Consider the following 57671-nt stretch of genomic DNA (forward strand, 5'->3'; position numbering starts at 1 on the left):
TAATAAAACGTTCTGCATATGGCTTTAGGAATTTTGAAAACTACAAAAATAGATGTTTACTTACTTGGCATTTTAATTGTTAGTTTGGCATACCAAGTAAGGAAGAACCTTATATCCTTTCCGTGTGCATCGAAATTATTCATCTCTCTCTTCTCTTCCTCTGTGAACTCTGCGTACTCTGCGGTTAAATCATTCCGATGCAACCGGAATTAATATTAAATTCCTTAAATCCGAAGAAAGCGAATCCGTTGCAGAACTTCCTTCTTTCGCCACAACAACAAAACAAAAAAAACCCGATTTCTTGGAGAAACCGGGTTTCTGAATACCCTCAAAGTTTTAGGTTTAATAAAGCTTTGATTTTTAACTCAAAACTCTCACGACTCACAACTTAAAACTCTTGAGATTTGGCTGTTGTTTTTGCCCGATCGAGCTTTAAAATCAACACCCCCAAAGGTGGCAAACACAAGTCGATCGAATAAGCACTGTTGTGGAACCACCACTCCTCAGTCCACTTGCCCCCCAAATTCCCCATATTGCTACCGCCGTATTCCCGCGCGTCGCTGTTAAACAACTCCGTATAGAAACCAGGTTCCGGCACTCCTACGCGATAGTGAGAGTGCGGCTGCGGCGTAAAATTGCACACGGTCACCACAAACTCGTCGCCATCCTTCTCTCGGCGCACAAATGCCACGACGCTGTGTCGATTGTCGCTGCAATCAATCCACTCAAACCCATCCTCAGCAAAATCTTGACTGTAAAGTGCCGTTTCGCTGCGGTACAAATGGTTCAAATCTTTAAAAAACAGCTTCAACTTTTGGTGCGGCTCGAATTGCAGCAACTGCCACTGCAAATCTCCCCAAACGTTCCACTCGTGCCACTGGCCGAACTCCATCCCCATAAAGATCGTTTTCTTGCCGGGATGAGCAAACATAAAAGTAAACAAACACCGCACGTTTGCAAACTTTTGCCATTCGTCTCCTGGCATTTTCCCGATGATGTGGGCTTTGCCGTGCACTACTTCATCATGGGACAAAGCCAGCATGAAATTCTCGCTGTGGTTGTACCACATACTGAAAGTTATGTTGTTCTGGTGGAACTGGCGGAACCACGGGTCCATGTGGTAATAGTCGAGCATATCGTGCATCCAACCCATGTTCCACTTCAGGTTGAAACCCAAACCGCCTACATAGGTCGGCCAAGATACCATCGGCCAAGAGGTAGATTCTTCGGCGATCGACAGCGCACCTGGGAAATAGCTAAAAATGACGTGATTCGCCTGACGCAGAAAATCTGCCGCCTCGATATTTTCCCGGCCCCCGTACTGGTTGGTCAGCCATTCTCCCGGTTCGCGGCAGTAATCCAAATAAAGCATCGAGGCTACGGCATCTACGCGAATCCCGTCGATGTGGTACTTGTCAAACCAGAACAGAGCGTTTGATACTAGGAAATTCCGCACTTCGTTGCGGCCGTAGTTAAATACTAGGGTTCCCCACTCTTTGTGCTCGCCCTTGCGGGAGTCGGCGTGTTCGTACAAGTGAGTTCCGTCAAAGAAAGCCAAACCGTGGCCGTCTTTGGGGAAATGTCCCGGTACCCAGTCCACCAGTACGCCAATGCCGTTGGCGTGGCACTGGTCCACAAAATACATGAAATCTTCAGGTGTGCCGTAGCGGGAGGTTGGGGCGAAATAACCGGTGACTTGATAGCCCCAAGAACCGTCGAAAGGATGTTCGGCGATGGGCAGCATTTCGATGTGGGTGAATCCCAAATCTTTGACGTAGGGTATCAGCCGATCGGCTAATTCCCGGTAAGTCAGAAAGCGCGCCCCAGGATTGAGTTCCGAAACCTGCACGGCGGGTTGTATTTCCCCATTTGGTAGCACGGCGGGTTCGTCAGTAGCGGCGTGCAGCCAAGAACCGATGTGGCATTCGTAAACCGAAACCGGCTGCGTCAGTGGGTCTGTGTGCCGCCGCTTTTCGATCCAAGCGCTGTCGTTCCAAGTGTAGGTGCTTAAGTCGGTGACAATTGATGCTGTTTTCGGCCGCACTTCTTGCTGGAAACCGTAAGGATCGGACTTTTCGTAGGGATGTCCGTCTTGGTTTTTCACTTCGTATTTGTAGGAAGTTCCCACGGATAGTCCCGGAATAAATAATTCCCAGATGCCGTTTTGCGATTTCCGCATTTGATGTTTGCGGCCGTCCCAATAGTTGAAATCTCCTAAAACAGAGACATTGCGGGCATTCGGGGCCCAAACGGCAAAATATACTCCTGTGATGCCACCTACTTCGGTGAGGTGCGCCCCGAGTTTTTCATAAATGCGGTGGTGATTGCCTTCTGAGAATAGGTGCTGGTCGAATTCTGTGAGTTTGGGCGATCGAAAGGCGTAGGGATCGTAGATGAAGCGCTCGTGTTCCCCTTCTTTGACCCGCAATTGATAGTTTGCTAGTTCTGGGGTGTCGATCGTACATTCAAAAAAGTGAGGGTGATGCTCTGATTTCATCGAGTATTCGGCCCTGGCTTCCGGCAAAACTACCGATACCGCATCCGCATTCGGCAGATAAGCTCGGACGACCCAGACTTTTTTGCCATTTTCTTCGATCGCATGAGGGCCTAGCACTTCAAAGGGATCGTGGTGCTGATTCCAAACAATGCGGTCAATCTGTTCAAAGGGGACGGTCGCGGGCATAAAACTACTTACCTCAATCTTTTAACTAAATGGCTTTCAAAACCTAGAGCGGCGCTGCACTTTACATTTCGATACATTTTTGATTGCTGATCCTACCACTGATTAGCACGATCTTGACTGCTGCAGATCCAGCGCGCGTCCTTGCACACACAGCAGGCTGTTGCCTTGCCGACGGCCGAGCTGGGGTTTTACTGCTAACATCTAAGTATAGAAATAGTGAACGAACCTGACGGTCAACTGAGTACAGTTAGACCGCAGGCTTCTTTTTCCTTTTTTTCAAAGGCTTTTTTGAGTGACGGAGTTCCCCCGCCACTTTCGTAACTTAGACCAATTCTCTTTATAAGCTTAGCTGAGTTTTTATCTCGAGCCAAAGATTCTCCGCATTGACAAGAATGCCAGCGCTCCGACAATTCTTTCGGTACTTTGTTGAGGCAATTCCAGCAATGTTGAGAAGTTCCTCTTGGAGAGACAAACAAAATGCTTTTACCCAATTTCCAGGCGACATATTTTAGGACGCTGGCGAATTGCCCATGAGCAGCATCAAGCATGGATTTATTCAAGCCACTTTTAGCTGACTGACCGGTCGGCAAATAAACCAAATTACCATTTTCAACATCAGTCTTGGGCTTGGCACGTCTAGTTAAATTTTTGACACTCAAGTCTTCAACAACTAAAACCTCACATTTACCGAATAGCTCATGTGCAGTTTTAAACTGAAAATCTAATCTAGCTCTAGCTACAAACTGATGGAGTTTGGAAATCTTGTCCTTGATAATCTTCCCAGGCTTAGAACCCTTGACTCTATTAGCTAAGTTCGCTTGAAGTTTTGCCAATTTCTGGGCCGACTTCCTCAAAAACCTAGGATTCTCAACTCTCTCGCCATTGGAAAGATAGACGTAATTAGTGATTCCCAGATCGATGCCAACAGTATTTTCGACCGTCGGTTGAATTTCTGCAACCGTTACGGGAACTGTTTTATCTTCTAGCGTCAGGGAGATATACCACCCATCAGCTTCTCTGATAACTGTTCCCGTCTTAACTGTGAACCTTGTTGGTATTGGACGGTGGAAAACCATAGGTACTTGACCTATTTTTGCGAGGTCAATACAAATCCTATTTTGCTCGTCCTTGACAATATCAAGATTGTCTAGTTGAGGATAAGTGAAAGATTTGTAGTAATGAAGCCCTTTGAATCTGGGCTTGCCTCTACGATTGCCATTTTTATCGGGCGTGGTGAAATTTGAAAAGGAAGTTTCCACTCTGTTGACGACATCTTGCAAAACCTGAGAGTCCAACACTTTATAATCAGGAAATAGCTTTTTTGTGTTTTTCAGGTCAGCCAGTTGTATGGTTTGCCACTGTACATATCCGCCTTCAATGTTCGATAAAACGTCACCTTTCCTGGTCAAAGGATTGCCTGACTCATCCTTTTTTCTACCATCCCTAGTTTGCACTCTCGTCAAAGGAATATTTTGATAAATTTCCTCAATCGGGACTATCGAAACAATCAAGGGGCAGGCGTTGATAGGTGTTCTCGTGGCTGACCACCACCTAAATCTATCGCCAAGTCGGTAGTTGTACTGCCGACGACAGAGCTCTAGGTGAGCCACCATCGTTGTTAGTTGGGCTTTTGTGGGTTTGAGGCGGTATTTGTAAGTGAGTTGCATTTTTTAACTTTCTTTTTTCGACCTTTGCATAGTATAGTTTGTGTATGTCCAAAATGCCACACCAAAGATTACCCTTTCAACACTTAGGAAGTACATCGAAAATCAAGATACTTCCCAAGATTAATTCATAGTGGCTAAGTCTAATTGTCGGTTTCCGTCCCTCCACCCGACGCTTCTTTCCATCACGCGGGCGTAATTTATTCGGGGTACTTCGCGCAGCGCTCAGATGTGTCCCCTCTAAATATACCGAGGGACTTCCCGGCTGGTAGTTAAAACAAATTGAAAAATTTATATTTTTTCCCAAATATCCTTGACTTATTTTTTTATATGTGATAACGGATATTTTTAAACTCTTGTCGATTGGCGACTGCAGGAGGGTCAACCCTGTAAGTGTTGGGGAGCAGTTAATAGTTTACCTGGAATTTTCAGGCAGGGACAATCGCCCGATCGGTAGACTTTCACATCTCGGAGGCGGGGTTTGCCCACAAAGTCCGTGAATTTGGGCAATACGCTCAAACAGCGAAGGATGCTTAACTCGGTATTGAGGAATCAAAGCTAAAGGACTCAGCATGGCGACAGCAGCAAGCAATATATGCCATGCTCAAGGCATCGCCTACGAAACTAGCACCATCCTACCAGCGACGGTGCAATAGGTTTAAAGCAGCACTCAGGCGCAACTGGAGCGAGTTTTGCCGAGGCCGGGTTAATACCGCAGTGGCGGGGCGCCAATTGAATCACTAAACTGGCTCAAAACAGACGGGTCGATTTGCTTGCCCGCAGCGGCGCGAAACTCGCAGTAAACACATCGAGTAGCAATGTCGATGCTTTCATCGAGCCTGTATTCGATCGTCGAAGCCTCAGCTTACTTTCCTCTCGTCTGCGGGCAACAGCGGCGGGGAAGGAAAACGAGACTCGATCGTGCAAAATTTTCGTCGCGTCTGCGCTCGCCTCCGGTTGACCAAGAATTTCAAAGGTGGTACCCGCCACGTGATTTATCCGTGGAATCAATCCCAAATCGAAAATCGAAAATCCTCAAGCCCCCGCATTTATCCGTGGGGTCGCCTCTAAAATCTAAAATCTAAAATCTAAAATCGATTGACCTTCGAGTTGAGGCAGCACCACGGGCACTGTCTTCAAACCTCCCGTCAGAGACTTGAGTTTCAAAACGTGCAGCCCGGGAGTCAAGTTTTCCACTTCAAAGGGGATGCCCTTGTAACCCAGCGTTAAGCGGACTTTGCTGCAGTAAGGGGATGTACGGAACAGTAGTAAAAGCATCAGACTACAACTAACACCCAACTTGAGACCTAGACCTCTGAGATGAAAAAATGCGAGGAGCGAACGATTTTTCACCTGGAGGCTAGGCTCGTTGGGCAAACACTCTCGGATCGCCCTAGTTAGGGAGACTTTTTAGGAGAAGGGGCAGGGGTAGTAGTTGCACCAGTCCCAGGAGTGGACTTTGGAGATGCAGAAGAAGCAGGGGGAGTAGTAGTAGTGCCAGTGCCACCAGTGCCGCCCGGAGAGGGGCTAGGGCTGGAGCCGCCGCCGGTATCTCCTCCGCAGGCGCCGAGGGCTACTGCCAAGCCCACGACCAAAGTCAAACGAATTAATCCCTTGTTCATAAAAACTCCTTAACATTGAAAACCCATCGCAAGGAAGGGAATAGTGTACTTGAGAAACAATGCTGGCACGAATAGCTCAACGATTCGCTCGTTGATTACAATACTGCATTTATTAATAAATTTCACATAGATTATCGCTAACCAGCAAAGATTTCTTTTTTTTGGCAAATCCTGAAGTCAAAGAGACCAGTGGTAGGATGGGTTGGTTGGCTTGTGAGGTATCCTTGGTAAGGATAACCGATCGAACCCAGATTGCCACAACTGGCGCTCGCCCTTGAAAAAAAACTCTTAAGCTCAATCAAGCTGAAGCTACCCCACTTTACGTATTGGTGAACTCTATGACCGCTGCTATCAGATCCCCCGATTCTCCCCGCTCCCGATCGACCCGCAAGCCCGCTGCTGGCCCAGCCAAAAGCAAAGTTACTTCTATTGCCCGAGCTAGGCGGGCGAAGACAGGGCCAGTATTGCCCAACTACTCGCCAGCAGACGAACAGGCTCAGGTTCGGCAGTCCGCATCGGTGCTGAAAGTCATGCCAGCTCGCCAGCAGCAGCCAGTGTGGTTGCGATCGCTCCTGCAGGCACAGCGCGCCTCCTCAGTGGTAGCAGTTATGCTTTTGGGCGGTGCTCTGAGTCTCTACGGCTTGACTGTTTACGGCGAGCAGCGCTGGAGTCAGGATTATCAAAAACTGGAAACTCTGCGCCTCCAAGAACAGCAGTTGAGTGCTGCTAGCGAAGTCTTGAAACACCAACTTGCTAAAGAAGCCCAAAATCCAGAAACCGGTTTGGCTCCACAGAATCCAGGGAACACGATTTTCTTGCAGCCGGCCCCTGAAACCAGATCGCCCCTTGCGGCACCAAGTTCTGAACCCGCTCTCAAGAAGGGAGGCGGTGTGGAAACACCGCTGGGCTATTAAGCCTGTGTCAAAGCGGAGAGTGCCCTCCGGGCATGAGTGTCCGAGGGCCTGAGAATTGGAGGATCTAATTTCCTTTTTGACTTTTTTGCAAGTCGCGATCGATTTTCTGCTTGCAACCGGAAGTTACAAGTTAAAAATAATTAACACCACTTCAAAAAACAGAATGCAACTCTAGATCCGATCGAAAGGCTGATAGCGATCGCTCATTCCCAAGTATTTAATTTTCTCTCCTAAACCATAAATTCTAAATTCTAAATTCTAAAATGATTTATAGCGGTTCTCAAGCGTGGTGAGGTATGCCCAATGCCCAATGCCCAATGCCCAATGCCCAATGCCCAATGCCCAATGCCCAATGCCCAATGCCCAATGCCAGATAGTACATCATGTTACTGAGAAACGCTATAACTTGCTATTGAATTTTTAATGCCATGAGCTACGACCCCCGTTTTGACCGCTACAGATCGCCGAATTTCAAACGCCCAAAACAGGGGGGCGATCGCACTGGGTGGGAAAAACCAGCCAAACCTAGATATTCGGGCAGCTTCGGCCGCTCGCCACAACAGACGGCTGCATCTTGGGGGCGACCGGTAGAGCGTTTAAAGCGCAGCAAGTTCCGTTTGTGGGCGGTGTGGGCGGTATTAATGCTGGGGGGGCTGGGGCTGGCTGTGAATTTGTTTTATTTGCAGGTGACGCGAGCTCCGGCACTGCGTAAACAGGCCGAGCAGCAGCAAACTCTCAAAACGAAGCCGTTTGTACCGAGACGCCCGATAATTGACCGCGCAGGGAATGTTTTGGCGATCGACAGACAGGTGTACACGCTCTACGCTCACCCGAAGTTGTTTAACCACTCGAAGGCGGAAATTGCTGCTAAATTGGCTCCGATGCTGGCGATCGAACTGACTCCGGGCACTACGTCGGAAACTGAGTTGATACGCAGGTTTAATCTTGCTGAAAGCGGTATTACAATTGCGGAGTCTCTGCCTCAAGAGGTTGCCGATCGCGTCGCTGGGATGCAAATTAAAGAGAATTTGGTCGATGGCTTGGAGTTGCTGCGGCAGCAGCAGCGTTTTTACCCGCAGCAGGAGTTGGCGGCTGATATCCTCGGTTATGTGGACGGGGAACGGAAGGGACAAGCCGGGGTGGAATACAGCCAGCAGAATTTGTTGGAACGATCGATGCCGTCGATTCAGTTTAGCAGGTCGAGCAATGGGAATTGGGTTCCCGATCGGCTGACGGCGGGATTTGTGCAGCTTGATGACTTGAAATTGCAATTGACGATCGACAGTCGCTTGCAGCGGGCTGCGCGAGTTGCTCTCAAGGAAAAAATGAAGCAACACAATGCGAAGCGGGGCACAGTGATTGTGATGGATGCCCGTAACGGGGAATTGCTGTCAGTGGTAGCGGAACCTTCTTATGACCCGAATCAATATTTTAATTTCGATTTGTCGCGCTATAAAAATTGGGCTGTCACTGATGTTTATGAGCCTGGTTCGACTTTTAAAGCGATTAATGTGGCGATCGCTCTGGAAGCGGGTGCGGTGAAACCTAATACTGTGTTTAACGATGAAGGTCGGATTTACATGAATCCCTGGACTATCCAAAATTCCGATTACAAAATCGTAGGCGCGCGCGGCCCTTCCACTGTTACTGAGATTTTGAAACATTCTAGCAATGTGGGGATGGTACACATCATGAGAACCATGAAACCTTCTCTTTACTATCAAGCTTTAGAAAAACTCGGACTCGGACAAACTGCGGGAACAGATTTGCCTTTTGAAGTAACCAGTCAGCTTAAAAATCGAGAGCAATTTATTAACTCTCCGGTGGAAGTTGCTACTACGGCTTTTGGGCAAGGTTTTTCGATTACTCCGATGCAGTTGGTGCAGCTTAACGGCGCTTTGGCTAACGGTGGCAAGTTGGTGACTCCTCACGTTGTGCGGGGACTTTTTGATAGGGATGGTGAAGCTTATTGGAAGCTTCCGAGGCCGGTTCCGAAGCAGGTTTTTTCGCCGGAAACTACTAAGCAGGTGTTAGAAATGATGGAAACTGTGGTTGATGGTGGTACGGGGAAAGCTGCACAAATTCCAGGGTATCGGATTGCTGGAAAAACGGGTACGGCTCAAAAAGCTAATGCTGGTGGGGGTTATTCTGACAAGGCGATTATTACTAGCTTTGTGGGGATAATGCCTGTGGAGGCTCCTCGGTATGTGGTTTTGGCGGTGATTGATGAGCCGAAGGAGGGTTCTTCGGGGGGTACGGTGGCGGCGCCGATTGTGGAGTCGGTGATGGAGGCGCTGATTTCTATTGAGAAGATTGCGCCGAGTAAGAAGTAGTTGATTATATCTGAGATGTTGCGTCAGGAATTGACGCTCGAATTTGACGATCGAAAACACGGCTATTGAGGACACGGCAATGCCGTTTCCCTACCCCCAACATAATTCATCGCCCTGTCAGTAACAATATCTTTTGTTTTCGTTGGGTGTTGATTGTCTTTGGGAGGTGCGTTTATGTCCGAGGAGAGTCGAAATGATGATGCAGCGTTGGCTGTTTCTTAAGTTGGGATGATATAGTGTTAGGGTTCCTTTGGCTCTTATACTCGTTAGCGTGCAGTCGTGGTCGCTTCGAGATACGGGGCAACCTCGATGGTTGAACATGACGCGCCGGATTGTGCCCTTTGCTTTTTGCTCGTTGCTTTCATTTACTTGGAGCACTGTTGTTTCATCTGTATCGATTTGAATTTGCGGTTCTAGGTTTTTCCATTGACTGGCTGCTACTTGGCCGGGGGGAATGTCGGCTGGGTGAACGGCTATTTGTACATTTTCTCCTACTTGTTTGAAGCTGGCTTGCCATGAAATTTTGGATCGTTTGGCGTTGCTGTGGGCAAGTTCCATTGCCCAATAAGCTCGATCGAGCGATACCTTTAAACGGTGGTTGTTGATAAACATTAGCCAAGAGGGGGCGACGATCGCACTAAATATTCCTATGATTAAAATAATTATCAATAGCTCAATCAGGGTAAAACCTGCGGCAGGTGTAGTGGCTCTGCCTTTGAGCGTTTTATTTATTGACACGTAGATGCACTCCCTGATATTTAGCTGGACAAAAAAACAGCTAGGAGGAGCTATTTTTTATTGGGTATATTTTAACTTTGGGTTTGGCGAGTGTGTAGATCGGTAATTACTGAAAATTTATGCGACTTTAAAAAAACTGCGGGTAAGGAAACGGCAGTCAGGAAACGGTAGTGCGGTTTCCCTACAGCAATTTTGTCGATCGCCCCTTCGCACCAGAGCGCGAAGGTATCAGCAGGTGGGGTTAAGGTCGCGGATCTGACGGGGTGACAACGCTTCTGTCTTTTTGAGAGCGATCGATTTAAACTCTTATCAGTGCAAGGCTGTCCGGTTTTTTGTCACTCCGTCAGGATAATTACTCTCATAACCCTACCCAATCAGGAGACTCAAATATATGCAATACAAAAACGGTATGCCAATTGCCATTATTGGCGCGGGAATATCAGGCATTACGACAGCCAATATTCTCAAGAAAAATGGCTTCCAAGCAGTTGTTTTTGAGAAATCCGAAAAGATGGGCGGAGTATGGGCACTTGCATACCCAAACGTACACCTGCAAAATATCAGGGAACAGTATCATTTATCAGATTTTCCGTGGCCATTCACGCCTGATTTACATCCCACGGGAGAACAAATCATGAATTATTGGGGGCAAGCGGTCAACCATCTAAAGCTTGATGTGCGGTTAAATCACGAAGTTATCGAACTAAAAGAAACAGAAGAGGGCTGGCTATTAAGATATAAAAACCAGGAGGGCGTTCACGAAGAATTATTTGGATACGTCGTTATCTCAGTTGGGCAATATACAGAAGGAAAGTATCAACCTGAATTTCCAGGTATCGAAGATTTCGGCGGGAAAATCATCACTGAACGGGATGTCCACACGCTTGATATATTCGACAATCAACGAGTTGTAATCGTTGGCTTCGGAAAAAGCGCTTTGGACATGGCGACTTTCGCAGCAAAACAAGGCGCGCAAGTAAATCATGTATTTCGTACACCGCGCTGGCTTATCCCCGAATGGATTTTGGGCGTACATTTTACCTACGCATTATTCAGCCGCTTTGGAACAGTGATGATGACAAGTTGGGCACATCCAACCGCCATTGAACGTTTCCTGCACAATCGCCTTGGCTTCATTGTTTCAGCTTTTTGGGATTTGATTGCATCCATCTTCCGCTTTCAAGTTCAGCGAAATGTTTCTGGAAAAGGTCAAGAAGCCCAGCGCCGCATCAAAGCTGTACAACCTGACCACAAACTATTGCCTGATTTACGTTCAGCCACAGCGGTTGCGCCTGAAAATTACTATCCGTTTATTGCAGAAGGAAAAATCTCGCCCCACCGTGCAGAGTTATCGGGTTTTTCGCCAGAAGCAGTAAAGTTGAAAAATGGTTGCGAGATTCCATGCGATTTAGTTGTTCTATCTTTGGGTTCGCAAACGCCGATTTTTCCATTTTTGCCTGATAAATATCGAAAAATGTTGGAAACCGAACCCGATGGCGTGCAGTTATATCGCCACTTGCTTCATCCTCGCATTCCGGGCATTGCCTTTGCTGGGTTCAATCATGGATATATGCACGTGCCAGCAGTCGAGATTGCCACACAATGGCTGTGTGCTTACTTGCGTGGTGAACTTGAGTTACCTTCCAGCGAAAATATGGAAAAAAGTATTGAATGTATCCGCCAGTGGAAACGCGCAAATATTCAATTTGAACCTTCGCGCTCCTGTGCGATTAACACTCGCTTCCAACAATATATTGACATCATGCTTAAAGATATGGGTATTTCTCCTTATCGAAAATTGCCTAACATTTTCGCTGAGATATTCGGCCGATATCAACCATCAGATTATCTTGGCGTATCGGAAGAATATAATCACAAAAAGACAAGTCGCTCTACTCCACTACACCCTCTTTCGTTGGATACATGATTGCTTGCAAAGCTTACCAGGGGTCAATTGATATCAATTCCGGTTGCACCGGAATTATTGTTGACTGTTGACTGTTGACTGTTAACTGTCAGTCCAAAAACTGAATGATAGTTGAGTATTGACTGTTGATTCGATTTTACAATTCGATGCTAGCGGAGTTGATATGACGCGCTATTCGGCTGCCCATTTCGTACTGATTGGAAAGGATATCCAAGCTTGGGTAAATTTATTGGGTGAAGATTCGGTCTGATTGTTCGAGTGCCAAAATCTAAGTTTTCTACCAAAAACTTGAGTGAATTCTGAGCATAATTGCTGATTGACAAATGCTTCCCTAGCTTAAGTTGTTACCTTACAAATGGGCACTGCCGGGGAAGAAAAATCGCTCGGCTACGCCTCCAATTCCACTCACCAATGCCCAATTTCCCATTCTCAATCCCAAATTATTTGGATTTTTTCGGACTATTCAAAGAGTTAAGATGATTGTTCATATCCTGCAAATATTTTGATAAAACAGGATACTGTGAAGTTGCTAGTAGTGCATCTTTTTTCTGGCTGACAGTTGTTTCTAAGGGCAAAACTCGATAGTTCGTTTTATTGTTCAAAGTATAGCGGTGTACCCAAGTCGGAAAGGTTTTGATGCTGGTAATTTCTGTGGTTTTTTCTGGCAATGTTTTGCGAAGATTTACTTGGAAAATCACGCCTAAGTCTGTATATTTTTTATTCTGGCCGGAAATGAAGTTTCCCATTGAATAAATTGCTACAGCTTTGCGGGTTTTCCCATTTTTGCCGGGGAAGTTAAAAATTTTGTAAGGTTGGACGACGTGGGGATGGCTGCCGAGAATGATGTCTGCACCAGCTTTTAATAGGTTTTCCACTAATTGTTTTTGTTGGGTGTTTGGCTGTCGCTGATATTCGTCGCCAAAATGCAGGGAAATTGCGATAATATCTGCTCCTTGTTTGCGGGCTTTGGCAATGTCTTTGACTATCTTTTTTTCGTCGATTAGGGAAACTAAGTAATCTTTGCCTTTGGGTATGGGAATGCCGTTTGTGCCGTAGGTGTAGGCTAGCTTGGCTAATGAAATGTTGTTTTTGGTGCTGATAAAAGTGCGTGAAGCCTCGGCGGCTGATGTGGCTGTTCCTATGGCAGCAATTTGGCGATCGCTCAGATTGGCGATCGTCCTAATTACCCCTTTTTCTCCCCGGTCTAAAGCATGATTGTTCGCGGTTGTCAATATATTAAATCCGGCTTTTTTAGCAGCATCCGCTAATTGAGCCGGTGCGTTAAATAGCGGATATCCCGTATATCCGCCCGCATCTTCGCCCGCTAAAGGTGTTTCGAGATTTCCGATCACCCAATCGCCTGTTGACAGGATACTTTTAACTGGTGCGAAGAAAGTGTCAAAGTTGTAAGTTTTCTTTTTGGCGTCGTAGCCCGATCGCGTTTGGGTACTGTGCATCATGATGTCGCCGACAGCAATTAGTTTCGCTTCTTTGATCTCCGACTTTGGTTTGGGGGGAACAGAGGCTGCAATTGGCGATGGCGTCCCGCCCCGCAAGCTACGACTTTCTGTAGGCTGTGTGTTAGTTTGTGGCGTTTGGATATTGCAGCCTGCGATCGAAAGCATGGCAATTATCGAGAGCAACCGACGAAAATTCATGATTTTTGAGAGTAATTTGTCGGCTTGTATGATATCATAAATAATTTAGTTACAGCTCAAAAAATGAAAAAAAACTATCTAATTCTTGCCTTAATTGTTTTTGTAGCAATTACGGGTTTTGGGGTTTTAACTTACGCTCAAACTTCGGGCGATAAACCTTTTGAATTTGCCTTGATTGGCGATTTGCCCTACAGTGCCGAACAAGAAGCAAAATTTCCGAGTTTGATTGCAGATATCAATCGATCGCCCGCAGCGTTTGTCGTCCACGACGGCGACATTAAAAACGGTTCTAGTGTCTGCGATGATGCAACTTTTGTCAGTCGCAAGCAGTTATTTGATAATTTTGAAATTCCATTTATTCTAGTTTATGGTGACAATGAATGGACGGATTGCCACCGTTCAAAAAACGGCAGTTACGATCCAGTAGAAAGACTCGCTAAACTGCGGGAAATTTTCAACCAAGGTAATCAAAGTTTGGGAAAGCGCACCTTAACTCTCACCCGTCAAAGCGAAAACCCGCAGTTTGCTAAATTCCGCGAAAATGTTCGCTGGATTTATCATGGAGTTGTGTTTTTCGCGATTAATATGCCGGGAAGCAACAACAATTTTGGCCGCACTCCCGAAGCAGATGCTGAATATGCCGATCGCAATTGGGCTAACTTAGCCTGGATCAAAGAATGTTTTGCTTTAGCCAAACGCAGCAACAGCAAAGGAATTGTGTTAGTTGCACAAGCAAATCCGGGATTTGAATTCGATCCGACGGACAAAAGAAGAAGTGGTTACAACGATTTTATCGCAACTCTGGAAACAGAAACAGGCAATTTCCCAGGGCAGGTTGTATTCGTCCACGGCGATACTCACTATTTCCGCATCGATAAACCTTTACCCCATTTTACCGATGAGACTCAATTACCGAGAATGAAAAATTTTACTAGAGTTGAAACTTTTGGTTCTCCAAACGTGCATTGGTTGCGGGCTTTTTATGACCCAGAAAATCCTAATTTATTTGAATTTAAACAGCAGATTGTCCCGCAAAATTAGGCAACACAGCACATTTTTAATGCAAGATAAATATTTTTTTCGCTTACACGGAAGATAGGTAGAATTGAGGAATTTATTTATGACAATCGCAACTGGGCGTCTCACCCTGGAAGAATTTCTGAAACTGCCAGAAACTAAACCTGCCAGCGAATAAATTGAGGGGGAGATTATCCAAAAACCTATGCCGAAAACAAAGCACAGCCGATTGCGATTAAAAGCGTGCAATGAAATTAATCAGGTGACGGAAACTTCAAAGATAGCTTATGCGTTTCCAGAGTTGCGGTGTACGTTTGGCGATCGATTGTTCCAGATATTGCGGTACTATTGTGGGAACAGATTCAATTTGATGACAGTGGCGAACCAGTAGATGATGTGCTAATTGCACCGTATTGGGCGATCGAAATCCTGTCGCCACAACAAAGCTCAAATCGCGTAACTAGAAAAATTATTCACTGTCTTCAACATAATTGTCAGTTGGGGTGGCTAATCGATCCAGACGATAGATCGATTTTAGCGTTTTTGCCCAACCAACAACCGCAATTCTGCGAAGGTAGCGATGTCCTTCCTGTGCCCGAAATGATTCCCCTGAATATCACCGCTGAACAGGTGTTTAGCTGGTTGAAAATGCAACAATGAATCAGGGCGATCGTCTTTTTTGTACTACTTTTAAAACTTTCCCTGTTTGGTTTGTAGTGAAAACTTTAACTTTCATCTCAACTAAGGACTGAAATCCTTACTACAAACCAAATCCCCTATTGCCGCCACCTGTCAAATTGGTCTTCGGAACAGCCATTAATAAATTGATTGTTCACCCAACCGTCAAGGATTGTAAAAGTTTCATTAGGAGGATTACCCGAAAATCTTGCCGCAATTTTCACCCAATTACCTTGTCTGCTGACAGCCCTAACTCCGTCTCCTCTTTTCAATTTAGCAACAACCGCGTACTTAGTGCCTGGGCCTTTGCGAATGTTAACAGCGCCACCTTCACCTGTAATAAACGAGCAATGAGTTTGCTTTTTTAAAGCTTCTGCTTTTGCGGGAGCAAGGCTTTGCTGCTTGCCGAAAACAGGAAAGCTGTAAAGTGAGAAGCTAAAACTTGCAACGACGGCTGCAATAAAAAAGGCTTTTGATTGAGTAAAAATTAGCATTATTTCATTTCCTTGGATTGACAGAACTGAAGTCCTGACTATGATTTTTGGGAGAAGGACTTCAGTCCTTACTACTCACTATTATTTGACCGAGGCAAACCATTCGGTAACACCTTGGGCGATCGCCTCAGCTAATTTCTTTTGTTCTGTCGGATTCACAATCCATTCAAATTCTTCGGGATTGATCATAAATCCCAATTCCATTAAAACAGATGGAGTAACTGCAGGACGAGTCATGGCTAAGTTGTTCCAGAATACACCATAGCTCGGACGGTTTAACTTGGCAACTAAATAATTGTGCAAAAATATTGCCAAACTGTGCGCTTGCGGGTGAAACCAGAAAGCGCCGACGCCTTTAGTCTTAATGGCATCTCCGTTATCCGGCAAAGCATTGTAGTGAATTGAAATTGCGATCGCAGGTTCTTCTTTTTGAATCATTTCCACCCTCGGTGGCAAATCCAAATCGACATCTTCTACCCGCGTCATTACCACATTCGCGCCCCGATTTACCAATTCCTGTTGCACCAATTTCGACACAGTTAAAGCTACTGTTTTTTCTCTAATTCCCACTGGACTCACCGCACCTCCATCCTCCGGCCCGCCGTGTCCCGGATCGATGAGAATTTTAATTCCCGATAATGGTTTTGCTTGCGAATTGGGCATCATGCTTGTATTCGCAGGCGGGTGTTTTAAAGACAACACTAAAGTTGTGCCATCGTATCTCAACTTGTAACCCCACTGCTGGGTAGATTTGAGATTAAAAGTGTATTGTACTTGCAGCGGCGAGATTTGTTGCCATTCCAAACGTGAAATTACCGGGTCATCAGAGATGCGAATAATGTCAGTTTGAGCTGTGGTATTGTACAGCGTTAAAGTAAAAGTGCCTTGTCCTTCCTGCACTGTGACGGGGACGGGTATTTCTAAGGGGAATAACACCTCTGTCCAGCCGGAAACTTGACGCGAGCTGGCGCTGCGAATAATCGATCGCGGAGGCACTGTATCCTTGACAATTCGCACTTCCGATGCTTTAATCCAAGCACCGTAATCGAGTCTGAGCCATTCTCCTTCGCGCCCGATAATTGTTGCTCGCGTTCCCTTCGGCAGCGGTGTCATCCGAGAAAAATCTGTACTCGCCCCGGTTCGGGCAACACCCGGATCGGCCGTTACTTCTGCTATTTCTAAATCCGCCGGAGACAGAATAGAAATCTTGCCAGTACCTTGTTGGCTGATAGTTTGACCGTTCATTGTTAGCTCAAACGATGGCACGCCTAAATTAACTGTTTCTCCCTTAGACGAGAGGGCGTTCTCAGGGGTTTTACCGCAGCCTTGATACTGTTGGCTGCCGCCTTTTTTGATCGGGGAATTTGCGTCTAAAAGTACAGATGCGTTGTCGGGTAGTTCGACTTGCGATCGCGCTTTTAAAGGAATAGTAATCCCCGCCAATTTTACCGAAACTTGAGCATTCGCAGGTGCGATCGCCCCAAAGCAAATATATTCCCCTGGCAAACTCGCAACATCGACTTTCGGCGTCAGGGAATCTTTAGCAAAAGCCAATCCTACAGGGGCTTCCGGCTGATTCGACTCGCGCGTCACCTTAATTTTGACTTCCTGATTTTCGTAACGCAAGGTAAAGACATTTTCGCCGAGTTGCAGCGGAAAAGTTGGGGCGAAATGCCCAGATGCGGTGCGCGAAATTTGGTTGCCATTTACTAACACTTGTCCCGGTGCGGGCGCTGTACCGATTAAAAAAATGCGATCGGCTGTAGTTTTGTGGTTGGCTGGAGGATAAGAGACGAACAAAGGTTGAGCCGCCACAGCTACAGAGGCGATCGCCACGATCATCCCAAACACAACTAATCCTAAAAATTTTCTCATTCTAAACCGCAACTAATTGAGAGTCTGTTGATTATTTATACTAGAACTTGCCCTCAGAAACCGGATTTCTGAGGATTAGCCGTAAGTCTTATTTACTAGACAGACCCAATTTTATCAGGTTTGTAGTTGCAATTGAGCGATCGGCAAAATAAATTCCCGCGTCAAACCATTAAGTTTTAATTAATTCCGAGGTGGTTCTCCACAGTTGCTCCAACCGATTCGCCGGCATCGTCAAATACAAAACATCCCCCGTACTCAAACAACAATTCAGTAAATCCCAGCCGTGGAGAGTTTGACAATTAGTTTCCACATACAGAGGCACAAAATCCGCAGACTTAGCAGCATCTTGAATACGGTGGCCACAGAAAGGATGGTTTGGCGTAATCAATGTGGCCAAGCAAACCCATAGACTATCAGCCGTCATTCCGTTGCCCAAAATTCTGCCTCCAATCGCCGCCGCTGCGAAAGCAGGAGCCGCCAATTCCGTCGGGTTCAAAACTCCTTCAAACTCAAAAACTTGCTGCACCATCAAAGCAAAACGTGGGTCTTGATTGCGAACAATAACTGATAGTTTTGGGGCCAATCCTTTAGCGCTCAAGGCAATTTCGACATTAGACATATCGCTGCTAGTAACAGCCAAAAGAGCGGCCGCTTGCTTAACATTAGCAGCTTCCAAAGTTGCGGGCAAACTGGCACTTCCCTGAATGACCGGAATTTTCATTGAGCGAGCCGTGTTCAGAAAGCGGCAGTTTGGATCTTGCTCAATTACCACAATATCGTAACCGTTAGTGTGCAGTTCTTTAGCAATTTGGATACCGATTCCTCCGAGTCCGCAGATAATGTAATGATGGCGCTGCGGAACTCGCGCCACATCCCAATATTCGGTAAAGCGAGTTCCCAATACATAATCGTTGAGGAGTGCGTAGCAAATGCCGATGATTCCGGCTCCAACTAACATCATGATAACTGTAAATAGTTTAATGCTTTCAGGAGCTTGTTCGGCCACTTTTTCATAGCCTCCGGCTCCGGTAATCATCCCTACTGAAAAATACAGAGAATCAACAATTGAGATATGCTCGTCAACACAAATATAGGTGGCGGTAGCAACGGCAATCATTGCCAGCAGCGTCAGTACAACAATTACTGCTGCTTGGCTGTGCTGCTGAAATCTGTGCAGCCTAGTTAATGTTTTGAGCAGTTTTTGAGTTAAAGTTTTTTGGGGGCTGTGGAGAGTCGGCTGAGTGGCAACAATTAGCCGATCGCCCTGTTGACACTGCCGATCGGCAAGCACCGCCGATACTAAATCAGTTTTGTTAGCAGCGGGCAGATAATAAATCAACATTCGCGATCGATCGTCCCACAAATCGCTCAGTTTGCGATTTTTCCAAGGATGTGTTTCATCGATATATTCTTCGTGAATCGGCCAAGTGCGATCGAACAAACGCAACTGTCCGATCGCCTGATTTCCGAGAGCCGCAAAGGCAAAAACCGGAGCAGCCAACGATGAAACGCTCATGGAAGTGTGAGCGGGCAAAGTGTGGTCAATTCTGTCGCCCAAGCTAGTATTGAACAATCTGTTGATGATGCGAATCTGAGGATTGAGAATCCTCGCCTGCATCAAAATTGCCAAATTCACAGCATCATCGTCTGCTGCAATTACTAAAGTGTGAGCGTTTTGAATGCCTGCCGCCAACAAGGTAGAAGCTGCTTGCAAATGGCCGACAACCACATCAGAAGTTTCGCCGCGAATTGGGCGATCGCTAATACCGATCGCGATCGCTCCTTGCTGTCTCAACAAACAAAAAATCTTGTGTCCCGTGTGACCCAACCCGCAAACAATGATTCGAGGTTTCATAAAAATTTATTTGCCAGCCAATTTCGGAGCTGTTCTTGTAGTTTTACTTACCATTGTTGACTGCCCTGGCTTTGCAGAATGTAGCTAAAAAGACTATCTAGGGAACTTGCACCGCCATAGCCTGGAAGTTTTGAAACAAGGACACGGCAGGGCCGTCTCCCTAAAGCCGCGTTCCCAAGTTTTGAAACAAGGACACAGCAGTGCCCTGTACCTACAGATATGAGGTGCAACTAACCTAATTTAAGATTTGAAAAATATCCGGGCGCGACAGCCAACCAGCAGAATCTGAATAGGTAGGAACACGCAACTGCCCTGTTCCTACAACTATGACTTCCTACATAAATTTAGCTGCCTTAGCGGCAGGAGTTATTATGAAATTCACTGCACCCTTATTAGCATCCGCTTTAGTGTTCGCCGGTACTGTCGCCTTTGCAAGCCAAGTGCAAGCAGCTCCAACGAGCAACTGGAATAACACTAGAACAACATTTCAGTGCGTTACTTCCGGTCGGAATTTTGTCACAATTGCGCGCCGGGGAAATGTCACAACAGATCCGATGATTCTGTGGAAATCTACCGAGTTCGGCCGCGAATATACACCTTGGCAGCGCTGCCAAATTGTTTCCAATAGATTGACCAAAGCTGTTGCCCAGAATGGCGGAAGATTGAGCAACTTGCAGTTAACAACAGGAATTGTTAATAACTTGCCCGTAGTTTGTTACGTGAACGGACAGGGGCGCTGCAACTCTCAAAATCTGCTGTTCACCCTAGACAAGCGCAATGCTAAAAATCCCGGTGATGCTTTAACGAGATTGATTAACTTTGCCCAAGACGGCAGCGGGCCAGTTACAACGTTCAGAACAGGAGCTCCATCGGCTGCACCGCAGTTTGTTCCCTTTGGAGATATGGTCGATCGAGCTTTTAATTCTCCCAATAATAAACCGTCAGTTCCTGTAGCAAAACCGCAGGGCGATCGGGGGATTTAATAGCCACGCCTCTAACTTGCACCTGACAAATTTTGAAACTATTGTGGGGTGGGCTTCTAGCCCGCCCCTAAATATTTATATTAAAAAAACTACACTGTCACCCCTTCAATCTTCTCATCAGTTAACTCGTACAACTCGCGCAACTGCTGCAACTTATCCGCATCCGGCAGCCAAAAACCCCGCCCGTTAGCCTCCAACATTCTGCCGACAATATTGCGAAAAGCTTCAGGATTTGCCTCCCGCAACTTCTTCGCCATCTCTTCATCCAAAGCATAAGTATCAGCCGCCTGATCGTAAACCCAACTATCAGTAAAATCAGCCGTTCCGCCCCAACCAATTAACGCCGTCATCCGCTGCGAAATTTCATAAGCGCCGCCCGAACCTTGATTGGCCATCGCGTTAGCCCACTTAGGATTTAGCAACTTAGTTCGATATTCCAAGCGCAGCAAATCTTCTAAATTGCGAGGAGTTGTATCCTGAGAAAAACTTTCGACAAAACTGGTATTGACTTTTTTGCCGCGCTGCTTTTCTGCGGCTTTCTTCAAACCGCCAGTATTCGCATAATACTCTTGAATATCAGTCAAACCGTATTCAACAGAATCAATTTCTTGAATTATGCGATCGCACCCTTGCAACAACTGAGTCAAAACCTCCGGCCTCGCTTCCCCCTTATCCTTTCTCCCGTAACTAAAAACATTGCGACTTTCCCAAGTTTTCCCCAACTCATCCCCCGAATCCCAACTGCCATCAACAACCCTGTCATTAACCAAAGAACCAAAATCCCCAGCCGGATTAGAAAACAACCTTGCCGAATAATTCTGCACACCTTGTCCCTGCAAAATTAAAGCGTGTTTGCGAATAAAATTCTCCGATTCCGGTTCATCAGCATCCGCCGCCCGCACGAACAAATCATCCAGCAATTCAATAATATTCACAAAGCTATCTCGGAAAATACCCGAAAGATTTCCCAACACATCAATCCGGGGATGACCAACATCAGCTAACGGTTTTAATTCATAGCGAACAATGCGGCCAGTACCTTCTTTCAGAGGTTCAGCCCCCACCAATTCCAGCAGAATTCCAATAGATTCGCCCCGCGTTTTAATCGCATCCAAACCCCACAACATCACCGCCACAGTCTCAGGATAATTCCCATGTTCCTCAACGTGCTTCTCAATAATTTTCCGAGCAATTTCGCGCCCCCTTTCATAAGCAGCCGGAGAAGGCATCCGATAAGGATCTAAAGCGTGAATATTCCTGCCAGTTGGCAACACCCCAGCCCCATCCCGCAACAAATCCCCACCCGGTGCAGGCAGAATATATTCCCCATTCAAACCCCGCAAAAGATTAGTCAACTCATCCGTCGTTTGCAACAACAAATCCCTAACTAACAAGCCCTCCTCAAAAACCTCACCAAACCCCTCTTCCTCTTCCTCTGTGCGCCCTCTGCGCCTCTGCGGTTCATTTTCTTCAAAAACCAGTTCCCGCACCTGTTCCTGTGATAATTTATCCCCAAAATAAGCCTCAAGATAAGAGGTCATTTCCTCAGAATTAGGAGGTTCACCGAGAACGTGCAAACCAGAAGAAAACAAGCGAGACTCCACCACCTGCAAATACTCGTAAAGCTTCACCAAATAGCGGTTAAAAGCATCAGCACTGAACATTCCCACAGTTTCAAAACTAAAAGCAATACCCAACTTCCGAGCCTCATCAAACGGACAATCAGCCTCCAAACCGCTATCTAAAACTTTCTTACAAATAGCCTCCTTTAGCACATAATTCTTGGCCGTATCTTCCCGATATTCCGCAATCAAATCCCGCAAAGCCACCAATTCCTTGTACAAGCCCGCGCGGCCGTAGGGCGGCACGTTGTGAGAAATCAAAACACCGTAACCGCGCCGTTTTGCTAACATCGATTCCGAGGGATTGTTGGCAGCATAGATATAAAGATTCGGCAAACTTCCCAACAAAATATCCGACCAAGAATAGCCAGTATTTCCCAGAGGAGAACCGGGCAACCATTCAACAGTCCCGTGCATTCCGAAGTGAACCACAGCATCAGCTTGCAAATCATTTTGCAGCCACTTGTAAAAAGCAGCGTATTGAGGGTGAGGCGTCAAATCGCGATCGAACATTAAGCGCATCGGATCGCCAGAAATTCCCAGCGGCGGCTGTAAACCTATCCAAACATTCCCCAGTTGAATGCCGCCGATTTGGAACTCGTCGCCGTCTGTCTTAATTCCCGTACCAGTTAAAGATTTCCACTGTTTTTCGATACGACTTGTTAACAGATAGCCCAGCCATTTTTCTAAAGTTTTGACATTAACAGTCTCTTTTGTGGTACGGGCATCTTGCCCGTCACAAGTAGCTTCATCCGCCTCTTTCACCCTGCGAATTAACTCCTCACCGTCAGCCGGAATTTCTCCAACTGTATAACCTGCTGCTTGAAGTTTGTGCAGGAAATTTAGCAGCGATTTCGGTACATTTAATAAAGCAGCCGTACCCGCCGCACCGTAACCGGGAGGAAACCCGTAGAGAATAATCGCAATTTTCCTTTCAGATGGCGGAGTTCGACGTAGTTTCACCCAATTGTTAATTCTACTTGTCAGGCGTTTCGCGCGATCGGGCACCAGATAAATATCCTCACCCACCAAACCGCCCAGGGGAACAGGATCGATCGCGCCATCCAACTCAGGCAAAGCATACAATACCACACTTTGCAAACCTCCAATCCCCTGACGAGTCCAAGAATGGATATCCTGAATCAGCAGAGGTGCGGACACAAAATAAGGTACATTTTTAGCAGTTAAAATGCGCTTAGCAACTTCCACCTGACGCCCCGCCTCCATCGAACCAGCAGGCCCACCAACCAAAGGAAAGCCAATAGTAGAAACAATCGCATCAACTTCCACAGCATCTTTAGAAAGCGAAAGAGTTTCAATATTGCCTTGTTTTCGCCGCGCAGTTTCATCAGCAGTCGTCATCCAATCCCGCACCGCCACATGGCCTTCAACGCCATTGATAAAAATCGGCAAAGGCACAATTCCCGCATCTTCAAAATAGCGAATTAATTGAGGAATATAAGGCTGCTTGGTGATAACGTGCTTGCGGTAAAGCAAGATGCCCACAACTGGGGATTTTCCTCCCTCCACTTTTTGAGACCAATTGGTCTCAAATTTTCTGGGGTGGGCATCTTCCCCGCCCCTTGTATGGTGCGTCGCCAAGAGATTTTCGACCTGATTTGCAGATTCTTCATAGCGACGCACCATACTGGTTTGATTACCGAGATACCAATCCAAATATTGCCGAGGCGATTCAAAATAACCATTATAATCAGGATGCAATAAACCCATATTGGGAGTTTCCACAGGCGGCGGAATTTCTGCAACTTTCAGCCCCAAATACTTTTCGGCAATAATCCAAAACATTGAGACCACATTATCCGCCCCGCCTGCATTCCAGTAACCATAAATAATCAGCCAGTTTCGCAAATCTTGCACTTTTTGCACCGGCACATATTTTAATAACTTCGGCCCAACCTTCAAAAAACTAATATAACCAGCCAGCTTATCTTCTTCTCGCCCATTGCTGAACTTATCCAGAATAAACTTAACCGGCTTCGGCATTCCCTTCGGTTTGTCGCCAATTTTAAAAGCGCCGATTTGAGTAAGACTCATCAATTCCAAAGCCGACTCAAAAACCAGGCGAATCGGAATATTCTGCACCCTTTCCCGCAGCCACATTACCGCATCGTAATCAAACAGCAAACTCCCGAAAAACACATCAGCATTAGAGAGGGCGGCTGCTACAGCGTCGGGTTCGTCTGCGAGGGCGCGATCGCTAAAAACCCGTACTTCCAATCCCTGACAGCCGCCAACAGCCAACTCAGCCGCTTTGCGGTACAAATCAGCATTAAAAGATTCAAACCCTGCAATTAAGACAATGCGTTTCACAGCCCTACCTCGAAATATTTGCTTCTTTTAATGATAGACTAATTGCAGAAAATTACAGGCAAGATGCCTGTGCCACTAATAAAACAGAAAAACTACTTGCTTCACTTCTTACTTTTCCTTCGCGTCCTTCGCGCCTTCGCGGTTAGTCAAATATTTATTCTGAAAGTAACAAAAAATTAAAATAATCAAACCACTCCAAACACACACATAATTAAAACCGTGAATCGAATTCCTCCCGCAATAGTTATCTTAGGTCAAAACAGCCTGCCGATCGCCAAAAAAATCTCCGCCCATTTCCCCGGTTCCCAGATTTACGGTTTAATCGATCGCACTTCCAACACAGACATCAACTTTAGCAACTTCGGCGAAACATTGCGGGAATTATTTGCAACAGAAACCCCAATCATCGCCATCTGCGCCGCCGGAATTATCATCCGCACCCTCGCCCCGCTGCTGTCAGACAAACGCGCCGAACCGCCAGTTTTAGCCGTCGCCGAAGACGGAAGCGCCGTCGTACCGCTGCTGGGCGGTTTGCACGGCGTTAATGATTTGGCCAGAGAGATTGCAGCAGCCCTCGGCGTACAACCTGCAATTACCACAACCGGAGATATCCGCTTTCGCACCGCGCTGCTGAGTCCTCCCCAAGGCTATTATTTAGCGAATCCAGAGGACGCGAAAACTTTTATTTCAAATTTGCTCGCCGGGGCAAAAGTACGCTTAGAAGGGGCTGCAAGCTGGCTTTCCGAGAGCAATTTGCCGATCGCCCCCGACGCAAAATTGACGATCCGCGTCACCGAAAAAGCAGTTTTGCCAGCGCCAGATTGCTTGGTTTACCATCCGCAAATTGCAGCAGTTGCCCTCGCGAACCTATCGAATATTCAGCCGGAAATAGCCGTGTCTTGCGTGCGGGAATTAGTGGCAAAAACAAATTTAGCTGCCACTGCAATTGCTGGATTTTTTGCCTTAAAAGATGAGATGGGAAATCCGGCATTACAAGCAGTTGCAGAAGAATTTCAAGTTCCCGTCCGTTTTTTCAATCAATCGGAACTTGTCGAATTAAACTCTATTGAATTCATCGAAAATCAGGCCGCACAAATCGCGCTGACAGCAGCAGGTGCACACAGTCAAGTAGTCGGCTACGATCGCCCAAACGCATTCAATTGCGCGATCGCCCTGGCCACCCAACCCTTAGATGCTAGGGCGATCGGAGTTAGTCGCGGCAAACTGGCGATCGTCGGTACCGGCCCCGGAGGCGCGCCCTGGATGTCCCCGGAAGTTAAGGAAATTCTGCGCGAAGCCACGGATTGGGTGGGTTACAAGTTCTATCTCGACTTAGCCGGAACCCTGCGCGAAGGACAAAAGCGGCACGATTCCGACAACCGCGAAGAAATCGATCGCGCCCGTTTTGCCCTAGATTTAGCAGCATCAGGAAAATCTGTCGCCGTCGTTTCGTCGGGAGATCCGGGTATTTTTGCGATGGCAGCAGCGGTGTTTGAGGCGATCGACTTTGATGCCAAACCCGAATGGCAAGGCATTGATATTCGGGTGGCACCGGGCATTTCAGCCATGCAGGCGGCCGCTGCTGCGATCGGAGCACCCCTCGGACACGATTTTTGCGTGATTTCGCTTTCAGATATTCTCAAGCCTTGGGAAGTCATAGAACAGCGCATTGCCGCGGCTGCTGCTGCCGATTTAGTTATGGCATTTTACAATCCCATCTCGAAACAGCGGATTTGGCAACTCGCAAGGGCGATCGAGATTTTGTTGCAAACTCGCGATCCTAAAACCCCCGTCATATTGGGGCGAAACCTCGGCCGGCCCGGTCAATCTGTGCGCGTTTGCACCCTCGGTGAATTCCAGCCGGAAGATGCAGACATGAGAACTTTAGTGATTGTTGGTTCGAGTCAAACTCGGATTATTCCCCGCAAATATGGAGATGTTTGGGTTTACACGCCGCGCAGGTATGAAAAATAAGTAAAGCAGCGAAAACTTCGGAAATAAGCAATTGACTGAAAGCTAATTGACTGTGACAAGGAGATATTTTGATCTCGCTGGGGGGAGTCTAGGTTAACAAATGATGCGGCATCACTCGATCGCGATCGACCTGTTATTTCCTCTCATAGTTGTCACTCTCAATTGAGATGCGATCGTCTTTGATTAGAGAAATTCTCTGTATTGAGGAATCTGGGCTTCTTGAAACCGAGTTTTTCTCCCAGACATCGATCGAATTTAGATATCGACTCAACCGTAGTAAGGATTTTAGCTTCATTTTGGGAGATATCTAATTTACCTCTCAAGAAACAAAAAAACTTTTATATAGCAGAATAAAATTTAGGGCGATCGAACTCTGCTAAATTCCTTAATCTTACCATCATCCTACGGTTATAAAAAGAGGACTTTCACCAGGAGGAGTCTTCTCCGTCTTTGGGTAGACCGAATTTTTTTTATCGTTTGATAAGATTACCTTAAACAAAGCTTAAGATAACGGTTAAGATAACGGTTAAGATAACATGAAATTCCAAATTCCCCTAACTCCTGGGGCTGTCACCCAATTTTTGCTTCGAGTGGTGACCTGTCTAGTTGTATTCTCTTTCTTAAGTCGGATGAGCCTGTACTTCTTGCCGGATTACCCGTCTAGAGACTTCTTGGCAATGGCATTCAACGTTGATGGCGAGGGGAACATTCCAGCTATATACTCATCTTTGGCATTGCTGTTTAGTTCTCTCTTGCTGGGTGCGATCGCCCATGTGAAAAATTTGGATAGCGATCGCTACAAGCAGCACTGGAAAATTTTATCTTTCATATTTTTATATTTATCGTTAGACGAAGCTGGTCAATTGCACGAAAAGTTTATTGACCCGATGCGAAGCCTGCTAAAGGCCACAGGAGTTCTTTACTTTACTTGGATTGTGCCGATCGGTTTTCTAGTAGCGATATTTCTCTTCTCCTACAGTAAGTTTCTGTTCCACCTTCCTGTTTCTACAAAAAAATTGTTTGTTGCAGCAACCGCTCTTTATATTGGAGGAGCAATGGGGATGGAAATGCCAGGGGGATACCTAGCTTCTACCACGGGAGCGGAGAATGTATCCTACGTGATAGTAACAACCATTGAAGAGTCATTAGAAATGCTGGGCATCGTTGTATTTATCCACGCCTTGATTTCATATATCAAGACATATGTAGGCGGGGTAAGTTGGAATATTTACATACCAGGAAAACACTCACAAGTTACCGCTCATCAAAATATCGGCGTCCCTGCCCTTAGCGAAGCAGCAAACACAAATCTATTAAGGTAAATCACTTAAAGCCGGGTTTAATGGACGACAAAAATACTGCATTCTGGCCTTTGCTCAGGAGAAAAAACCCGGTTTCTTTGATACTGATGTGTACTCTACTGGAGGTTCTGTGATCTTCGGCGCACGAAACGACTAATATTTAGGGTGCTTGCTGCACCAAAAGAGTAATTAGAGGTGGAACAGCTTAGTTCACAGATGACATCCTCACCTTTACCAGAAAATCGCTGAGAGCAACTTTTGCATTAGGATTTGACGGCAAATGACTTGTAAAACTTGCTTCTTCTAATATATTAATTAGCCGATCGCGCTCTTGCTGATAAAATTCAATATCTGTATCTTCCAGCACAGATTTTTCCTCCCCAGCCAGCTTGCGATCGATCAAATCAGGAATATACGACAACTGGAACTTCTCGTTAAGTTTCACCAAATTCGCCTCAACTTCCCCCGTTTGCATCAAGTGAATCCCCGCCAGCAACACCCGATAAACGTACAGAAGCGGCTTAACCCGACGCGGGCGTTCTTTCTCAAACAATTTCCATTGAGTTTTAGCAAAACCAAGATAGTGGTGGCTGTGGTGCTTGGTAATGCAGTTTGAGGCAATAGCCTTTAATTCCTCGTGTTCCTTTGTATTGTAAACTATGAGTGGCGAATACAGTTGTTCCAAGACGTAGCCGTTGCGCTTCAACAGCATCTCAAAAAATTTCTTGATATCGTGAGTTACTAAATCCAGTTGCATTCCATCCCGAACATCCGAAACTTCGATTGTTTCTTCTGCAGAAATCAGTCCAATTACTTCCGGTAGCGGTAAGATGTGTACTCCCCGCAAGTCGAAGTCAGAATCGGCGGAAGGAAAGCCGTATAAGTGCGAACCGCTGACAGTCGCAAACAGCAGCGGATAAGGTTGAACGGAGATAATTTGGGCGAGATTCGAGATGTATTCTGTCATTTTTTCAACATTTTATCAATGCTAATTTCAATTCCGGTTAAACAATCGCAAATACCTGTAGCGGCGGGTTTTACCAACCATATATGTCTCAAATTAACGAACTCGTAAACCCGCCCCTTTTAGCCGAAGGAAACTCGTATAAGTGCGAACCGCTGACAGTCGCAAACAGTAGCGGGTAAGGTTGAACGGAGATAATTTGGGCGAGATTCGAGATGTATTCTGTCATTTTTTCAACATTTTATCAATGCTAATTTCAATTCCGGTTAAACAATCGCAAATACCTGTAGATGCGGGTTTTACCAACCATATATGTCTCAAATTAATGATCTCGTAAACCCGCCCCTTTTAGCCGATCGCACCTTTACGCGCTTCAATCAAAAACAGATTCGCTTTCTCGTAATTAGGACGTTCCGGCAACTTAGTTGCAGCAAAAGCGCGATCGAACTCACCGTGCAAACTCAACCGCCAGCGATTCACCTCATCCCAGGATATTTCTTGGTTGCGGATAGATAAAAGTTGCGATCGATAATCCTGCACGCGAACCGGTACAAACCCCTCCTTGAGGACAGTAATTCCTGACAGCAGCAAGCGAATTAAGTGCATCGCGTGCTTCCAACGAATTTCCCCAGTATTGCGGAGGTCTTGCTCCATTTTTTTAAATTGAGATAAAACGTAGCTATTGTAAGTTTGATAAACCAATTGAGAAAGAAAGATTTCCCGAATTTCCAGCAATTCTTGTGCTACAGGAGAAACAGTTTCTACTAAAGGCGTGTACAAACATTCTAGCACATTTGGATTAGCTTTTAGTGCCAAAACTAGAAACTTTTGCAGTTCCCAATAGCATTCCTGATTTTCCTTGTTTTCCAATTGTTCTGGAATGCCGTAAAGCGACCAATGAAGTATTGCAGGCGGCAGGTAAATCCCGCGTCTGTCTGTATCGGATTGCTCGTTATCAAGACCATAAGCTCTCGAACCAAGAATGCAGCGGTAAATTACAGAATCATAGAGGTTGTATTCTGCCAGAAAGTCTCCTCCTGACTGCAATCCTTCGCTCTGAAACTGCTTGCGGATGCTGAGTTCGTGCCGCCGCAAACTAACTTCTGTTCCGTCTGGGAGTTTGACTAAATATGCGTGGGAATTGTCCGTAGGCGATTGAACAATGACACCTACTAATCCCTGTTTCCAAGATTGGTCGCCGGCGGGGTTTTTGACCTCTATTTTGGTGACAATTTGGGTTCCTGCGGGGATGATTAAGTTGAAATTTTGAGGAATATTGGCATTTGCCATGAGGGAACCTCCTCCGGGGACACGAGCTACAATGTTAGTGTAGTGTATTTGTACTACAAAAATCAAGCGAGAATTTATAGCAATTCGGAAAAGTACAGCTACATACAGAATTCTGTTTAGCGAAAAAGCAAAAAGTTCTCTAATTTTCTCGCTGCTTAATTTTTCGCTTTAGCTTATACCCCCTTTTCACTTTCATGTTGTGCAGGAAGTGCTACACGCCCATGAAAGTCATGATAACGATGTGAAAAGTCTTCTAAATATGGACTTTCAAGCACAGCACGTCGTTTAGCAAAATTATTATTTATTTGATTGTATAAGAAATCAGCATCTATCGCAAAAATTTTTTTAAAATCTACTGTTAGTTCTGGTATGCCTTCCTGAGATGATTCACGTTCTAGAGGTATTTTTTCCAAAAAATGGTATTGCTGATAACGATTAGATTTAACTAAATTCCAATCTGCTGAATTTAGCTGAACTGTTTTGTTGGAGCGAATTTCTTGAGCTGTATATACTTGACAAAAAAGTATAGAGTTTAATAACTTATTAGGTTTATCTCGATTTTGCCTAGCGCTATAGTCCCAATCTAAATCACAGTTTTGAGTAACAATAATTGCATAAGGATGAACAATAGGTTTAAACTGAATTTGATCGAGGTACTGAATTTGATCGAGGTTTGGAGAAGATTCACTTGGAACTGGTTTAATCTGTATAAGTCCAGTCAGAATTTCCCCTTGTCTAAGAGCCTCTTTGTCATTCGAGGCTCTGTAAATCCAAGGTTTACGCATGGTTAGCTACTCAAAATCTAGGACTAAAGGTGGTCTGACTTCGCTAGGTAATACGCTACCAGTAAGTAATCCTAATTCTTGAGGTAAGGTAGTTTGTCCTAAATCAGACCGACAGTCACTATAATATTCCACCATTTGTTCAAGCACGTCAGATGCTTCTTGCAATCCTTCTGGAGTCTTAGCAAAAAGCAGATTGAGTAGCGTTAAGCACTTAACCCAAGCGATCGTGTTTTGATTGAATTGACCAAACCATTCACCACTAATAGGTGGTTCGATGGAAACTTCGATTTTTAAGCTAGGAGTAGCAGATGCTAATGTGTGCCGATACTGCGTCTGAGCAGGAGTGGGTAAAACTTCATACCTTTGTCCAATTATATTTTTGCTTTGAGTACCACCAGTTGTTACGTGCATAGGATTATATTGGTTGAGGTCGCATTGCTCTGTGCAACTCTTCCGTGATACCCCAGCGGAAGAGATTTCTGGCTGTATGGTTGTAGTTATCGAGTATTTTCCAGGCATTTTCACTCCTTTCTACTTTATCCTCAGTAAAAAAATCAGTATCTAATAAATAAGCTGTTTCATCTATACCTCTTTCTGTGTCCCTAACGTTAACAAGCCCATGATTAAAATTAACTTGACCGAATTCAGTTTTTAGCTGTAAATTTTTAACAAAGTTTTGAATTGAATCTGCTACTTCTGGTGTATACAGTTCAGAAGCAATATGTTGCGGTATTAATTCATGCCACTCTTTGTCTTTGATATTTAGTTTTGACCTAATAATTAAATCACGATATCTTAGTCCTGTTCGTGAATAAAAAGAGGGATTATATATTTTTTCAAAAAGTTCTACAGCGCGTTTAAATTTATCACTAAAATTTTCATATCTTTCATACTTTGTCGTAGCAAGCGTTATAGAGTTTTTGTCTAAAGATATCTGGCAACTCAAGTCTTCTGACTTAAATTGATAAGTCAAGTCAATTGAAGTCAAGTCACTGGTAAAATTAGAGGTAAATTGGGTTAAAATATTAGATAGCTCAACCGGGATCTGCAAATTTCTAGAAGTTTCAAAAATTGGGTATTCAAACCTTATACTATCTTGAAAGTCTACAGGCTGTTGGCTGGCTATTTTCAGGATAGTTGGAAATCTAAGTTGAGCAATAACCTCAATTAGGGGGCTGTCCTCATAAATTACTCTTTCATAGTTTGGGAGCTTCATTTTTTCAAAGTATCCATTACCAATTTGAAGAGCGTCTATTACTCTAGCTTAACTTACTTCCAAACAGAATTACATTCAGGATAGATGCCATCGCCTTTTCCCAATCAAATTTACAACTTAAAAATATGGGCAATACAGGATTTGAACCTGTGACCCCTTCCGTGTGAAGGAAGTGCGCTACCACTGTGCTAATTGCCCGCAGATAATTACCATACCATACCAAATCCAGATTCGCAACTAAAATTTTCCTAAAAATTCAGCAGCTTGTTTCCGAGTTGAACTCGACACAATGCCAAGAATACAGGCATTTGTCGAGTCTGGCATCAGTTAACCTGCCACCAACCCGCCGAGGGGCCGACAAACCGCACTACAATCCACCAAGCCACCAAAAGACTAATCCCGATCCAGCTACCGCGACTTGTCCACTTCACAAAATCTTCGCTTTGGGTTTTCGTGATTGGCAGCCAGGGAACGATGCGCTCTTCTTTACCGTATTCGTCGCCGATCGACTCTTTGCGACGCTTAGCTTCACCCATAATCTTTGTCTACTAAATTAGATTTCAACTGGATACCTAACCAAATTATACGCCAACAGGTGATCTCAAGCCTGCGTCAGCCAAGTCGTATCCAAATAATCAATCCTCGCAAAAGGACTCAAAGCCGCTAAAACCTGCTGTCCATAACTGCGGTGAATCACCCTACTGTCAAAAATCGCCACCACCCCTTGACGTTCTCGCACCGGCGCGATCGCCCGCTGCAATTCATTCAGCGCTGCCGGTAGCAAATACAACCGAAACCAATCCTTGCGCCGTTCCTTATAATAAGCCACACGCGCCGTCACCAAAGGATTCTCCAAAGAAGGTAGTGGCAAAGTTGCGATCGCCAGCAAGTGAGGCGCCCTCAATTCCCCCTGATGTTCCCGCCAAAACTCCCACCCAGTCACCAAAATCGCATTCTCGCCCACATCTGTTTTTTCAACCTGCACCCGAGAACCGAACTCAGAAGCCAAAATCGCCGCCAGCCGAGCCCTCAGCGGTACATCACCAACAATCAGCACCGTTAAACCCGCCACCGACGCGCTCATCAACAGCAAAGTCCGAATTTCTTCCATTAAAACACCCTGAAATTCCGGCGTATTTGGCAGCGGCAGCCAGTTGGGAATGTACAGTTGAATTAATTCACTTTGTCGATCGGGCGAAAACTTAACGCTCGTCAATTCAGGCAGTCCCAGCATTTCCCGGAAGATCGGAGCCTTCGGTTCCACATCCACCGCCCCCCCAATCAACACCACAGGCTGAGAATCCCAAATTTTGCTCAAAACCTCAGCCACCTGAACCGGCGCGCAGAACAGAGAAAATGAGCCAGCCTCCCGATGAATTTCGGCCCACCGCAGTTTTCCGTTTGCTTCCCACCGCTGCCAAAAATTGCTCCAAGCAGCCGGAATTAGCGAATTCGGCTCGATCCTTTCAAACAGCCCCTGCAAAATATTTTGCTCTGCGGTTTCCAGCAAATAGCACTCCTCTGGTTTCGCCGGATGCTGAAAGAAAGCCCGCGTTAGCAGTACCCGCCCTTGGAGGATTGCATCGGCTTCCAAAGGCTGAGATTGCATTAAATCATTCCAGTCAGCAGGTTGCAAGCCCGCCGTCAATTGCTGGCGCGTCCAAACTTCCAAGTCATCCACACCGTCGATAATTGTCGGAATATTGCTGTGAAGTTCCGAATTCCCCGCCAAGCGAGCCGCCAGCCAAGACTCGGGATCGGCTAGCATCAATCCTCGTCCAGTGGCATTATCGGAATAAGTCTCGATCGACTTATCAGTTTGCAGCCACTCTTGCAAACGCGGAATTTCCACTGCTCTCAAATGCTCGATCAGCCGTGTCGGCGCCACCAAAATCACAGGCTCCGACCACATCAAAATCGGCATCAAATAGCTGACTCGATACCGCTGTCGGTAAGCTCCAGCGGGAAGCCCCGTTTGGATCAGAGCGCTGCGCCCCAAGCGCAAAGCCCGCGCCACGAGCCGCGCCATCGTTAAATGGTGGGGCCAGTGCGGCTCGGAGTTCGATCGCAGGAAGCGGAGCAATGAGTTGTGGACTTCTACCTCAATCAATCGGTTTTAAAATTGACATTTCTCACTCAACATAATCAAAACTGGCCAGAAAATCAACTACTTTTTGACCGAGAGGCAAACTGAATTTACTGTCCTGATGAGTTGCACCTCCCTTCCCAAAATTCCCGTGAGAATTCACCATCAAACTCTCCTGTCCCGAACTCATTAAAATAGTTTGGGTAGGTGACTGAAAAAACTTTGTTGGCTGACTAATACTTGATATATTAGAGAGCAATTTCCTCAACTCATTTAACTTATTTGTAGCTGCGTTCAATGCTTTACACAACTGCACTATTCGTTTGTTATCCAAATTTTGACTCTCGATAGTTTTGCCGATCGCTATAATATTTTTCTGAGTTTGTACAGCATCTTTAAAAGGAAGAATCGCTAAAAAAGCTGCTGGCAATAAATGCTCGTCGCTATCAAATCTAAAAGTGAGAGTTGTCCGGCGGTAGCCGACTTCAATATTGGGAGGACAGCTCATTGCCCGGTAATGCCGAGCTATTTCGCTGTAAGCTGTTGCTAAAGTGCTGTTTGCTGAGTGGTCTAAAAGTGCGTCAACCACAATTTGCACTAACCCAGGCGTGTGATTTAAAAATTTTTTCGCTTCTGAAGGCGAATTAAATTGTTGAATCTGAGTGCGATCGCCTGCAGGGCTGAGGTCAACCCACTGGCAAGTAATATCATCTGCGATGATGCCACACCGAGGAACCAAATACAGTTTTGCTCCTGTTAAAGTTGCCCCCGTCAAATCAGCGCCCACCCAATCTGCGTTAATCAAATTCGCTTGAGTCAAATCAGCGTGAACGAAACTAGCACTTGCTAAATTAGTATTTCTTAAATCTGCTCCGTTAAGGTTAGCTCCGCTCAATTTAGCACTGCTGAGATCGGCGCCCTTGAGGTTAGCTCCCGTCAAATCAGCCCATTTTAGGTTAGCTCCGCTCAAATTGGCACTGCTGAGATTCACCTGCTGCAAACCAGCTTGTCTCATATCGGCATTGCTGAAATTGACGCCGCTAAGTTCTGCTTTCGTCAAATCCGCGCCGTGCAAGTTAGCTTCTTGAAAGTTAGCTGAAGCAGCCGAAGCACCTCTGAGATTTGCACCGGAAAGATTAGCACCGCACAGGTTAGCTTCCGTCAGTTTTACCTCTCTTAAATCTGCTTCAGTCAAGTTAGCGCCGCTGAAGTTAGTTTTGCTGAGTTCGCAGCGGACTAATTCGCTTCTAATTAGGGATGCTCTGATTAATTGAGCTGCACTTAAATCGGCTCTCACTAAGTTTGCTACGTTGATAGTAGCCCCGTTTAAGATTGCCCGCGAGAGGTTGGTACTGCTGAGTCTAGCCACATTCAAGTTAGCTTCGCTCAAATTAGCCTCGCTCAAGTTAGCGCCGCTGATGTTGGTCACAAAGAAGCTAGCCCGCCTTAAAATTGATTGGCTGAGGTTGATGCGGCTGAGATTAGCTTCATTCAGGTTGATTCCTGTGAAATCTCTGTCGCCTTCTGTGTATCTTTTGACGAGTGCAAATCGTTTGAGCAGTTCTTCAGCTTCCATTTTTTTACTTGAATGAAATGGCAATTGGCTAACTTTTATATGGCATGAATAGAAATGATATCAAATTAATTTATAGTATTTACTCACCGAGCTGATAAAAGCTTTTGACAAACTCAATGACCGTATTTAGCGGCGGGGTGGTAAATCTTTGGGCTTTAATTGCAGGACTGATAGAGGTTTTGTTGACTCCGGGCAAATTTGTCAAGTTTCTCCCAAAGTCGGGGTGATAGTGAATCATCAAAGTTTCGGCGCTGGAGTTAGCCAGTACAGTTTGGGTAGGCGATTGGAAAAAACTTGACATCGGTTCGCGATCGAGGCGAATCGGCTGAATTTTCATTTCCCCTATTTTTCTCATTGTTTTGGTCAGGGCTACGTTTAATTGCACTATCATATTTGAGACTCTGACGCCCAGATTATTACCACTTTGGGGTTGAATCATTTTGATCAGAGTAATCAAATTTTTCTGAGTAAATGCTGCGTCACTAAAAGGAATAATCGCAACGAAAGCTGTGGGAAATAGTTGCTCGTCCTGCTCTATTTTAAATGATATGATTGTGCGTCTGGAATTAACTTCGATACTGGGAGGATGGCTCAAACCAGGGTATTGACGGGCAATTTGGCGGTAGGTAGCTGCAAGGACAAAGTTAGCATCGGGGTCGAGGGGTCGATCGACAATAATTTGAACTGTCGGCGGTGTAGCATTGAAAAACCTTTGAGATTCTTCTGGGGTAAAGCGCTGAATGTGGCTGCGATCGCCGTTAGGACTCAGGTCAACCCAATCGCAGGTAATGTCATCTGCTTTCACATCAAACCTAGACACCGCGTAAATTTTTGCCCCCGTCAGGGCCGCCCCCGTCAAATCTGCGCCCACCCAATCAGCGTGAATCAAATTCGCTTGAGTCAAATCCGCGTGTACCAGAGTAGCGTTCAACAGATTGACATTGCTCAAATTTGCCCCGTACAAGTTGGCCCCGCTCAATCTCGCTTCATCGAGGTCAGCGCCGGTCAGGTTCGCCCCGCTGAGGTCAGCCCACCGGAGATTAGCGCCTCGCAAGTCAGCGCCGCTGAGGTTGGCCTGAGACAGATTAGCTTGTCTAAGTTCGGCATTGCAGAGGTTGACTCCTCGCAAGTCTGCCCTGCTGAGGTCGGCTCTGTGCAAGTTAGCCCGTTCCAAGTTGGCCGCGGTTAGGGAAGCGCCTCTAAGGTGAGCCCCGCTGAGGTCGGCTTGCTCTAGATTGGCTTCTCTGAGGGTTGCTTCTCTCAAATCTGCTTCACTGAGGTTTGCCCCGCTCAAGTTTGCACTGCTGAGGTTTGCTCGGATCAGTTCGGATCTGATCATTGTAGCTTCGACGAGTTGGGCTTCGCTGAGGTCGGCTCGAATCAAGTTAGCCACGTTGAGGATAGCGCCGCTGAGGTTGGCTTTGTGGAGATTAGCACCGCTGAGTCTGGCAACATTGAGTTTGGCTTTTCTCATGTTGGCGTTTGACAGATTGGTGCCGCTCATGTTGGTGAGGCTCAAGATTGCCTCACTGAAATTAGCCCCGCTGAGATCGATCCTGCTGAGATTTGCCTCGCAAAGGAGAATGGCAGTAAAGTCTCTTTCTCCTGCTGCATATTTGGTGATGAGTTCTTCGGCATCCATGCTTTTCAATTTCCCTGATGTGTTAGCTAGAACAAAGCTTTGTTGTGCCAACCTTTAAACTAGAATAAGCATTTTCTGTAACTTGATGCAATATGCTTAAACATCTATATTGTGGAAGCCTTTTATAAAATCCAAAATGCTACTGATATTAGTTTGAGCCAATTTTGTGCTTTCGGCTAACTTACCCGATGGTGAGTTACTTGGGTCGTATTTTTTAATCAGGCGCTTGCCGAAGGCGGGGTGGTGATATACGCTGAGTCTTTGGTCGCGGGAATTAATTAAGATCATCTGTGTGGGAATTTGAAAAAAATTGATGCTTTCGCCGATTTTGGGAAAAGAACTGGAAATTTTGATTTGGTCTACTTTGCTGATAGCTTGATTGAGAGCTTTGCTGCATAACTGGACGTGTTTAGATTCTTTGACGTTAAGTTTGCCTGCATCGTGGGATTGAATCATTTTCATCAAAGCTATTAGGTTTTTTTGAGTTATGGCAGCGTCGTTAAAAGGAATGATGGCAACGTAAGCGGTGGCAAATAATTTATCGTCACTGTCCATTTTAAACGCGAGTACGGTGCGCCTAGAGCTGACTTCGATCGTGGGAGGCTGACTTAAACTCGGGTATTGTTGGGCAATTTGGTAATAAGTTGCAGCTAGCGCAAAATGAGCGCCTTGGTCTAAGGGCGAGTCAATCACAATCCGAACTGTGGGCAAGGTTTCATGAAAAAATTCCTGGGTTCCTCCCGAGTTCAACCAGTAAATTTGGCTGTGGTCGCCGTTGGGGCTGAGATCGACCCACTTGCAGGTCATGCCTTCGGTTTTGATGCCGAGTCGCGAAACTGCGTGAAGTTTGGCTCCGGTTAAGGTGGCTCCGGTTAAGTCGGCTCCAATCCAGTCGGCGCGAATCAGATAGGCATTTGACAGGTCGGCGTGAACTAAGCTGGCATTCAGCAAGTTGGCGTGGCAGAGGTCGGCTCGGCTGAGGTCGGCACCGCTTAATTTGGCTTCGCTGAGGTCGGCCCAGCGGAGATTGCAGCCGCTGAGAATAGCCCAGCGCAAATTGACGCCGCTGAGGTCGGCGCCGCTGAGTACGGCTTGAGTAAGGTTGGCTTGTCTCAGTTCTGTGCCTCGCAAGTCGGCGCCGCTGAGGTCGGCTCGGCTGAGGTCGGCTCCTTGCAGGTTGGCTTGTTCGAGGTTGGCTTCTGTCAAGCACGCGCCGCTGAGGTGAGCGCCTCGAAGGTTGGCTTGAGCGAGGTTGGCTCCTCGAAGGGTGGCTTCGGTAAGGGTGGCGCCGCTGAGGTTTGCGCCGCTGAGGTTTGCACCGCTGAGTTCGGCTCGAATGAGCTCGGCTCTGATCAGTTTGGCCCCTGTAAGTATGGCTTTTTTGAGGTCAACTCGCACTAGGTAAGCGACGTTGAGGTCGGCGTCGGTGAGGTCGGCGCCGCCTAGATGGGCGCCACTGAGTCTGGCGATGTTGAGTTTGGCACCTGTGAGGTTGGTTTTGCTGAGGTTGGCTCCGCTCAGGTTTGCTACACTCAGATTCGCACCCTTGAGGTTGGCTCCGCTCAAGTTGACGCCGCTGAGGTTGGCCTCAGTCAGGTTGATTCCGGCAAAATCTCTTTCTCCGGCGGCATATTTTTTCAGGAGTTCCTCGACTGTCATGGGGGCGGCACCGTATCAAATATCCCCATTTTATTGCTATGAATATCGGTATTGTAGGACTGGGTTTAATTGGTGGCTCGATCGGGCTGGATTTACGATCGCGCGGGTTTAATGTTTTTGGGGTTTCGAGTCGGCAGCAGACTTGCGATCGGGCGCAAGCTCGCGGTGTTGTCAATGAAGCCAGCATAAACCTGTCTCTGATGGCAGCAGCCGATGTGGTTTTTATTTGCACGCCACTGGGGTCGATCGAGCCGATCGTCCGAGAGTTAGTGCCCTATCTTTCCCCTGATACTATTGTAACCGATGTCGGTTCCGTAAAAACACCCATAGTACAGGCTGTGTCTCCTCTGTGGCCGAATTTTGTGGGGGGACACCCGATGGCGGGGACTGCTGAAAGCGGAATTGAGGCGGCGGTAAAGGATTTGTTTGTTGGTCGGCCTTATGTGGTGACGCCGACTGCCCAAACGCCGGCGCTTGCGGTGGATAAGGTTGAGGAAATTGCGCGGTTGCTGGGTGCTAAAGTTTACCGATGTGAGCCGATCGAGCACGATCGAGCTGTGGCTTGGATTTCTCATTTGCCGCTCATGGCGAGCGCGACGCTGGTTGCTGCGTGCGATCGAGAGGGCGATCGGGATATTGTTAATTTAGCCCAACATTTGGCGAGTTCGGGTTTTCGGGATACGAGCCGCGTTGGGGGCGGCAATCCCGAGCTGGGAGTGATGGTGGCAAAGTACAATCGAGAGGAATTATTGCGATCGCTCTCTCTTTACCGCGACAGTCTCGACGAGTTCATCAGCGATATCGAAGCCGAAAATTGGCAAAGTCTCGAACACAAGCTGAAGCTGACTCAACAAGCGAGACAGAATTACAACTTGTGATCCCAAATTTACCAGCCAATTCAACCAGTAATTGACGTTCAGGTGGATGCCCAAATAGTTGGTGTAGTCGCTAAAATAAAGCGAGTGTTAACATTTAAAGCGTAGCCTGGGGCTATTTCTCCGTTTTTAATAACTGGTGTCTAAACCAGGGGAAAAGCCCGTTATAAAAGACAATTTCTTAGTTGTGGAACGGGCCGGAGAGCCCGTTCGGAACAGGCTTTTAGCCTGTTATAAAAGACAATTTCTTAGTTGTGGAACGGGCATATTGCCCGTTTCTAAAGCTGTGAGAGTAGTGCAAAATCTAAAAATTGCCCAATTACCCCCAATCCTCAATTGTCACCAAATCCATCAAAACCTGTCCATCCCCTAAAGCGGCTGCTGAAGTACGGGCGCCGCTACCGCCTGAAAGCTTGGCTGGCAAGTATCTGTTCGCTGCTGAATAAATTCTTTGATTTAGCGCCGCCAGCATTAATCGGTATTGCCGTTGATGTGGTGGTGAAACAGCAAGATTCTATCCTCGCTCAATGGGGCATAAAAGATGTCTTTTGGCAACTGGCTCTTATTACTCTTTTGAGCGCGATTGTTTGGACGTTGGAATCTCTTTTTGAATATGCCTATGATTATTTGTGGCGCAATTTGGCTCAGGATATTGAACACGATTTGCGTCTGGAAGCTTACAGCCATTTGCAAGAATTAGAATTAGCTTATTTTGAAGAACGCAGCACGGGCGGTTTGATTTCTATTCTCAACGATGATATCAATCAACTCGAACGTTTTTTGGACGACGGCGCTAATGAGGTGATTCAGGTAATTACAACGGTTGTTGTGATTGGTGCGGCTTTTTTTGCTGCTTCTCCTCTTGTTGCTGGGCTGTCAATGCTGCCGATACCTTTTATTATTTGGGGTTCGATCGCCTTTCAAAATCGCCTCGCTCCTTTCTATGCTGATGTGCGGGAAAAGGTGAGTTTTCTGAACGGGCAACTATCTAATAATTTGATGGGAATTACTACTATTAAAAGTTTTACTTCCGAAGATTATGAAATTCAGCGCATCGAAACACAAAGCCAAGCTTACCGCCAAAGCAACCGACGGGCGATCGTACTTTCGGCAGCTTTTATTCCGCTGATTCGGGTTGTGATTTTCTTAGGGTTTATTGCAACGCTATTTCTGGGCGGTTTGGAGGTTGTGGCGGGCCGATTGTCTGTGGGAACTTACAGCGTTTTGGTGTTTTTGACCCAGCGGTTGCTGTGGCCTCTGACTCGCCTGGGAAATACTCTGGATCAATACCAGCGCGCTATGGCTTCTACTAATCGGGTGATGAATTTGTTGGATACTCCGATCGCAATTCGCACGGGTGATATCCGGCGGCCTGTTAGTTCGATTAAGGGTGAGCTAGAATTTAAAAATGTTACTTTTTCTTACAATCAAAGAAAACCGATTTTGCAGTATTTTTCCCTGACTCTGCCGGCGGGAAAAACTACTGCGATTGTTGGGGCTACTGGTTCGGGAAAAAGTACGCTGGTGAAACTAATATTGAGGCTGTACGAGGTACAGTACGGCAATATTTATCTCGACGGTATAGAATTAAATAGCCTGAATTTAAAAGACTTACGCAGAGCGATCGGATTGGTGAGTCAAGATGTGTTTTTGTTTCACGGTACGGTGGCAGAAAATATTGCTTACGGCAGTTTTGAGGCTAACAATCGAGAGATAGTAAATGCTGCTAAAATTGCCGAAGCGCACGAGTTTATCGTACAATTGCCGGACGGTTACAACACTATTGTAGGGGAACGCGGTCAAAAGTTGTCGGGGGGGCAGCGGCAGCGAATTGCAATTGCGAGGGCTGTTTTGAAGAATCCGCCGATTTTGATTCTTGACGAAGCTACTTCAGCGGTGGATAACGAGACTGAGGCGGCAATTCAGCGATCGCTCGAACGAATTACCAAGAATCGCACTACAATTGCGATCGCCCACCGTCTTTCTACTGTCCGCAATGCCGATTGCATTTGTGTCATGGAAGAGGGGCTGGTGGTAGAATCGGGGCAGCACGAACAACTGATCGAACAGGACGGAATTTATGCGGCGCTCTGGCGCGTGCAATCTGGTATAAGATAGAAACGCAGCGGTTTTGGGTAATTGGGAATTGCGGGAGCATCTCAATGAAAGCAGCAAAGCTCGAAATTGGAATTAGGAGTCAGGAGTCAGGAGCCAGGAGAAAAGAGTCAGAAGGAAGAAGAAAGAAGTGTTTTTGCAAATATGAGATGCTCCCGGGAATTGCTAATTTGTAATTGGGGATGGGCTATTGGGCATGGGTAACTAATGACAACAGTCAACTGCCAACTGCCAACTGCCAACTGCCAACTGCCAACTGCCAACTGCCAACTGCCAACTGACTACTGACTGCTGACTGTAAAATATTAGTTTATACAAACAAGAAGAGAAAATGTTTCTATTTGATAGCCCTGAGTCCAAACCCAACGAAAATAGCTGGAGCCGCAAGTTAGATAAATTTGTGAAAGCTAATCAACATGAATTGGCTGCTTTGGCTTGGGGGCTATTTCTGGAAAGGGGAGAGGAAAGCGAGGAAATTTTGGCAATTGATATTGCAGAAACTGCGCGTTTTGTGTATTGTAAGAAAGAGGCGGTTGAGGAGTTGAACCGTCAAGTAAAAAGTCATATTCAGGAAGTTGTAGGTGTGTTGAACGCTCACAAGCCTGAGAAGGAAGTGGCGATTTTGGCGATCGGGGAAGGTCAAATTAAGTTGATTCTTTTTGAACCTAAGCCTGAACCTCCTGTTTGTTTTGAGGAAGCTGCAACAGATGTTGATACATTGTTGGCTAAGCTGGAACAGCAGATGGTTGAATGTATGAAAGGATAATGTAAAATGCAATCCCCCTTCGATACCCCCAGCCGTTAAATTGCTGCGGGGTTCAGGATATCCTGTTTTTTGAGCCGTTGCTCACTTATCAGAATAACCAGCAATCAAAATAACCAGCGGGCGGCGAATCGTCATGCAAAATTTGAGCTTTGTCTAAATTAGGTATAGCTTCCGCCAATTCTCTACCTACTTTTACCTCAAGCGCCCTGTCTGTTAATGGAAAGGAAAATTGATAGCTATCTTGCAAATATTTTGCCTTAGCAACAATCTCATCTTTCTCTAAAATCTGGCTGTTGCTACCAATCAAAATGCTATTACTTTCCTCGCAAACACACAGGCACACCTGAGAAAACACACTTTGAAAAGTTGTGATTTTTTCGGCATAAAACTGATCTCTGTGCAGCAGATTTGCTACCACAACTCCCTCGCTTGACAAGTGTTTTTCGCAGATTTGATAAAATTCTTTGGTGGATAGGCGGTGCGGAAAGTAGCCGTTGCCAAAAGCTACGTCGATCATGATGATATCGTACTGAGTATCTGATTTTTGCTGCTCTAAATACTCTCGGCCGTCTTGAATTGTTACAGTTAGCCGATCGTCAAACTGCACTCCAAAGCACTGTGTAGCTGCTTCGATCGCGATGGGATCGATATCCGCACATTCAATGACAGTCTCTGGCAAATAGTGGTGCAACACTAACGGAATTCTCCCGCCACCAAATCCAGCCAGGTAAATTCTTTGAGGTTGGTTTTGCCACACTAAACCTAACATCATCGCCTGAGTATATTGAGTCACTAGATGTAAAGGATTGTTTAAATCGAAAACAGATTGCAGTAAATCTGTGTGCCGATTTACTTTTTCTACTAAAGATAGCTTAATGTGCGATCGCTCTTTTGTGACTGCAACATAGTGAACACCAGACTCTTTGCAAAAAATAACTTTGTCTGGCTGTTGCAGCAGCCAAGCCAGCCGCTGTTCAATAGCGGATAAGTTAATAGATTGCCAAGTTTTGTGTTCCTCAATCATCTGATTTTAAATTTTATTTAAATTCGATATTCTCTAAGAATCTAGCCTCATCAACCCGGTTTATACCAAAATGGCTGAGTCGCCCGATATCTGCGAAGAAACCGGGTTTCTAGTCAAGGCTGGGGCAAGTCATGTTCTCATTTTCCAGCAGGGCAGGGGAACGAGAAGACCTGAGAAATTAAGCCGATTACAGCCGCTTGTAGGCTACCAATTCCAAACCTGAAACCGAAAGTTCCACTTTTTGCCAATCTTGCTTATCACCTTCCAACTTTTCAAAGGCTGCTGAGGTTAGCAAAATCTCTCCCCGTTCCGCCAAATCTTCTCCCAGCTTGGATGCCAGATTAAATTCCGATCCGTACATATCCTCTCCTTCCAGCATCAAAACATCGCCACACCCAATACCAATGCAGAGGTAAATATCCATCTCCGGCGGCAGTGTCGTGTTGACAGCCGCCGTTTGTTTCAAAGAGTCGATCGCAGCTTCCACCGCCGATTTTACATCAGCAAAAACTGCAAAAATATTGTCTGCTTCCTCCTTAACTACAGTGCCGCCGTATTCTGAAATTATCGGTTTGACAATTCCGTGCATCCGGTGAATCATTGCCAAAAAATGAATAATTCCGTAGCGGACTGTCGTGCGCGAAAATCCCGACATATCCATTACTAAAATTGCGTAATTTTTGCGGAAAGTGGCATTAATTTTTTCATCAATTTCAGCCATTCTTTCGGGATGTTCGTTTCTTTCTTGCAGCAACTTTTCCAAGTTAGCGCGGTTATTTGTTTTCATTTTAGTTTAATTAAATTCCCAATCGCGACACAGTTCTTGAGGGCGGCCAGCAGGATGCACCGCACAATTGATGCCATCCTTACCGTAATAATAATCGCACACTTTGCAGGGTTTAGTTTGCTCTAATTTTTTCATCAAAATTGCCCGGATTTTCTGGACTCGGTTGCGATACTTGTTTGCATTCGAGTGACTCGGTTCAATTGCCAAAGCTTGCTCGAAAGCTGCTAAGCTGGAATCGTACAATTTAATAATTTGAGAACTGTATTTTGTCCAAGCATCGGCATGGCTTTGATACAGTTCGACTGTACTTAAGTTTAAAATTCCGTATTCTGTCCAAGCGTCGGCTGAAGCTCGATCGAACTTAATATTGGCATTGAGCAAAACTTTTTTGATCGTTGCCAAAAGTTCCCTCGGCTGCCAAGGTTTGCTAACATAAGCCTCGGCGCGATCGCCCTGGAACCTCGAAAATAAAGCTAACTGCTGTCCCTTGCCTGTTAAAAATACGACCGGTATGTTCCGAGTTTCGGGATTAGCTTTAATTAAACGGCAAACCCCGTAGCCGTCCAGACGGGGCATTATGACATCTAATAATACTAAATCGGGGCAATTTTTCTCAACTTTAGCCAGCGCTTCCACACCGTCTGATGCCTGAATTACATTCAATCCGCTGCATCTCAACTGATGTGAAATGCACTCCCGCTGGCTGCGGGAATCTTCCACCACTAAAACTGTACTCATCACTCCCCACCTGGTTTTTGAGGTAAACTTGTTCGCTGCTTCGAGTCGCCCTTGCTGACATCAGTTTACCCGCCTTGGATGAATTTATTATCACTGGCGAGCTAAACTTACTCAAATTGCAACAAATCTTAAACTGGGGAGCGAAGGCGATAGTTATCAAAAAATGCTGGTTGCTAATACCCTGATAATTGTTGAAGGTTTAGGCGGTAAATATTCGGCTTTTAAGCCTTAATAACGGCAAATCGTACTGATATCGGACGAAAACCTTGTTGAATTGCAACAGATAATCGGCTACTGTATACGTTGAAGTTCTGAAGGACGACAAATGAATCGATTGCTCCTCACTTTATTGGTAAGTCCAACGCTCTTTGGATCTGTGATGTCTTTGAGCGCGATCGCAAATCCCGCTCAAATTGGCGAAACACCAAGCCAATCGGCTGATTCGCCTCAATGCGTGCGATCGCCCCACACTCAGCGTCTGACTTGCGTGCGCCTCCCAGCCAAAGCTGCTGCTGCTAATCCTAAAGTAAGAATCAGTTGGCAGCGGCCGGGTGACGAACAGGTGGCGATGCTGGATTTTTCGGAAGAAGAAAGCGATGCGGCGGCGGCGCTGTTTGGCTGCGACTGCCAGGCGTGTATCAACTCGCTGCGGCAGTTGCGCGGTTTGCCGCCTCTGGATCTAGTTTCTTGAGGGCGATCCGACAGCATTGGGAGTCAGGCTCAAAAACCTGGTTTCCGATCGCTGCGCGCTTTTGAGTGCCTTTAGCTTTCTCACATTTAGAGAAATTGCAGTCAATTTGTTCCATGATTTCTAGAGATTTTTTATCTCTCAAAATCGGGTCTCTACTTTTTAGCTAGAACTTGTTTAAGTTGAGCAGTTGCTTGCTCAATTTTTTCGATACTGCCGGGGTTGACCAATCCGTAGTAGTCAAAAACGTAAACTCGATTATTTTTTGTGGCTGTTAGTTGATTCCAAAATGAATCCGATTTAAATTGGTCTAAAATTCCTTCTCCCCGATCGACTACAATGATAACTTCGGGATTAGCCTCTAAAACCTTTTCCGCTGAAAGCGTCACGTAGCCTCGAACGGGGCTATCTCCTTGCAATTGGGCTGCGACATTTTTCACGTTAAACTTACCCAGCAAATCTCCAGCCCAACTGCTTTGATTGGGCGATAAAATCGGTTGTCTGCTTACCAAAACTAAAGTGGCGGGGGTTTGAGTTGGGATGTCTGATAAAAATGTTTGGTAGCGTTTTAACAGAGGTTCGGGATTTGTATTGAGGGATTTAGCTAACGTGGTTGTTAACTCTTCTAGGGATTTCCAGCTATCAACTTGAGTGAGTAAGGTTTTAACTCCAAGCTGCTGCAATTTTTGCATTGTTTGGTCGTGGAATCCCGACGCACCTACCACCAAATCCGGTTTCAAGGCGATGATTTTTTCCAAATTAGGAGGGGTACGTTCGGCTGTGACAGCCGTAATTCCTGTAAATTTGGGGTTGCTGCTGACTAATGCGCTGCCGGGAATTCCTACAAGTTTGGTTGGATCGAGTTGATGGATAATATCGGCGGTCAAAGGTGTTAAAGCTACAACTTTTTGTGCTGATTCGCTGTTAGTTGTTTGTGGTTGATTGGCTGGCGAACCAGGAGGACTTGATTGCTGAATTTGGGGTGAAGTGGCGGCGGAGCAAGCGGTAAATGCTAAACTCAGCAACAGGATAGCGGTACGATAAAAAAAAGTTTTGTACATAGTTTAGGCGGGAGTTACAGCGAGTTTAGACCAGGTTGAGACAGAATTGACGGGAAGTTCGATCGCACTCAAAAATGATTGTTGACGGTTGACTGTTGACGGTTGACTGTTTGGACATTTGAACAATACCGATGCAACCGGAAACGATCAGACGGGAAGTTCGATCGCACTTTAGCGCTTAATGATTTAAATATCAATAGTTTACGGTAGATTTTGTATAAAAAACCGCCTTTGTTGCCTGAATGCGGATTTTTTAAGTATCTCTTAATTTTTATTCGACCCTTTGGAATCCAGACTAGGCAAGAGTTTAAAGCCTGTGGCACTCAGGTAGAACAGCGGATGGCGGCAATCAGTTAATAGAAATAATTATGAAGAAATTGGGAACTTAGTGCGAGGGTAATGTTATACTTTTCATAAAAGTATTAAGTGTGAAAAGTGGGAGCGATCGCACAAATCTGCAAGCCTACAAAAGTTTCTAAAATGATAGCTTCTACGCCAAAAGTCTTAGCTAAATTATCAGGAGTTAAAACTTGTGCGGGAGTTCCTACACAAAAAAGCTCTCCTTTATTTAACATAGCAATCCGCGAACTGTACCTAGCAGCTAAATTGATTTCATGCAGCACCGTAATTATCGTCAATTTATGTTTTATATTTAGTTGGTTAAGCAGTTCTAACAATTGCAACTGATAGCAAATATCTAAATAAGTCGTAGGTTCATCTAATAGCAAAACTTGCGGATTTTGAGCCAAAGCTAAGGCGAGGAAAGCGCGCTGACGTTCGCCTCCTGAGAGTTGTTCGACGGGACGATCGCGAAATTCCTCAATCCCAGTTTGACTGATAGCAACTTCCACCTTTTCCGCATCTTCCTTGCTCAATTCCCACTGCCACCAACCCTGATGAGGAGAACGCCCCAAACTAACTAATTGCCTTACCGTCAAACCTTCCGGTACTGTTTGCTGCTGCGGCAAAATCGCTAATTTTTGAGCGACAACAGCAGCAGGTTGAGTATGAATTGCTTTGCCATCAAGCAACACACTTCCTTGCTGCGGAGTTAGGATGCGGCTAACTAACTTCAAGAAAGTAGACTTACCAGAACCGTTGGCACCGATAAGGCTCAACCACTCACCAGGTTGTAAAGATAAAGTGATGTTGTGGGCGATCGCAACTTCGCCGTAACCACCAGTTAAATTTTGAATTTCTAAAGACATTAGATTTTGGTAATGGGTAATTGGGCATGGGGCATGGGGCATGGGGCATTGGTTACTAATAACTAATGACTGATGACTAATAACTAATGACTGATGACTACTGACTAGAACGCCGATAAAGCAGCCAGACAAACAGCGGAGAACCCAACAAAGCCGTAACCGTACCCACAGGCAATTCTACGGCACCCAAACGAGCCAAAAAATCAGCAAAAGTCAACACCCAAGCACCGCCGATCGCACTCAGCGGCAATACAAACCGATAATCATTACCAACCAACAAACGCACCCCGTGAGGCACAACCAATCCCACAAAACCAATCAATCCGCCGATGCTGACAGCACTCGCAGCTAGCAAAGTAGCAATACCCCCAATCAACAAGCGCGATCGTACCAGCGAAACCCCCAAACCAACAGCTAAATCGTCGCCCAAAGCCAGCAAATTTATCGATCGACCCAAAAAACATCCTAACAGCAAAGCAGCCAAAATATAAGGTGCAGCCACCTGCAAATCCGACCAACCACGACCGTTCAAACTGCCGATTAACCAATTCAAAGCAGCTTGCAAGCGGCTGTCTTCAGCTAACAGCAGCAGTGTAGTTTGTATTGCCCCAAACAGAGAACTTACAGCCACACCAGCTAAAACCAAACGTTCAACAGAAATCCCGGTTTTAGTTTTTCCCAAAAAGTAGACCAGCATCGAAGTTAAAATAGCACCTATCCAAGCCGCCAAAGGCACCCAAGTTTGAAATATTCCCAAAGTCAGCATGGTAATCGCAACCAACCCTGCACCCGCCGAAATTCCTAATACAAAAGGATCTGCTAAACCGTTGCGGAGCAAACCTTGCAGCAAAGCGCCCGACATTCCCAAAGCCGCACCAACCGTCAGGGCTGCCGCCACTCTGGGCAAACGCAATTCCCAGAAAATAGTTTGATTGACAGCATCACCTCGGTGCAGAAATGCTTGCCACAATTGATCTGAACTCATCGGCACCGCACCAAAAGAAAGCGAAAGGGCGATGGTTAATAGCAAACCCAATCCTAAAAAGACAACTGCCGGAAAAATGCGATGTTGTAGCCAGAGTTTTTGCAGAGTCACTACATTACACCACAATCTTGATTAACAGCACTAAATACCATATTTCCTCTGTTTTGAATGCTCGAACTCGTTAACTACAATGACAATAACCCATTCACCTGAAGACGGCTTCAGTGGGAGGAGATGAGCAGGCGATCGCACCCGCCGCCAAAATTAAATGTATAATATTAACGAAGTAAACCGCTACCAGTGAATCATGTCCGCAAACACCGCGCTACCCCCAGCCCTAGCTAAAATCGTTCAGCGCTTTCAGCGACATTCCGATCCCAAACAGCGCTACGAACAACTGCTGTGGTATGCCAAAAGACTCCCAGCATTTCCCGAAAGCGACAAACTGCCGGAAAACAAAGTTTCTGGCTGCGCGTCGCAAGTTTATGTTACTGCAAATTTGGCAGACGGAAAAGTTTTGTATCAAGGCGATTCAGATGCTCAGTTAGTTAAAGGATTAGTGGGCTTGCTGGTGGAAGGTTTGAGCGGATTAACGCCTGCTGAAATTGTCACCATTACCCCAGATTTTATTCAAGACACGGGGTTGAATGTGAGTCTGACACCTTCCCGCGCTAACGGATTTTACAACATCTTTCAAATGATGAAAAATAAGGCACTTGCTTGTGAATTGACCAAGCAAGCCGAAGCAAATTAAAAGAATAAACAGCCATGATTCAAGCTACAAATTTAACAAAATCCGGTTCTGGCCACTATCCCGCCGCAGTTCAAGAATATCTCTGGAATTGGCAAGAAACGCAAATCAAAGTTATTTACGAAACCAGAGGACAGGGAAATCCTGTATTGCTGCTGCCTGCTTTCAGTACAGTTTCCACGCGAGAAGAAATGCGTCCTTTAGCAGAATTATTAGCTCCTAAGTTTCAAGTTGTGAGCTTAGATTGGCCGGGTTTTGGCGAATCGGATCGCCCGCGAACCGACTATCAACCGCAATTATACCATCAATTTCTCAAGGATTTTGTTGAGGCAATTTTTAATAGTCCCGTTGCTGTAGTTGCTGCCGGTCACGCTGCGGGTTATGCGATGCAATTAGCGCAATCACAGCCGAATGTTTGGTCAAAGATTGTGTTAGCAGCGCCGACTTGGCGCGGGCCTTTGCCGACGATGAGCAAGCAGCAAAGCGGCTGGCATGGAGTCGTGAGAGAATTAGTACGATCGCCCTTACTGGGACAATTCCTATACAAACTCAACACTGCGCCGTCATTCCTCAGTTTGATGTACCGCCGCCACGTCTATGTTGATGCAGCTAAAGTCACGCCCGATTTCATTCAAAATAAGTGGAAAATTACGCAAAAACCCGGTGCTCGCTACGGTTCCGCTGCCTTTGTGACTGGTGGTTTAGATACGGCAAAAGTGCGATCGGAATTTACACATAATTTTCAACAATTAGCAGTGCCGGTGATGGTTGTAATTGCTGAAAATGCGCCGCAAAAATCAAAGGCTGAAATGGAAGCATTAACGGAATTACCCGGTGTTGAATCGCGAGTGGTTCCTGGTTCTTTGGGTATGCACGAAGAGAATGCAGAAGCTTTAGCAAATGCGGTTAAATCTTTTATTTGAGAGAATTAAGAGAGAATGAACCGCAGAGGGCACAGAGAACGCAGAGGGGAGAAGGGAAGAGGGGATGAATGCAAGCTGTTTTTTTTACGTTAGTTTGGATGGTTTGCTATTGGTTTTGTCTGCCAGTTTATGCTGTCGGAGATTCGCCGATGGTCAATTTGCCAAAGAGTACGATTGAAGGTGCGATCGACTTTCACATTCATTCTTCTCCTGATGTGATTCCTCGCAGGTTGGATGATTTTGAAGTAGCGAAATTAGCTGCTAGTGCCAAGATGAAAGCTGTGGTATTGAAAAATCACTTTGCGAGTACAGCAGCGCGGGCAGTTTTGGTGAATAAAATAGTACCAGAAATCGAAGTTTTTGGGGGAGTTGTTCTCAATCATTCCGTAGGCGGCATTAATCCCGACGCTGTAGGCGCAATGCACCGCATAGGTGGCAAATACGGTAAAGTAGTGTGGCTGCCAACGGTTGATGCTGAGCATCACTTGCAGGTTTTTCACAAGTCGGGAAGGGGGATTAAAGTTGCGGAAAATGGCAAGGTTTTACCGGAAACAGCAGCGGTGTTGAAGATGGTAGGCAAAGAGAATTTGATATTGGAAACCGGTCATATTTCCTCAGAAGAGGTGATGGCAGTTGTCGGTGAAGCCAACCTGCTCAACATTAAAAACATCCTGATTACCCACGCAATGGCGGATGTACCCGGCTTGTCTCTAGAAAATATGCAAACAGCCGCCGCAGCCGGAGCTTTCTTAGAACTCGCATTTGTGAACGATTTGATGGGAGAAAATGCCGCTGATGAGGGTCACAAAAACTGGCATCAAGTTTCTATTAAGAAGATGGCAGCAGCGATTAAACTAATTGGAGCCGAGCATTTTGTTCTCAGCACAGATTTGGGAAGAAAACCCGATCCTTTACCTGCGGAAGGTTACAAATTATTTGTTAAAAAGTTGAGGGATGAAGGCATTTCTCCGCACGAAATAGATTTAATGATGAAACACAATCCAGCTCGATTGTTAGGCATTGAGAATTGGTAATTGGTAATTGGCAATCGGGGATTGGGAATCGCTAATTGGGAATTCTCTTCCCTCTTTTCTCTTCCTTCTTCCCTCTTCCCTCTTCCTTCTGCCTTCTTCCTTCTTCCTGACATCCGTTACATCCGTTACATCCGTTACATCCGTTACATAATCCGTTGCCGAACTTCCTTCTTCCCTCTTCCTGACATCCGTTACATCCGTTACATAATCTGTTGCCGAACTTCCTTCTTCTATTCTTGATTGCCTTTGCCGCGCACGTATCCGTTATCTGCAATACGCCAAGCACCCCCACCATTGCCCGTTAAATCGCAATCTTCCACGGTAGCAATGCCATCTCTGTAAACAGCGATCGCCTCACCTTCATTACCATTAATCCGACACCGGCGCACGAGCAATTTTCCTCCCAATCCGACACCTATTCCCAAACTGCCGTTGTCAAAAATACTGCAATCTTCCACCGTTGCTTTCCCATTATCCGATATAAAAATTCCGTTCCATACCCCATCATGAATTTGACTGCGGCGGAGGATAGAATTTGCATCAGGGCCGCAAATTCCCACCACAGAATAGTCCGCAGAAGTGATATCGCTGTCTTCTATGATTAACTCGCCTTTGCGAATATCTACAGTGTAATATTTCCCAGTTGCACTCAGCGTTAAACCCCGCACTAAAGCACTGTCAGTTGCCATTTTAATGCAGTTTGAGCTGATACTTTCAACAACAATGCGCTCGACCTCTCCGCTGCCGATAATTTCTACCGATTTGTCGATAATTAGACTTTCACGGTAAACGCCTGGATGCACGTCAATGCGCGTGCCGGGTGCTGCATTTTTCAGCGCTTCGCTAATAGTAGTATAATCGCCTTGACCCTGCTGAGAAACAACAAATCCTTGACTTTTCAAAACTTTGGTATCTGAAGTAGATGCTTTAATTAGCCGTGACTCCGAGTTAAAATGCTCAAATGGTCGATCGCCCGCTTCGGAAATTTGCGATGTTAGCTGCAAGCGTTCTTGATAAACTGTCTCTAGCTGGTGTTCTAACTCGGATACTTGAGATTGAAGTTGAGCTTGATTGTGGTTTGCTGTCTCGATTTGACTTTGAGTTTCCGAGAGTTGAGAATAAAGGTGGGAGCGTTCTCTGTTAGCAGTTTCTAGCCCAGATGCCAATTCAGAGCGACTTTGACGCACACTTTCTAACTGACTTTCTAAGTCGCATACTTGAGATAGAAGTTGATTTTGATTTTGATTAGCTGTCTCGATTTGAGTTTGCAATTGGGAGATTTGAGAAGTTAGCTGAGATTCCAATTCAGTGCGACTTTGACGCACACTTTCTAACTGACTTTCTAAGTCGGATACTTGAGATAGAAGTTGATTTTGATTCTGATTGGCTGTCTCGATTTGACTTTGCAATTGGGAGATTTGAGAAGTTAGCTGAGATTCCAATTCAGTGCGACTTTGACGCACACTTTCTAACTGACTTTCTAAGTCGGATACTTGAGATAGAAGTTGATTTTGATTCTGGTTTGCTGTCTCGATTTGACTTTGCAATTGGGAGATTTGAGAAGTTAGCTGAGATTCCAATTCAGTGCGACTTTGACGCACACTTTCTAACTGGTGTTCTAACTCGGATACTTGAGATTGAAGTTGAGCTTGATTCAGATTGGCTGTCTCGATTTGAGCTGGGAATTCCGAGATTTGAGAATAAAGTTGCGCTCGTTCGGTGTTAGCTGTTTCTAGCTGAACTTCTAATTCAGAGCGAGTTTGACGCAGGCTATTTAGCTGATTTTCTAAGTCCGATACTTGAGATTGAAGTTGAGTTTGATTCTGATTAGCCGTCTCGATTTGACTTTGGGATTCCGAGATTTGAGAAGTGAGCTGAGATTCCAATTCAGAGCGAGTTTGACGCACACTTTCTAACTGTTGTTCTAACTCGGAGATTTGAGACTGAAGTTGATTTTGATTCTGGTTTGCTGTCTCGGTTTGACTTTGCAATTGGGAAATTTGAGAAGTGAGTTGAGATTCCAATTCAGAGCGATTTTGACGCACAGTTTCTAACTGGTGTTCTAACTCGGAGATTTGAGATTGAAGTTGAGTTTGATTCTGGTTGGCTGTCTCGGTTTGACTTTGCAATTCCGAGAGTTGAGAATAAAGTTGCGAGCGTTCTGTGTTAGCAGTTTCTAGCTGAACTTCTAATTCAGAGCGAGTTTGACGCACACTTTCTAACTGGTGTTCTAACTCCGAGATTTGAGATTGAAGTTGAGTTGGGATCTGGTTGGCTGTCTCGATTTGACTTTGCAATTGGGACAGTTGAGAATAAAGGTGCGATCGTTCTGTGTTAGCAGTTTCTAATTCAGCTTGCAGTTCTGATAACTGAGACTGGAGTTGCGAGCTATCTCCCTCCTTGCGCTGTATCTGAGACTCCAATTCTGACAACTCAGACAGCAGTCTCTCTCGCTCTACAACAACCATTTCGGATTGAAGTTGTACTTCATGAAGTTGAGAGTTTAACTGCATTTTCTCCAGATTAGCTGCTTCTAACTGTCTTTGCAGTTCTAATAATTCAAATGGAGGTTGCTTTGCTTGTTGGCGAGCGGTTTGCAATTGAGAGTTGAGTATTTCGCGTTCTTGCTCTGCACTCTCCAATTGAGCTTGTAGCTCTGACAATTCCGAAGTAAATTGCGATCGCTCTGCTTCGACTAATTGCAGTTGAGCTTGCAAACCCGACAGTTGAGACTGAAGTTGCTGCCGCTCTTCAATGGAGCGATCGAACTTAATTTGAATTTCCGACAACTGGTACTGTACCTGCAATCTGCTTTGAGTAGCCGTTTCCAACTGACTCTCAAATTCCGACAGCAAAGCGTGAAATTGAGAACGTTCTGCATCAACCGCCTCTAACTGTGCTTGCATTTCCAGCAATTGAGCGTTAAGTTGCGATCGCTCCTGCTCCGCAACTTCTAACTGATCTTTAAGTTCTGCCACTTCTGCTAACTGCGACTCAGCTTGTTGAGCATTTTCTAGCTGAAACTGCAAATCAGCAATCAGAGCATCAATTTGCGATCGATCCTGGGCAATTCCTGCCAAAAATTCTTCCATTTCCGACACTTGATTTTTTAACACTTCTTGCTCGCTAGTCACAGTCCCCAACCGACTTTGCAACTGGGACAATTCAGAATTTAGCTGATTTTCATTCTGCACCTTTTGCCGCAATTCCGAAGTTCGGGCATCCAACTGAGCAGCCAAATTCGATATAGCCTCCTGCGAACCCTGCATCCGCACCAAATTGCGTGAATTTCGCTTATTCAAAATTAGCCAGCAGACGAATGCCCCGCCTCCAAATCCTATTAATAAAAGTAATGCTTGCATTTGTTTTATCTAATTAATATCAATTGAGTTATTTTGAGGCAGACCCAAAAATGGACATCTACCAATCGCTATCTTATATCGTTTCCGGTTGCATCGGAATAATAAAATCGAGTCAATAGTTAACACTCAAGCATTCAGTTTTACGACTGCGAGTCAACTGTCAACTGTCAACTGTCAACTGTCAACTGTCATGAGGAGTGCAACCGGAATTGATATTACTCAAAACTATCACAACTTGCCAGCCTGTGTTCACTTGGATCGAGAATTTATATTTCTTTACAAATCCCTTTTGGTTACAGGTAAGGTGCAGCGCACCCTGCAAGTCCGATTAATGAAGCAAATCCACAATATGAGGAATAATTTCGATATGCTGAGTCAACAAATAATCCAACCTATCCGCCAGTAAACTAAAAATTAAATCGTTATAACTCATCCCGTATTCCGCCAAACCTAAAGCTACCAAACTCGTCACATTTTCCCCTGGATGTTTCAGATCCGGTTTCGGATTTGCTTCCAAAACATAAAGCGAGCCATCAGCATCACTTCGGACATCGATCCGCACCAAACTGTTCAAACTAAACTCCCAATAAATTGTTCGAGCTAACTCAATTAACTTTTGTTTTAGTTCTGGTTCCTCACCGCCCATCAACCGTCCTCTATCTGCCGTAATCGCCTTTTGATCCATAGAAGTAAAGATAGGTTCGTCAGGCTCCAACACGCGCTCTATCGTGGAAAAAGCAAAAGGCTTTGTATTTTTAGAGAAACCGCCTTTAGCATATTTAACATAGCCACAAACCGCAACACAAAATTCTCGTCCCGGCAAATACTTTTCAATTAAAGCAGTATTGTGAGTGGAGCGGTGAACTTCCGAAACCGCCTGAGACAAACCCTCAATTTTCTCTACAAAATGAACGTGCAGCGAAGCGCGACCCGATACGGGTTTAACAACAAACGGCCCTTGATAGTCACCAAAAGCAATGGCAAAACGCTGATGCAAATTAGGCTGCAAAATCCCTTGAGAAGGATGCCAAGTCATAAACGGAGCGGTTTTAATTCCAACTGATTGCAGTTCCCGTTTAAAAGCGTGTTTGTTATCTAAAATTGAACTATTTAGAGGATTGTGACCGACATAAGGCATTCCCAACATTTCCAACAATGCGGGAGTGTGACAAACAGGATTGTAGCCCTGGACTCCGCCAGTATTCAGCCACACTAAATGGATATTTTTTTGTTTGAGTTGTTCCGGCAAATTCATGTCATCAGGCATGACAAAGACTTGCTGAAAGCCAATTTCTGCTAAGGCTTTAGCAATCTCGCGGGCGACTACTTCGTAACTTTTCCAAGATCGGGGATTGTGAGTTTTGTAAATCACTGAGCCGGGGCGATCGCAGTCGCCGCCGAACACCACAGCAATCCGCAATTTAGCAAACAGCACCTCCAAATATTGAGGCAGCAAACTAAAGTCGTAATGCCAGCTATTGAGGCTGATTGATGTTGGAGTCATTTAAGTATTTTTTCCTTTTGGTTTCATTTTTTAGCCACCGAACCGCTAGATTTTCCCAAATATATTCCCGCTAAAACCACAGAAAAAGCAAACCAATTAAACAAGCTCAAACTTTCCGAAAACAGCACCCAAGCCATAATCGCCGTAATTACGGGTTCTAGCAGCAGGAAAAAAGCTACAAATTCCGACGACAAACTACCGAGACTGTGGATAAGCAGTCCCTGACCGAAAGCTTGGCAAATCACGGCCAAAGCAATTACAGTCAGCCATCCCTGCCAAGAATAAGGGAAAACTCGATCGCCCGCAAGCAGAACCAGTGGCAAAACCAAGATACTGCCCATAAAACAGCGCCACATCAATATAGTTGTCGCCGGAAACTTGGTTCGCAAATGTTCTGAAATTAGCAGATTTCCTGCATAAAACATCGCCGATAAAAGAGCAGCCATGTCGCCGACAAGATTGTCTCCCGCAGTTTGCAAATCGTCGATTCCGATCGCAATTGCGCCAGACAAAGCCACCGCCAGTCCCACCAAAAACCTGTTGTCAAAGCGTCGCCCCAACAGCAGCCATCCCCCCAAAGTAGTAAATAAAGGAGTTAAGTTTCGCAGTACAGTAGAATTAGCGACATTCGTCTGACTCAGTGACCAGGCCCAGAAACCCACAGAAGCAGAAGAAACCACGCCTACGGCTATTAACAGCATCACATCCTGCAGAGTGTAGTTCGATCGCTCTTTAACTTGGGCCCCAGACATTCGGCGGCGCGCAGCATCAGCACCATTCCACAGTCCAAATACCACAGTTGCTATCCACAAACGGTTAAAAACAGTAGCATTCGGGCTGATTTCCCGTTCGCTCAACCTAATAAAAATCGCCGCCAGCGACACCGCTAGCAGCGCCGCCGACAGCGATGCGATCGCCCAAATTTTGGCTTTACTGTCAGCTAATTCACCGTTTTTTAAACTG

47 protein-coding genes, 1 tRNA gene and 1 pseudogene (1 of these 49 running past the window's edge) are annotated in these 57671 nt (G+C 45.7%); 16 read left to right on the forward strand and 33 right to left on the reverse strand.

What is annotated here, in order from left to right:
* Positions 1–388 precede the first annotated feature (388 nt).
* The 5 genes from glgB to QUB06_RS10040 all read right to left on the reverse strand — a co-directional run bounded on the left by glgB (position 389) and on the right by QUB06_RS10040 (position 5969).
* Positions 389–2683 carry a 1,4-alpha-glucan branching enzyme gene (glgB, locus tag QUB06_RS10020; protein ID WP_333413445.1) on the reverse strand — a complete coding sequence of 765 codons (2295 nt, stop codon included), beginning with the start codon at positions 2681–2683 and terminating at the stop codon, positions 389–391.
* A gap of 233 nt (positions 2684–2916) precedes the next feature.
* A complete protein-coding gene (locus QUB06_RS10025) occupies positions 2917–4350 on the reverse strand; it encodes a transposase (RefSeq protein ID WP_333435165.1) in 1434 nt (477 codons plus the stop codon).
* Between the two features lie 747 nt (positions 4351–5097).
* Positions 5098–5337: a hypothetical protein gene (locus QUB06_RS10030; protein WP_333435166.1), complete on the reverse strand. Its 240-nt coding sequence runs from the start codon at positions 5335–5337 to the stop codon at positions 5098–5100.
* An 84-nt stretch (positions 5338–5421) separates the two neighbouring features.
* Complete coding sequence (locus QUB06_RS10035; RefSeq protein WP_333435167.1) at positions 5422–5625, reverse strand: glutathione S-transferase N-terminal domain-containing protein; 204 nt, start codon at positions 5623–5625, stop codon at positions 5422–5424.
* A gap of 119 nt (positions 5626–5744) precedes the next feature.
* Positions 5745–5969, reverse strand: a complete 225-nt coding sequence (locus QUB06_RS10040; RefSeq protein ID WP_333435168.1) for a serine protease — start codon at positions 5967–5969, stop codon at positions 5745–5747.
* 338 nt (positions 5970–6307) lie between these two features.
* On the opposite strand from QUB06_RS10040, the gene QUB06_RS10045 reads away from it, so the two are divergent.
* Both QUB06_RS10045 and QUB06_RS10050 read left to right on the forward strand, forming a co-directional pair.
* Positions 6308–6883, forward strand: coding sequence for a hypothetical protein (locus QUB06_RS10045; protein WP_333435169.1), 576 nt, complete (start codon positions 6308–6310; stop codon positions 6881–6883).
* A 428-nt stretch (positions 6884–7311) separates the two neighbouring features.
* Positions 7312–9216, forward strand: a complete 1905-nt coding sequence (locus QUB06_RS10050) for a penicillin-binding protein 2 (RefSeq protein WP_333435170.1) — start codon at positions 7312–7314, stop codon at positions 9214–9216.
* A 117-nt stretch (positions 9217–9333) separates the two neighbouring features.
* Here the strand turns inward: QUB06_RS10050 and QUB06_RS10055 are convergent, their stop codons facing one another.
* Positions 9334–9954, reverse strand: coding sequence for a prepilin-type N-terminal cleavage/methylation domain-containing protein (locus QUB06_RS10055; RefSeq protein WP_333435171.1), 621 nt, complete (start codon positions 9952–9954; stop codon positions 9334–9336).
* 391 nt (positions 9955–10345) lie between these two features.
* Between QUB06_RS10055 and QUB06_RS10060 the strand changes: the two genes are divergently transcribed.
* Positions 10346–11881 (forward strand): NAD(P)/FAD-dependent oxidoreductase, encoded by a 1536-nt coding sequence (locus QUB06_RS10060; RefSeq protein WP_333435172.1) that lies wholly within the window; start codon positions 10346–10348, stop codon positions 11879–11881.
* A 440-nt stretch (positions 11882–12321) separates the two neighbouring features.
* Here QUB06_RS10060 and QUB06_RS10065 read toward each other — a convergent pair whose 3' ends face one another.
* Entirely contained in the window at positions 12322–13539 is a 1218-nt protein-coding gene (locus QUB06_RS10065; RefSeq protein ID WP_333435173.1) for a CapA family protein, read from the reverse strand.
* Between the two features lie 63 nt (positions 13540–13602).
* Between QUB06_RS10065 and QUB06_RS10070 the strand changes: the two genes are divergently transcribed.
* Both QUB06_RS10070 and QUB06_RS10075 read left to right on the forward strand, forming a co-directional pair.
* Complete coding sequence (locus QUB06_RS10070; protein ID WP_333435174.1) at positions 13603–14580, forward strand: hypothetical protein; 978 nt, start codon at positions 13603–13605, stop codon at positions 14578–14580.
* A gap of 79 nt (positions 14581–14659) precedes the next feature.
* Positions 14660–15216, forward strand: a pseudogene (locus QUB06_RS10075) (Uma2 family endonuclease).
* 116 nt (positions 15217–15332) lie between these two features.
* Here QUB06_RS10075 and QUB06_RS10080 read toward each other — a convergent pair.
* The 3 genes from QUB06_RS10080 to QUB06_RS10090 all read right to left on the reverse strand — a co-directional run bounded on the left by QUB06_RS10080 (position 15333) and on the right by QUB06_RS10090 (position 19458).
* The gene (locus QUB06_RS10080) at positions 15333–15728 is read right to left on the reverse strand and encodes an SH3 domain-containing protein (RefSeq protein ID WP_333435175.1); all 396 of its coding nucleotides are present in this window, start codon (positions 15726–15728) and stop codon (positions 15333–15335) included.
* 81 nt (positions 15729–15809) lie between these two features.
* Positions 15810–17603 (reverse strand): N-acetylmuramoyl-L-alanine amidase, encoded by a 1794-nt coding sequence (locus QUB06_RS10085; RefSeq protein WP_333435176.1) that lies wholly within the window; start codon positions 17601–17603, stop codon positions 15810–15812.
* A gap of 169 nt (positions 17604–17772) precedes the next feature.
* Positions 17773–19458, reverse strand: a complete 1686-nt coding sequence (locus QUB06_RS10090) for an NAD-binding protein (protein WP_333435177.1) — start codon at positions 19456–19458, stop codon at positions 17773–17775.
* Positions 19459–19784: 326 nt separating this feature from the next.
* Here QUB06_RS10090 and QUB06_RS10095 point away from each other — a divergent pair, with 326 nt between their 5' ends.
* Positions 19785–20441, forward strand: a complete 657-nt coding sequence (locus tag QUB06_RS10095; RefSeq protein WP_333435178.1) for a COP23 domain-containing protein — start codon at positions 19785–19787, stop codon at positions 20439–20441.
* Between the two features lie 89 nt (positions 20442–20530).
* Here the strand turns inward: QUB06_RS10095 and bchH are convergent, their stop codons facing one another.
* On the reverse strand, positions 20531–24394 hold the full coding sequence (bchH, locus tag QUB06_RS10100; protein ID WP_333435179.1) for a magnesium chelatase subunit H: 3864 nt from the start codon (positions 24392–24394) through the stop codon (positions 20531–20533).
* A 219-nt stretch (positions 24395–24613) separates the two neighbouring features.
* Here bchH and cobJ point away from each other — a divergent pair, with 219 nt between their 5' ends.
* Positions 24614–26368: a precorrin-3B C(17)-methyltransferase gene (gene cobJ, locus QUB06_RS10105; protein ID WP_333435180.1), complete on the forward strand. Its 1755-nt coding sequence runs from the start codon at positions 24614–24616 to the stop codon at positions 26366–26368.
* Between the two features lie 629 nt (positions 26369–26997).
* Positions 26998–27690, forward strand: coding sequence for a hypothetical protein (locus QUB06_RS10110; protein WP_333435181.1), 693 nt, complete (start codon positions 26998–27000; stop codon positions 27688–27690).
* Between the two features lie 184 nt (positions 27691–27874).
* Here QUB06_RS10110 and QUB06_RS10115 read toward each other — a convergent pair whose 3' ends face one another.
* The 12 genes from QUB06_RS10115 to QUB06_RS10170 form a co-directional block, all read right to left on the reverse strand.
* Positions 27875–28636 (reverse strand): DNA polymerase beta superfamily protein, encoded by a 762-nt coding sequence (locus QUB06_RS10115; RefSeq protein ID WP_333435182.1) that lies wholly within the window; start codon positions 28634–28636, stop codon positions 27875–27877.
* An 88-nt stretch (positions 28637–28724) separates the two neighbouring features.
* A complete protein-coding gene (locus QUB06_RS10120; RefSeq protein ID WP_333435183.1) occupies positions 28725–28862 on the reverse strand; it encodes a hypothetical protein in 138 nt (45 codons plus the stop codon).
* Positions 28863–28981: 119 nt separating this feature from the next.
* Positions 28982–29923 carry a DNA polymerase beta superfamily protein gene (locus QUB06_RS10125; protein ID WP_333435184.1) on the reverse strand — a complete coding sequence of 314 codons (942 nt, stop codon included), beginning with the start codon at positions 29921–29923 and terminating at the stop codon, positions 28982–28984.
* A 173-nt stretch (positions 29924–30096) separates the two neighbouring features.
* Entirely contained in the window at positions 30097–30708 is a 612-nt protein-coding gene (locus QUB06_RS10130; protein WP_333435185.1) for a hypothetical protein, read from the reverse strand.
* Positions 30709–30714: 6 nt separating this feature from the next.
* Entirely contained in the window at positions 30715–31119 is a 405-nt protein-coding gene (locus QUB06_RS10135) for a hypothetical protein (RefSeq protein WP_333144121.1), read from the reverse strand.
* Between the two features lie 4 nt (positions 31120–31123).
* On the reverse strand, positions 31124–31924 hold the full coding sequence (locus QUB06_RS10140) for a TIGR04255 family protein (protein WP_333435186.1): 801 nt from the start codon (positions 31922–31924) through the stop codon (positions 31124–31126).
* 126 nt (positions 31925–32050) lie between these two features.
* Positions 32051–32122, reverse strand: a tRNA-Val gene (locus QUB06_RS10145).
* Between the two features lie 125 nt (positions 32123–32247).
* Positions 32248–32460 carry a DUF2839 domain-containing protein gene (locus QUB06_RS10150; protein ID WP_333038618.1) on the reverse strand — a complete coding sequence of 71 codons (213 nt, stop codon included), beginning with the start codon at positions 32458–32460 and terminating at the stop codon, positions 32248–32250.
* Between the two features lie 65 nt (positions 32461–32525).
* Positions 32526–34034 (reverse strand): helicase C-terminal domain-containing protein, encoded by a 1509-nt coding sequence (locus QUB06_RS10155; RefSeq protein ID WP_333435187.1) that lies wholly within the window; start codon positions 34032–34034, stop codon positions 32526–32528.
* 22 nt (positions 34035–34056) lie between these two features.
* Positions 34057–35586, reverse strand: coding sequence for a pentapeptide repeat-containing protein (locus tag QUB06_RS10160; protein ID WP_333435188.1), 1530 nt, complete (start codon positions 35584–35586; stop codon positions 34057–34059).
* A gap of 79 nt (positions 35587–35665) precedes the next feature.
* Positions 35666–37228: a pentapeptide repeat-containing protein gene (locus tag QUB06_RS10165; protein WP_333435189.1), complete on the reverse strand. Its 1563-nt coding sequence runs from the start codon at positions 37226–37228 to the stop codon at positions 35666–35668.
* Positions 37229–37324: 96 nt separating this feature from the next.
* Positions 37325–38887: a pentapeptide repeat-containing protein gene (locus tag QUB06_RS10170; RefSeq protein WP_333435190.1), complete on the reverse strand. Its 1563-nt coding sequence runs from the start codon at positions 38885–38887 to the stop codon at positions 37325–37327.
* Between the two features lie 38 nt (positions 38888–38925).
* Here QUB06_RS10170 and QUB06_RS10175 point away from each other — a divergent pair, with 38 nt between their 5' ends.
* The 4 genes from QUB06_RS10175 to ccmS all read left to right on the forward strand — a co-directional run bounded on the left by QUB06_RS10175 (position 38926) and on the right by ccmS (position 42643).
* Positions 38926–39765, forward strand: a complete 840-nt coding sequence (locus QUB06_RS10175; protein WP_333435191.1) for a prephenate/arogenate dehydrogenase — start codon at positions 38926–38928, stop codon at positions 39763–39765.
* A gap of 333 nt (positions 39766–40098) precedes the next feature.
* On the forward strand, positions 40099–41880 hold the full coding sequence (locus QUB06_RS10180) for an ABC transporter ATP-binding protein (RefSeq protein ID WP_333289863.1): 1782 nt from the start codon (positions 40099–40101) through the stop codon (positions 41878–41880).
* Positions 41881–41924: 44 nt separating this feature from the next.
* The gene (locus QUB06_RS10185) at positions 41925–42053 is read left to right on the forward strand and encodes a hypothetical protein (RefSeq protein ID WP_333144113.1); all 129 of its coding nucleotides are present in this window, start codon (positions 41925–41927) and stop codon (positions 42051–42053) included.
* 155 nt (positions 42054–42208) lie between these two features.
* Positions 42209–42643, forward strand: coding sequence for a beta-carboxysome assembly chaperone CcmS (ccmS, locus tag QUB06_RS10190; protein ID WP_333144112.1), 435 nt, complete (start codon positions 42209–42211; stop codon positions 42641–42643).
* A gap of 88 nt (positions 42644–42731) precedes the next feature.
* On the opposite strand, the gene QUB06_RS10195 is transcribed toward ccmS, so the two are convergent.
* The 3 genes from QUB06_RS10195 to QUB06_RS10205 all read right to left on the reverse strand — a co-directional run bounded on the left by QUB06_RS10195 (position 42732) and on the right by QUB06_RS10205 (position 45192).
* Positions 42732–43667 carry a fused MFS/spermidine synthase gene (locus QUB06_RS10195; RefSeq protein WP_333435192.1) on the reverse strand — a complete coding sequence of 312 codons (936 nt, stop codon included), beginning with the start codon at positions 43665–43667 and terminating at the stop codon, positions 42732–42734.
* A gap of 187 nt (positions 43668–43854) precedes the next feature.
* On the reverse strand, positions 43855–44454 hold the full coding sequence (locus QUB06_RS10200) for an adenylate/guanylate cyclase domain-containing protein (RefSeq protein WP_333435193.1): 600 nt from the start codon (positions 44452–44454) through the stop codon (positions 43855–43857).
* A gap of 6 nt (positions 44455–44460) precedes the next feature.
* Positions 44461–45192: a response regulator gene (locus QUB06_RS10205; RefSeq protein ID WP_333435194.1), complete on the reverse strand. Its 732-nt coding sequence runs from the start codon at positions 45190–45192 to the stop codon at positions 44461–44463.
* 325 nt (positions 45193–45517) lie between these two features.
* Here QUB06_RS10205 and QUB06_RS10210 point away from each other — a divergent pair, with 325 nt between their 5' ends.
* Entirely contained in the window at positions 45518–45883 is a 366-nt protein-coding gene (locus tag QUB06_RS10210; protein ID WP_333435195.1) for a hypothetical protein, read from the forward strand.
* 152 nt (positions 45884–46035) lie between these two features.
* On the opposite strand, the gene QUB06_RS10215 is transcribed toward QUB06_RS10210, so the two are convergent.
* The 3 genes from QUB06_RS10215 to QUB06_RS10225 all read right to left on the reverse strand — a co-directional run bounded on the left by QUB06_RS10215 (position 46036) and on the right by QUB06_RS10225 (position 49245).
* Positions 46036–46941, reverse strand: coding sequence for an ABC transporter substrate-binding protein (locus QUB06_RS10215; RefSeq protein WP_333435196.1), 906 nt, complete (start codon positions 46939–46941; stop codon positions 46036–46038).
* A 422-nt stretch (positions 46942–47363) separates the two neighbouring features.
* Entirely contained in the window at positions 47364–48149 is a 786-nt protein-coding gene (locus QUB06_RS10220; protein WP_333435197.1) for an ABC transporter ATP-binding protein, read from the reverse strand.
* A 97-nt stretch (positions 48150–48246) separates the two neighbouring features.
* The gene (locus QUB06_RS10225) at positions 48247–49245 is read right to left on the reverse strand and encodes an iron ABC transporter permease (protein ID WP_333435198.1); all 999 of its coding nucleotides are present in this window, start codon (positions 49243–49245) and stop codon (positions 48247–48249) included.
* A gap of 196 nt (positions 49246–49441) precedes the next feature.
* On the opposite strand from QUB06_RS10225, the gene QUB06_RS10230 reads away from it, so the two are divergent.
* The 3 genes from QUB06_RS10230 to QUB06_RS10240 all read left to right on the forward strand — a co-directional run bounded on the left by QUB06_RS10230 (position 49442) and on the right by QUB06_RS10240 (position 51842).
* Complete coding sequence (locus QUB06_RS10230; RefSeq protein ID WP_333064207.1) at positions 49442–49888, forward strand: SufE family protein; 447 nt, start codon at positions 49442–49444, stop codon at positions 49886–49888.
* 14 nt (positions 49889–49902) lie between these two features.
* The gene (locus QUB06_RS10235; RefSeq protein WP_333435199.1) at positions 49903–50808 is read left to right on the forward strand and encodes an alpha/beta hydrolase; all 906 of its coding nucleotides are present in this window, start codon (positions 49903–49905) and stop codon (positions 50806–50808) included.
* A 68-nt stretch (positions 50809–50876) separates the two neighbouring features.
* On the forward strand, positions 50877–51842 hold the full coding sequence (locus QUB06_RS10240) for a DUF6282 family protein (RefSeq protein WP_333435200.1): 966 nt from the start codon (positions 50877–50879) through the stop codon (positions 51840–51842).
* 31 nt (positions 51843–51873) lie between these two features.
* On the opposite strand, the gene QUB06_RS10245 is transcribed toward QUB06_RS10240, so the two are convergent.
* The 4 genes from QUB06_RS10245 to QUB06_RS10260 all read right to left on the reverse strand — a co-directional run.
* On the reverse strand, positions 51874–52116 hold the full coding sequence (locus QUB06_RS10245; protein ID WP_333435201.1) for a hypothetical protein: 243 nt from the start codon (positions 52114–52116) through the stop codon (positions 51874–51876).
* The gene (locus tag QUB06_RS10250; RefSeq protein ID WP_333435202.1) at positions 52073–55204 is read right to left on the reverse strand and encodes a right-handed parallel beta-helix repeat-containing protein; all 3132 of its coding nucleotides are present in this window, start codon (positions 55202–55204) and stop codon (positions 52073–52075) included. The genes QUB06_RS10245 and QUB06_RS10250 overlap by 44 nt, the downstream gene beginning before the upstream one ends.
* Positions 55205–55532: 328 nt before the next feature.
* Complete coding sequence (locus QUB06_RS10255; RefSeq protein WP_333435203.1) at positions 55533–56708, reverse strand: ATP-grasp domain-containing protein; 1176 nt, start codon at positions 56706–56708, stop codon at positions 55533–55535.
* Positions 56709–56731: 23 nt separating this feature from the next.
* Positions 56732–57671, reverse strand: the 3' portion of a protein-coding gene (locus tag QUB06_RS10260) for a DMT family transporter (protein ID WP_333435204.1). It continues 122 nt past the right edge of the window; 940 of the gene's 1062 nt are visible here — the last part of the coding sequence; the start codon falls outside the window, past its right edge; it ends in the stop codon at positions 56732–56734.

Origin of the sequence: Microcoleus sp. D2_18a_D3, from assembly GCF_036702455.1 — a bacterium.
GTDB lineage: Bacteria > Cyanobacteriota > Cyanobacteriia > Cyanobacteriales > Microcoleaceae > Microcoleus.

Excerpts from the sequence above, each read along its gene's own strand:
- glgB (WP_333413445.1), bottom strand. The coding sequence starts at position 2,683 with ATGCCCGCGACCGTCCCCTTTGAACAGATTGACCGCATTGTTTGGAAT.
- QUB06_RS10025 (WP_333435165.1), bottom strand. The coding sequence starts at position 4,350 with ATGCAACTCACTTACAAATACCGCCTCAAACCCACAAAAGCCCAACTA.
- QUB06_RS10035 (WP_333435167.1), bottom strand. The coding sequence starts at position 5,625 with ATGCTTTTACTACTGTTCCGTACATCCCCTTACTGCAGCAAAGTCCGC.
- QUB06_RS10040 (WP_333435168.1), bottom strand. The coding sequence starts at position 5,969 with ATGAACAAGGGATTAATTCGTTTGACTTTGGTCGTGGGCTTGGCAGTA.
- QUB06_RS10045 (WP_333435169.1), top strand. The coding sequence starts at position 6,308 with ATGACCGCTGCTATCAGATCCCCCGATTCTCCCCGCTCCCGATCGACC.
- QUB06_RS10050 (WP_333435170.1), top strand. The coding sequence starts at position 7,312 with ATGAGCTACGACCCCCGTTTTGACCGCTACAGATCGCCGAATTTCAAA.
- QUB06_RS10060 (WP_333435172.1), top strand. The coding sequence starts at position 10,346 with ATGCAATACAAAAACGGTATGCCAATTGCCATTATTGGCGCGGGAATA.
- QUB06_RS10065 (WP_333435173.1), bottom strand. The coding sequence starts at position 13,539 with ATGAATTTTCGTCGGTTGCTCTCGATAATTGCCATGCTTTCGATCGCA.
- QUB06_RS10070 (WP_333435174.1), top strand. The coding sequence starts at position 13,603 with ATGAAAAAAAACTATCTAATTCTTGCCTTAATTGTTTTTGTAGCAATT.
- QUB06_RS10080 (WP_333435175.1), bottom strand. The coding sequence starts at position 15,728 with ATGCTAATTTTTACTCAATCAAAAGCCTTTTTTATTGCAGCCGTCGTT.
- QUB06_RS10085 (WP_333435176.1), bottom strand. The coding sequence starts at position 17,603 with ATGAGAAAATTTTTAGGATTAGTTGTGTTTGGGATGATCGTGGCGATC.
- QUB06_RS10090 (WP_333435177.1), bottom strand. The coding sequence starts at position 19,458 with ATGAAACCTCGAATCATTGTTTGCGGGTTGGGTCACACGGGACACAAG.
- QUB06_RS10095 (WP_333435178.1), top strand. The coding sequence starts at position 19,785 with ATGACTTCCTACATAAATTTAGCTGCCTTAGCGGCAGGAGTTATTATG.
- QUB06_RS10110 (WP_333435181.1), top strand. The coding sequence starts at position 26,998 with ATGAGCCTGTACTTCTTGCCGGATTACCCGTCTAGAGACTTCTTGGCA.
- QUB06_RS10115 (WP_333435182.1), bottom strand. The coding sequence starts at position 28,636 with ATGACAGAATACATCTCGAATCTCGCCCAAATTATCTCCGTTCAACCT.
- QUB06_RS10120 (WP_333435183.1), bottom strand. The coding sequence starts at position 28,862 with ATGACAGAATACATCTCGAATCTCGCCCAAATTATCTCCGTTCAACCT.
- QUB06_RS10125 (WP_333435184.1), bottom strand. The coding sequence starts at position 29,923 with ATGGCAAATGCCAATATTCCTCAAAATTTCAACTTAATCATCCCCGCA.
- QUB06_RS10130 (WP_333435185.1), bottom strand. The coding sequence starts at position 30,708 with ATGCGTAAACCTTGGATTTACAGAGCCTCGAATGACAAAGAGGCTCTT.
- QUB06_RS10135 (WP_333144121.1), bottom strand. The coding sequence starts at position 31,119 with ATGCACGTAACAACTGGTGGTACTCAAAGCAAAAATATAATTGGACAA.
- QUB06_RS10140 (WP_333435186.1), bottom strand. The coding sequence starts at position 31,924 with ATGAAGCTCCCAAACTATGAAAGAGTAATTTATGAGGACAGCCCCCTA.
- QUB06_RS10150 (WP_333038618.1), bottom strand. The coding sequence starts at position 32,460 with ATGGGTGAAGCTAAGCGTCGCAAAGAGTCGATCGGCGACGAATACGGT.
- QUB06_RS10160 (WP_333435188.1), bottom strand. The coding sequence starts at position 35,586 with ATGGAAGCTGAAGAACTGCTCAAACGATTTGCACTCGTCAAAAGATAC.
- QUB06_RS10165 (WP_333435189.1), bottom strand. The coding sequence starts at position 37,228 with ATGGATGCCGAAGAACTCATCACCAAATATGCAGCAGGAGAAAGAGAC.
- QUB06_RS10170 (WP_333435190.1), bottom strand. The coding sequence starts at position 38,887 with ATGACAGTCGAGGAACTCCTGAAAAAATATGCCGCCGGAGAAAGAGAT.
- QUB06_RS10175 (WP_333435191.1), top strand. The coding sequence starts at position 38,926 with ATGAATATCGGTATTGTAGGACTGGGTTTAATTGGTGGCTCGATCGGG.
- QUB06_RS10185 (WP_333144113.1), top strand. The coding sequence starts at position 41,925 with ATGAAAGCAGCAAAGCTCGAAATTGGAATTAGGAGTCAGGAGTCAGGA.
- ccmS (WP_333144112.1), top strand. The coding sequence starts at position 42,209 with ATGTTTCTATTTGATAGCCCTGAGTCCAAACCCAACGAAAATAGCTGG.
- QUB06_RS10195 (WP_333435192.1), bottom strand. The coding sequence starts at position 43,667 with ATGATTGAGGAACACAAAACTTGGCAATCTATTAACTTATCCGCTATT.
- QUB06_RS10200 (WP_333435193.1), bottom strand. The coding sequence starts at position 44,454 with ATGAAAACAAATAACCGCGCTAACTTGGAAAAGTTGCTGCAAGAAAGA.
- QUB06_RS10205 (WP_333435194.1), bottom strand. The coding sequence starts at position 45,192 with ATGAGTACAGTTTTAGTGGTGGAAGATTCCCGCAGCCAGCGGGAGTGC.
- QUB06_RS10210 (WP_333435195.1), top strand. The coding sequence starts at position 45,518 with ATGAATCGATTGCTCCTCACTTTATTGGTAAGTCCAACGCTCTTTGGA.
- QUB06_RS10215 (WP_333435196.1), bottom strand. The coding sequence starts at position 46,941 with ATGTACAAAACTTTTTTTTATCGTACCGCTATCCTGTTGCTGAGTTTA.
- QUB06_RS10220 (WP_333435197.1), bottom strand. The coding sequence starts at position 48,149 with ATGTCTTTAGAAATTCAAAATTTAACTGGTGGTTACGGCGAAGTTGCG.
- QUB06_RS10230 (WP_333064207.1), top strand. The coding sequence starts at position 49,442 with ATGTCCGCAAACACCGCGCTACCCCCAGCCCTAGCTAAAATCGTTCAG.
- QUB06_RS10235 (WP_333435199.1), top strand. The coding sequence starts at position 49,903 with ATGATTCAAGCTACAAATTTAACAAAATCCGGTTCTGGCCACTATCCC.
- QUB06_RS10240 (WP_333435200.1), top strand. The coding sequence starts at position 50,877 with ATGCAAGCTGTTTTTTTTACGTTAGTTTGGATGGTTTGCTATTGGTTT.
- QUB06_RS10250 (WP_333435202.1), bottom strand. The coding sequence starts at position 55,204 with ATGCAAGCATTACTTTTATTAATAGGATTTGGAGGCGGGGCATTCGTC.
- QUB06_RS10255 (WP_333435203.1), bottom strand. The coding sequence starts at position 56,708 with ATGACTCCAACATCAATCAGCCTCAATAGCTGGCATTACGACTTTAGT.